The 57,671-nt window shown below is 43.6% G+C and carries 57 protein-coding genes, 1 pseudogene, 2 riboswitches and 1 other annotated feature (2 of these 61 running past the window's edge); of the genes and pseudogenes, 10 read left to right on the plus strand and 48 right to left on the minus strand.

Translation table 11 applies throughout. The features are described 5' to 3' along the window. The 10 genes from ABCM67_RS00875 to ABCM67_RS00920 all read right to left on the minus strand — a co-directional run. Nucleotides 1–1,145, minus strand: partial view of an amidophosphoribosyltransferase gene (locus ABCM67_RS00875; RefSeq protein ID WP_118513963.1) — the 5' portion only. Its footprint begins 268 nt before the window's first position; 1,145 of the gene's 1,413 nt are visible here — the first part of the coding sequence; the start codon lies at nucleotides 1,143–1,145; its stop codon lies off the left edge, out of view. Between the two features lie 342 nt (nucleotides 1,146–1,487). Next, a complete protein-coding gene (locus tag ABCM67_RS00880; protein WP_147604004.1) occupies nucleotides 1,488–4,049 on the minus strand; it encodes a heavy metal translocating P-type ATPase in 2,562 nt (853 codons plus the stop codon). A 36-nt stretch (nucleotides 4,050–4,085) separates the two neighbouring features. After that, entirely contained in the window at nucleotides 4,086–4,397 is a 312-nt protein-coding gene (locus ABCM67_RS00885) for a metal-sensing transcriptional repressor (RefSeq protein WP_118368760.1), read from the minus strand. A 235-nt stretch (nucleotides 4,398–4,632) separates the two neighbouring features. Continuing rightward, entirely contained in the window at nucleotides 4,633–6,060 is a 1,428-nt protein-coding gene (miaB, locus tag ABCM67_RS00890; RefSeq protein ID WP_195635344.1) for a tRNA (N6-isopentenyl adenosine(37)-C2)-methylthiotransferase MiaB, read from the minus strand. A gap of 101 nt (nucleotides 6,061–6,161) precedes the next feature. Beyond that, a complete protein-coding gene (gene cls, locus ABCM67_RS00895) occupies nucleotides 6,162–7,736 on the minus strand; it encodes a cardiolipin synthase (protein ID WP_114002519.1) in 1,575 nt (524 codons plus the stop codon). A gap of 80 nt (nucleotides 7,737–7,816) precedes the next feature. After that, nucleotides 7,817–7,993, minus strand: a complete 177-nt coding sequence (gene rpsU / locus ABCM67_RS00900) for a 30S ribosomal protein S21 (protein ID WP_004222305.1) — start codon at nucleotides 7,991–7,993, stop codon at nucleotides 7,817–7,819. Between the two features lie 165 nt (nucleotides 7,994–8,158). Beyond that, a complete protein-coding gene (gene alaS / locus ABCM67_RS00905; protein WP_342992420.1) occupies nucleotides 8,159–10,801 on the minus strand; it encodes an alanine--tRNA ligase in 2,643 nt (880 codons plus the stop codon). 86 nt (nucleotides 10,802–10,887) lie between these two features. Next, the gene (gene tyrS, locus ABCM67_RS00910; protein ID WP_015524942.1) at nucleotides 10,888–12,114 is read right to left on the minus strand and encodes a tyrosine--tRNA ligase; all 1,227 of its coding nucleotides are present in this window, start codon (nucleotides 12,112–12,114) and stop codon (nucleotides 10,888–10,890) included. 48 nt (nucleotides 12,115–12,162) lie between these two features. After that, nucleotides 12,163–12,483 (minus strand) — a binding site (T-box leader). 194 nt (nucleotides 12,484–12,677) lie between these two features. Next, nucleotides 12,678–13,166, minus strand: coding sequence for a ribonuclease HI (gene rnhA / locus ABCM67_RS00915; protein WP_114002518.1), 489 nt, complete (start codon nucleotides 13,164–13,166; stop codon nucleotides 12,678–12,680). Nucleotides 13,167–13,243: 77 nt separating this feature from the next. Continuing rightward, nucleotides 13,244–14,512: a cell wall hydrolase gene (locus ABCM67_RS00920; protein ID WP_114002517.1), complete on the minus strand. Its 1,269-nt coding sequence runs from the start codon at nucleotides 14,510–14,512 to the stop codon at nucleotides 13,244–13,246. A 174-nt stretch (nucleotides 14,513–14,686) separates the two neighbouring features. Between ABCM67_RS00920 and ABCM67_RS00925 the strand changes: the two genes are divergently transcribed. Further along, the gene (locus ABCM67_RS00925; RefSeq protein WP_092070538.1) at nucleotides 14,687–14,986 is read left to right on the plus strand and encodes a hypothetical protein; all 300 of its coding nucleotides are present in this window, start codon (nucleotides 14,687–14,689) and stop codon (nucleotides 14,984–14,986) included. A 19-nt stretch (nucleotides 14,987–15,005) separates the two neighbouring features. Here ABCM67_RS00925 and ABCM67_RS00930 read toward each other — a convergent pair whose 3' ends face one another. Next, nucleotides 15,006–15,140 (minus strand): hypothetical protein, encoded by a 135-nt coding sequence (locus tag ABCM67_RS00930; RefSeq protein ID WP_255363762.1) that lies wholly within the window; start codon nucleotides 15,138–15,140, stop codon nucleotides 15,006–15,008. A gap of 106 nt (nucleotides 15,141–15,246) precedes the next feature. Between ABCM67_RS00930 and ABCM67_RS00935 the strand changes: the two genes are divergently transcribed. The 6 genes from ABCM67_RS00935 (at nucleotide 15,247) to folK (ending at nucleotide 19,027) form a co-directional block, all read left to right on the plus strand. After that, nucleotides 15,247–15,603, plus strand: coding sequence for a hypothetical protein (locus tag ABCM67_RS00935; RefSeq protein ID WP_022426549.1), 357 nt, complete (start codon nucleotides 15,247–15,249; stop codon nucleotides 15,601–15,603). Then, the gene (locus ABCM67_RS00940) at nucleotides 15,600–15,875 is read left to right on the plus strand and encodes a hypothetical protein (RefSeq protein WP_015524936.1); all 276 of its coding nucleotides are present in this window, start codon (nucleotides 15,600–15,602) and stop codon (nucleotides 15,873–15,875) included. The genes ABCM67_RS00935 and ABCM67_RS00940 overlap by 4 nt, the downstream gene beginning before the upstream one ends. 219 nt (nucleotides 15,876–16,094) lie before the next feature. Then, nucleotides 16,095–16,191: riboswitch (THF riboswitch) on the plus strand. 144 nt (nucleotides 16,192–16,335) lie between these two features. After that, nucleotides 16,336–16,893: a GTP cyclohydrolase I FolE gene (gene folE / locus ABCM67_RS00945; protein ID WP_015524935.1), complete on the plus strand. Its 558-nt coding sequence runs from the start codon at nucleotides 16,336–16,338 to the stop codon at nucleotides 16,891–16,893. Next, nucleotides 16,893–17,369, plus strand: coding sequence for an HD domain-containing protein (locus ABCM67_RS00950; protein WP_021651470.1), 477 nt, complete (start codon nucleotides 16,893–16,895; stop codon nucleotides 17,367–17,369). The genes folE and ABCM67_RS00950 overlap by 1 nt, the downstream gene beginning before the upstream one ends. Before the next feature lie 11 nt (nucleotides 17,370–17,380). Further along, nucleotides 17,381–18,187: a dihydropteroate synthase gene (gene folP / locus ABCM67_RS00955; RefSeq protein WP_342992421.1), complete on the plus strand. Its 807-nt coding sequence runs from the start codon at nucleotides 17,381–17,383 to the stop codon at nucleotides 18,185–18,187. A 9-nt stretch (nucleotides 18,188–18,196) separates the two neighbouring features. Beyond that, on the plus strand, nucleotides 18,197–19,027 hold the full coding sequence (gene folK, locus ABCM67_RS00960) for a 2-amino-4-hydroxy-6-hydroxymethyldihydropteridine diphosphokinase (protein ID WP_114002516.1): 831 nt from the start codon (nucleotides 18,197–18,199) through the stop codon (nucleotides 19,025–19,027). A 115-nt stretch (nucleotides 19,028–19,142) separates the two neighbouring features. Here the strand turns inward: folK and putP are convergent, their stop codons facing one another. The 20 genes from putP to ABCM67_RS01060 form a co-directional block, all read right to left on the minus strand. Continuing rightward, nucleotides 19,143–20,675 (minus strand): sodium/proline symporter PutP, encoded by a 1,533-nt coding sequence (gene putP, locus ABCM67_RS00965; protein ID WP_110103526.1) that lies wholly within the window; start codon nucleotides 20,673–20,675, stop codon nucleotides 19,143–19,145. Nucleotides 20,676–20,907: 232 nt separating this feature from the next. Further along, nucleotides 20,908–21,036 carry a hypothetical protein gene (locus ABCM67_RS00970; protein ID WP_021651475.1) on the minus strand — a complete coding sequence of 43 codons (129 nt, stop codon included), beginning with the start codon at nucleotides 21,034–21,036 and terminating at the stop codon, nucleotides 20,908–20,910. Nucleotides 21,037–21,226: 190 nt separating this feature from the next. Continuing rightward, on the minus strand, nucleotides 21,227–22,192 hold the full coding sequence (locus ABCM67_RS00975) for an oligopeptide/dipeptide ABC transporter ATP-binding protein (protein WP_114002515.1): 966 nt from the start codon (nucleotides 22,190–22,192) through the stop codon (nucleotides 21,227–21,229). Beyond that, nucleotides 22,185–22,970, minus strand: coding sequence for an ABC transporter ATP-binding protein (locus ABCM67_RS00980; RefSeq protein WP_114002514.1), 786 nt, complete (start codon nucleotides 22,968–22,970; stop codon nucleotides 22,185–22,187). Before ABCM67_RS00980 ends, ABCM67_RS00975 begins: the two co-directional genes overlap by 8 nt. Before the next feature lie 14 nt (nucleotides 22,971–22,984). Further along, nucleotides 22,985–24,553 (minus strand): ABC transporter substrate-binding protein, encoded by a 1,569-nt coding sequence (locus ABCM67_RS00985; protein WP_147602982.1) that lies wholly within the window; start codon nucleotides 24,551–24,553, stop codon nucleotides 22,985–22,987. A gap of 58 nt (nucleotides 24,554–24,611) precedes the next feature. After that, complete coding sequence (gene nikC, locus ABCM67_RS00990; protein WP_021651479.1) at nucleotides 24,612–25,442, minus strand: nickel transporter permease; 831 nt, start codon at nucleotides 25,440–25,442, stop codon at nucleotides 24,612–24,614. Next, nucleotides 25,443–26,381, minus strand: coding sequence for a nickel ABC transporter permease (gene nikB, locus ABCM67_RS00995; RefSeq protein ID WP_021651480.1), 939 nt, complete (start codon nucleotides 26,379–26,381; stop codon nucleotides 25,443–25,445). It lies immediately after the preceding gene. Nucleotides 26,382–26,564: 183 nt separating this feature from the next. After that, a riboswitch (cobalamin riboswitch) is annotated at nucleotides 26,565–26,754 on the minus strand. Between the two features lie 284 nt (nucleotides 26,755–27,038). Then, nucleotides 27,039–27,998, minus strand: a complete 960-nt coding sequence (locus tag ABCM67_RS01000; protein ID WP_015524925.1) for a M14 family metallopeptidase — start codon at nucleotides 27,996–27,998, stop codon at nucleotides 27,039–27,041. A gap of 171 nt (nucleotides 27,999–28,169) precedes the next feature. Then, complete coding sequence (gene hisIE / locus ABCM67_RS01005; protein WP_092070566.1) at nucleotides 28,170–29,450, minus strand: bifunctional phosphoribosyl-AMP cyclohydrolase/phosphoribosyl-ATP diphosphatase HisIE; 1,281 nt, start codon at nucleotides 29,448–29,450, stop codon at nucleotides 28,170–28,172. Between the two features lie 18 nt (nucleotides 29,451–29,468). Beyond that, on the minus strand, nucleotides 29,469–30,056 hold the full coding sequence (gene hisB, locus ABCM67_RS01010) for an imidazoleglycerol-phosphate dehydratase HisB (RefSeq protein ID WP_015524923.1): 588 nt from the start codon (nucleotides 30,054–30,056) through the stop codon (nucleotides 29,469–29,471). Beyond that, nucleotides 30,056–31,366: a histidinol dehydrogenase gene (gene hisD / locus ABCM67_RS01015; RefSeq protein ID WP_022426334.1), complete on the minus strand. Its 1,311-nt coding sequence runs from the start codon at nucleotides 31,364–31,366 to the stop codon at nucleotides 30,056–30,058. Before hisD ends, hisB begins: the two co-directional genes overlap by 1 nt. A gap of 50 nt (nucleotides 31,367–31,416) precedes the next feature. Then, nucleotides 31,417–32,055: an ATP phosphoribosyltransferase gene (hisG, locus tag ABCM67_RS01020; RefSeq protein WP_015524921.1), complete on the minus strand. Its 639-nt coding sequence runs from the start codon at nucleotides 32,053–32,055 to the stop codon at nucleotides 31,417–31,419. Continuing rightward, complete coding sequence (gene hisZ, locus ABCM67_RS01025) at nucleotides 32,055–33,176, minus strand: ATP phosphoribosyltransferase regulatory subunit (protein WP_118753139.1); 1,122 nt, start codon at nucleotides 33,174–33,176, stop codon at nucleotides 32,055–32,057. Before hisZ ends, hisG begins: the two co-directional genes overlap by 1 nt. A gap of 110 nt (nucleotides 33,177–33,286) precedes the next feature. Then, the gene (locus ABCM67_RS01030) at nucleotides 33,287–33,820 is read right to left on the minus strand and encodes a Holliday junction resolvase RecU (protein ID WP_015524919.1); all 534 of its coding nucleotides are present in this window, start codon (nucleotides 33,818–33,820) and stop codon (nucleotides 33,287–33,289) included. A gap of 12 nt (nucleotides 33,821–33,832) precedes the next feature. Beyond that, nucleotides 33,833–34,390 (minus strand): signal peptidase I, encoded by a 558-nt coding sequence (gene lepB / locus ABCM67_RS01035; RefSeq protein ID WP_022426337.1) that lies wholly within the window; start codon nucleotides 34,388–34,390, stop codon nucleotides 33,833–33,835. After that, entirely contained in the window at nucleotides 34,374–35,342 is a 969-nt protein-coding gene (locus tag ABCM67_RS01040) for an RluA family pseudouridine synthase (protein WP_021651486.1), read from the minus strand. Before ABCM67_RS01040 ends, lepB begins: the two co-directional genes overlap by 17 nt. Before the next feature lie 12 nt (nucleotides 35,343–35,354). Continuing rightward, nucleotides 35,355–35,975: a hypothetical protein gene (locus ABCM67_RS01045; RefSeq protein WP_021651487.1), complete on the minus strand. Its 621-nt coding sequence runs from the start codon at nucleotides 35,973–35,975 to the stop codon at nucleotides 35,355–35,357. Beyond that, nucleotides 35,938–37,812, minus strand: a complete 1,875-nt coding sequence (locus ABCM67_RS01050) for a YgiQ family radical SAM protein (RefSeq protein WP_059085707.1) — start codon at nucleotides 37,810–37,812, stop codon at nucleotides 35,938–35,940. Before ABCM67_RS01050 ends, ABCM67_RS01045 begins: the two co-directional genes overlap by 38 nt. Before the next feature lie 46 nt (nucleotides 37,813–37,858). Further along, nucleotides 37,859–38,671 (minus strand): GTP pyrophosphokinase family protein, encoded by an 813-nt coding sequence (locus ABCM67_RS01055; RefSeq protein WP_015524915.1) that lies wholly within the window; start codon nucleotides 38,669–38,671, stop codon nucleotides 37,859–37,861. 278 nt (nucleotides 38,672–38,949) lie between these two features. Beyond that, nucleotides 38,950–40,395 (minus strand): aminoacyl-histidine dipeptidase, encoded by a 1,446-nt coding sequence (locus ABCM67_RS01060; protein ID WP_118623949.1) that lies wholly within the window; start codon nucleotides 40,393–40,395, stop codon nucleotides 38,950–38,952. An 82-nt stretch (nucleotides 40,396–40,477) separates the two neighbouring features. On the opposite strand from ABCM67_RS01060, the gene ABCM67_RS01065 reads away from it, so the two are divergent. Beyond that, nucleotides 40,478–41,413, plus strand: coding sequence for a sporulation integral membrane protein YlbJ (locus ABCM67_RS01065; protein WP_021651491.1), 936 nt, complete (start codon nucleotides 40,478–40,480; stop codon nucleotides 41,411–41,413). Here ABCM67_RS01065 and ABCM67_RS01070 read toward each other — a convergent pair. The 5 genes and pseudogenes from ABCM67_RS01070 to ABCM67_RS01090 all read right to left on the minus strand — a co-directional run. Then, on the minus strand, nucleotides 41,390–42,028 hold the full coding sequence (locus ABCM67_RS01070) for a hypothetical protein (protein WP_015524911.1): 639 nt from the start codon (nucleotides 42,026–42,028) through the stop codon (nucleotides 41,390–41,392). The two genes, ABCM67_RS01065 and ABCM67_RS01070, sit on opposite strands and share 24 nt — an antisense overlap. A 12-nt stretch (nucleotides 42,029–42,040) precedes the next feature. Further along, nucleotides 42,041–42,535, minus strand: coding sequence for a pantetheine-phosphate adenylyltransferase (gene coaD / locus ABCM67_RS01075; RefSeq protein WP_015524910.1), 495 nt, complete (start codon nucleotides 42,533–42,535; stop codon nucleotides 42,041–42,043). A gap of 15 nt (nucleotides 42,536–42,550) precedes the next feature. Continuing rightward, nucleotides 42,551–43,099, minus strand: a complete 549-nt coding sequence (gene rsmD, locus ABCM67_RS01080) for a 16S rRNA (guanine(966)-N(2))-methyltransferase RsmD (RefSeq protein WP_015524909.1) — start codon at nucleotides 43,097–43,099, stop codon at nucleotides 42,551–42,553. Further along, on the minus strand, nucleotides 43,096–43,491 hold the full coding sequence (locus ABCM67_RS01085; protein WP_015524908.1) for a methylglyoxal synthase: 396 nt from the start codon (nucleotides 43,489–43,491) through the stop codon (nucleotides 43,096–43,098). The genes rsmD and ABCM67_RS01085 overlap by 4 nt, the downstream gene beginning before the upstream one ends. A gap of 172 nt (nucleotides 43,492–43,663) precedes the next feature. Further along, a pseudogene (locus ABCM67_RS01090) lies at nucleotides 43,664–44,239 on the minus strand (DNA/RNA non-specific endonuclease); the annotation flags it as partial. 529 nt (nucleotides 44,240–44,768) lie between these two features. On the opposite strand from ABCM67_RS01090, the gene ABCM67_RS01095 reads away from it, so the two are divergent. Further along, nucleotides 44,769–44,999, plus strand: coding sequence for an alpha/beta-type small acid-soluble spore protein (locus ABCM67_RS01095; protein WP_021651493.1), 231 nt, complete (start codon nucleotides 44,769–44,771; stop codon nucleotides 44,997–44,999). Between the two features lie 145 nt (nucleotides 45,000–45,144). Here ABCM67_RS01095 and ABCM67_RS01100 read toward each other — a convergent pair whose 3' ends face one another. The 8 genes from ABCM67_RS01100 to ABCM67_RS01135 form a co-directional block, all read right to left on the minus strand. Beyond that, a complete protein-coding gene (locus ABCM67_RS01100) occupies nucleotides 45,145–45,768 on the minus strand; it encodes a GDSL-type esterase/lipase family protein (RefSeq protein WP_015524905.1) in 624 nt (207 codons plus the stop codon). A 158-nt stretch (nucleotides 45,769–45,926) separates the two neighbouring features. Continuing rightward, complete coding sequence (locus tag ABCM67_RS01105) at nucleotides 45,927–46,502, minus strand: DUF6465 family protein (RefSeq protein ID WP_195635347.1); 576 nt, start codon at nucleotides 46,500–46,502, stop codon at nucleotides 45,927–45,929. Nucleotides 46,503–46,597: 95 nt separating this feature from the next. After that, nucleotides 46,598–50,053, minus strand: coding sequence for a BspA family leucine-rich repeat surface protein (locus ABCM67_RS01110; RefSeq protein ID WP_161206365.1), 3,456 nt, complete (start codon nucleotides 50,051–50,053; stop codon nucleotides 46,598–46,600). Between the two features lie 78 nt (nucleotides 50,054–50,131). Then, complete coding sequence (recG, locus tag ABCM67_RS01115; protein WP_173722255.1) at nucleotides 50,132–52,192, minus strand: ATP-dependent DNA helicase RecG; 2,061 nt, start codon at nucleotides 52,190–52,192, stop codon at nucleotides 50,132–50,134. Between the two features lie 12 nt (nucleotides 52,193–52,204). Beyond that, entirely contained in the window at nucleotides 52,205–53,857 is a 1,653-nt protein-coding gene (locus tag ABCM67_RS01120) for a DAK2 domain-containing protein (RefSeq protein ID WP_144093097.1), read from the minus strand. A 20-nt stretch (nucleotides 53,858–53,877) separates the two neighbouring features. Next, nucleotides 53,878–54,237 carry an Asp23/Gls24 family envelope stress response protein gene (locus tag ABCM67_RS01125; RefSeq protein ID WP_015524900.1) on the minus strand — a complete coding sequence of 120 codons (360 nt, stop codon included), beginning with the start codon at nucleotides 54,235–54,237 and terminating at the stop codon, nucleotides 53,878–53,880. Nucleotides 54,238–54,439: 202 nt separating this feature from the next. Further along, nucleotides 54,440–54,871, minus strand: a complete 432-nt coding sequence (locus ABCM67_RS01130; RefSeq protein ID WP_195635349.1) for a flavodoxin family protein — start codon at nucleotides 54,869–54,871, stop codon at nucleotides 54,440–54,442. After that, a complete protein-coding gene (locus tag ABCM67_RS01135; RefSeq protein ID WP_147602985.1) occupies nucleotides 54,868–55,242 on the minus strand; it encodes an MmcQ/YjbR family DNA-binding protein in 375 nt (124 codons plus the stop codon). The genes ABCM67_RS01130 and ABCM67_RS01135 overlap by 4 nt, the downstream gene beginning before the upstream one ends. Nucleotides 55,243–55,634: 392 nt before the next feature. Here ABCM67_RS01135 and rpmB point away from each other — a divergent pair, with 392 nt between their 5' ends. After that, nucleotides 55,635–55,823 (plus strand): 50S ribosomal protein L28, encoded by a 189-nt coding sequence (gene rpmB / locus ABCM67_RS01140; protein ID WP_015524898.1) that lies wholly within the window; start codon nucleotides 55,635–55,637, stop codon nucleotides 55,821–55,823. Between the two features lie 97 nt (nucleotides 55,824–55,920). Here rpmB and ABCM67_RS01145 read toward each other — a convergent pair whose 3' ends face one another. The 4 genes in view from ABCM67_RS01145 to ABCM67_RS01160 are tightly spaced (at most 60 nt apart) and all read right to left on the minus strand, a layout consistent with a single transcriptional unit that may run on beyond the window. Then, nucleotides 55,921–56,058, minus strand: coding sequence for a hypothetical protein (locus ABCM67_RS01145; protein WP_173740860.1), 138 nt, complete (start codon nucleotides 56,056–56,058; stop codon nucleotides 55,921–55,923). Between the two features lie 60 nt (nucleotides 56,059–56,118). After that, entirely contained in the window at nucleotides 56,119–56,490 is a 372-nt protein-coding gene (locus tag ABCM67_RS01150) for a GerW family sporulation protein (RefSeq protein WP_015524896.1), read from the minus strand. Continuing rightward, nucleotides 56,474–57,535: a DUF2953 domain-containing protein gene (locus tag ABCM67_RS01155; protein ID WP_147602986.1), complete on the minus strand. Its 1,062-nt coding sequence runs from the start codon at nucleotides 57,533–57,535 to the stop codon at nucleotides 56,474–56,476. The genes ABCM67_RS01150 and ABCM67_RS01155 overlap by 17 nt, the downstream gene beginning before the upstream one ends. A gap of 4 nt (nucleotides 57,536–57,539) precedes the next feature. Then, nucleotides 57,540–57,671, minus strand: partial view of a hypothetical protein gene (locus ABCM67_RS01160; RefSeq protein WP_110103921.1) — the end only. Its footprint extends 180 nt past the window's final position; 132 of the gene's 312 nt are visible here — the last part of the coding sequence; the start codon falls outside the window, past its right edge — the gene reads right to left on this strand; its stop codon occupies nucleotides 57,540–57,542.

Raw genomic sequence — 57,671 nt, forward strand, 5'->3', positions numbered from 1 at the left:
CAGCCGTACATGATCGGCGGGCAGGCAGGACGGACATGAACCTCCTTGGCACCGCTGCGGTACAGAAATTCAGTTGTTTCGCGGAGCTGGGTACCACGTACGATGGAGTCGTCTATGAGAAGAAGTTTTTTATCCTTGATCAGCGCACGTACCGGGATCAGCTTCATTTTTGCAATGAGGTTACGCTGGTTCTGATTGGTCGGCATAAAAGATCTGGGCCAGGTTGGTGTATATTTGATGAAAGGTCTTGCGTAAGGAATGCCGGATTCATTGGCGTATCCGATGGCATGGGCAATGCCGGAATCCGGAACACCGGCTACAATGTCCGGGTGCACGGAATCGCCGTCTCTCTTTGCAAGCATGCTTCCACAGCGGTAGCGCATCTCCTCTACATTTACACCTTCATAAGAGGCTGTCGGATATCCGTAGTAAACCCAGAGGAAAGAACAGATCTTCATTTTCTTTCCAGGCTCAACCAGAGTTTTGACTTCGTCTGCTGTTACGAATACGATTTCTCCAGGGCCTAGCTCTTTATAATCTTCGTATCCAAGGTTGATATAGGCATGACTTTCAAAAGAAATACAGTATGACCCTTCTTTGTGGCCAATTTCCACAGGAGTTCGACCCATCTTGTCACGGGCTGCATAAATTCCGTCTTTTGTCATAAGAAGCAGAGTCATGGAGCCATCGATCAGGCCCTGTACGTACTGGATACCTTCCACAAAATTGTCTTTTTCACAGATCAGTGCAGCGATCAGTTCGGTCACATTGACTGTTCCGTTGGTCATCTCCTGAAAATGTACCTTGGTCGTATTGTACAGCTGCTGCAGAAGTTCATCATAATTATTGATCTTTCCCACAAAAGTGAGGGCAAAGCTGCCGATCCTGGAACTGAACAGAAGGGGCTGAGGCTCATAATCAGAAATACATCCGATTCCCATATTTCCCTTCATGGAACCCACATCTCCGTCAAATTTTGTACGGAAAGGCGTGTTCTCAATGTTGTGGATGGCACGGTCAAATCCACTTTCTCCGTAAACCGCCATACCTCCGCGTCGTGTTCCCAGATGAGAATGGTAATCCACTCCGTAAAAAAGCTCCAGTACACAGTCATCCTTCGATGCTACTCCAAAAAATCCACTCATAATGTGCTCCTCTCTACTACCATAATGCTAACGATTTTTGTTGTCGTTTGTACATCCATAATCGCTATCAGTATAGCATAAGAGAATTGAAAATAAAAACCAATTTGGCGGATATTCCTGCTTTTTCAGAATAAATTATAATGATATTAGCCGGATTTATAGAAGTGGAAAATGTTTTCTGTATGAGAAAAAAGAAACAGCTCCGTTTTTACAGAACTGTTTCTTTTGGTCATTTGGCAAATATGCAATTTAACCGAATCAAGTAAGTCCCCTGCGGGGCAGTTATTCGGTGTAGAGCTACGTAGCGAAGCGGGTTGCGAATATCCGCTTGACAAGTCCGGATTATTCCTGGGTGATTCCCTTAAACTCGTAACCGGCTTCCTTGATTACTTCTTCAACCTTTGCCTCGTCAACCTTCTCAGGTACAGAGAATACAGTTGTTCCGTTCTCGTGGGAAGAAACTACGTCTTCTGCTCCGAAAGCTGCTTGGATGGCTTTGTTTACGTGTGCCTCACAGTGTCCGCACATCATTCCTTCTACATTGACTGTTACCTTTACCATTGTTTTGTTCTCCTTTTCTTCTTTTATATTTTCATCATGACTGATGTGTAATGTTACCGGATTTTTGATCGTTTTGTCTTTGGCTGCATTGTGGATCTGAAACAGATTCAGACGCAGTGCATTTGTTACAACACAGAAGCTGGAAAGACTCATGGCCGCAGCTCCGAACATCGGATTCAAGGTCCATCCGAAAAGTGGGATCCAGACACCTGCTGCAAGGGGAATGCCGATTATATTGTAGAAAAATGCCCAGAAAAGATTCTCATGGATATTCCGAAGTGTGGCGCGGCTTAAACGTACTGCCGCTGGAACATCGCTTAACTGGCTTTTCATCAGAACGATATCTGCCGCATCAATGGCAATATCTGTTCCTGCACCGATGGCAATTCCGATATCGGCTCTTGTAAGTGCCGGCGCGTCGTTGATACCGTCACCGACCATGGCAACCTTTCCCTGCTCTTTCAGAGCGCGGATCACACTTTCTTTTCCATCCGGAAGAACTCCTGCGATCACATCGTCAACTCCTGCCTGAGCTCCGATGGCTTTTGCGGTACGCTCATTGTCACCGGTAAGCATAACTACACGGATTCCCATGTTCTGAAGCTCTTTTACTGCACGGGGACTGTCTTCCTTGATCACATCCGCAACTGCGATGATTCCCAGAAGTTTATCGTTTCGTGTGAAAAGAAGGGGCGTTTTTCCCTGCTCTGCAAGCTGCTCGGCTCTCCTGTTAAGGTCTGCGGAAACCTTCGTCTGGCCACTGATAAATTTCATGCTTCCACCTGTTAGCTTGTCACTTCCAAGTATAGCGGAAAGTCCGTTTCCCGGAAGTGCCTGGAATCCGGTTACTTCACCTGTGGCAAGGTTCTCTTTCTCGGCTTTTTTGAGAACGGCTTTTGCCAAAGGATGTTCGCTTTTTTTCTCCAGTGCACAGGCCAGAGTGAGAAGCTCTGTTTCTGTAACTCCCTCTGCCGGGAGAATATCTGTTACCTCCGGCTGACCGCTTGTAATGGTTCCGGTTTTATCCAGTGCGACGATCTGGACTTTTCCTGCTTCCTCCAGGGAAGCGGCTGTTTTGAAAAGGATTCCGTTTTTGGCACCCATACCGTTGCCGACCATAATGGCAACCGGTGTTGCAAGGCCAAGTGCGCAGGGGCAGCTGATGACCAGAACGGAAATTCCCCTTGCCAGAGCATAACCGAAGGTCTGTCCTGCAAGAAGCCAGATGATCGTTGTGATCACTGCGATTGTGATCACTGCCGGTACAAACACACCGGAAACACGGTCTGCGATCTTTGCGATCGGTGCCTTGGTGGCTGCCGCATCACTGACCATTTTGATGATCTGGGAAAGGGTGGTATCCTCTCCCACTCTGGTCGCTTCGCATTTGATAAATCCGGACTGATTCACAGTTGCCGCAGAAACCATATCTCCGGTTTCTTTATCAACCGGGATACTCTCGCCGGTCAGTGCGGATTCATTGACTGCGGTGGTTCCTTCCAGGATCACTCCGTCCACCGGAATATTCTCTCCCGGGCGGACGACAAAGGTTTCTCCTTTCTGAACCTGCTCAATAGGAACGGTAAGTTCCTGTCCCTTTCGTACCACGACCGCAGTTTTGGGTGCCAGCTTCATAAGGCTTTTAAGCGCATCCGTTGTCTTTCCTTTAGAACGGGCCTCCAGCATTTTTCCTACGGTGATCAATGTCAGGATCATGGCTGCAGATTCAAAATAAAAATCCATCATGTAATTCATAACTGCAGCAGAATCTCCATCTACCTGCGCTCTTGTCATGGCAAACAGGGCATAGACACTCCACAGGAAGGATGCCATAGAGCCAAGAGCTACCAGAGTATCCATATTGGGGGAACGGTGCCACAGACTCTTAAATCCGTTGATGAAAAACTTCTGGTTGATCACCATGATGATACCAGCCAGGAGCAGCTGTACCAGTCCCATGGCTACGTGATTGCCGTCAAACCATTTCGGCAGTGGCCATCCCCACATCATGTGCCCCATGGAGAAATACATCAGCACCAGCAAAAATCCCACGGATGTGATAAGACGTTTCTTTAGGATCGGAGTTTCATGATCTTCCAGCGCTTCTTCTGCCGCAGACATGGAAATCTTCGCTCCGGCAGCTCCGCCCTTTAAGGATGCACCATATCCGGCGGCTTCCACTGCGGCAATGATCTCACCGGATGAAGCGGTTCCTTCAACTCCCATGGAGTTGGTCAGAAGACTGACGGAACAGCTATTCACCCCCGGAACTTTCGATACGGCTTTTTCCACACGGGCAGAGCAGGCGGCGCAGCTCATACCAGTTACATTATATTGTTCCATTTTCTTTCAGTACCTCCTAAAATCCAATTTGTCCCTTTATTTCATCAGCTTCTGGAGGGTTGCTACCAGCTCATCAATGGTCTCATCCTTACCTTCCCGGATATCCCGGGCAACGCAGGTGCGGATGTGGCTGGCAAGCAGCTCTTTGTTGAACGCATTCACTGCAGCATTGACTGCAGCGGACTGAATCAGGATATCATTACAGTAGGCATCATTCTCCATCATTCCTATAATGCCTCTGATCTGGCCTTCAATACGTTTCAGACGGTTGATCAGCTTTTTTTTCTCCTCTTCTGAACGTGCAGTGTGTTTTTCACAGCAGCAGGGACAGACTTTCTTTTCAGACATAAGCTGTCTCTCCTTTCCCATAAATACCCTCATGGGGTATCCTGTTTATATGGAATAATATATACCCTCATGGGGTATTTGTCAATAGAAAACAGTATTTTTTTTAATAAAAAAAGCCCGCTCATCCAATATTGGCAATGAGCGGGCAATATAAACTTATAATTAGCCGAATCGGGTAAGTCCCCAACGGAGTTACGAAAAACAATAAGCAGTGGGTGAGGACTTGTCTATAATTCTACTCTTCCACGATATGTCCGAAATAATAGAATCCCTTGCAGGTATCCAGGCTTACTTTTACATATTTGCCGATGAGATCTTTTTCTCCCGGGAAATGAACCAGAAGATTATGCTGGGTACGGCCTGTAAGAGTACCCTTCTCCCGGTTTTCGTCTTCTACCAGGATTTCCTGTACGCTTCCCTGGAAACGGGAGGAATTTTCCCGGCCCTTTTCCTGTACCAGGGTAAGAAGACGGCTGAAACGGTCTTTTACCACATCCTCCGGCACCTGATTTTCCATGCCGGCTGCAGGGGTTCCGCTTCGTTTGGAATAAATAAATGTGAAGGCAGTATCGTAATTTGCTTTTCTTACAACATCCAGTGTTTCCTGGAAATCTTCTTCTGTTTCTCCCGGAAATCCGACCATGATATCTGTTGTCAGCGAAATATCCGGGATCGCCTTACGGATTTTATCTACCAGCTCCAGATATTTCTCCTTGTCGTAACGGCGGTTCATTTCCTTTAAGACTCTGCTGCTTCCGGACTGCAGCGGAAGATGCAGATGGTGACAGATCTTCTGGCTCTCTGCCATGGTCTGGATCAGCTCATCGGACAGGTCCTTCGGATGGGAAGTCATAAAACGGATACGCTTCAGTCCTTCGATCTTTTCCACTTCTTTCAGAAGTTCTGCAAAGGTTACCGGTGTTTCCAGAGTTTTTCCGTAGGAGTTTACATTCTGACCAAGAAGCATGATCTCAGTAACGCCATCTGTGACCAGTTCCTCGATCTCGCGGATGATGGCCTGTGGCTCGCGGCTCTTTTCGCGGCCGCGGACATAAGGAACGATGCAGTAGCTGCAGAAGTTATTGCAGCCAAACATTACGCTGACTCCTGTTTTGAAGGAGTATTTGCGGGAAGTTGGCATGCCCTCTACGATCTCATCGGATTCCTTCCAGATATCAATGATCTGGTCGTCGGTCTGCAGCGTCCGGTAAAAAAGCTCCGGGAATTTGTGGATATTATGGGTTCCGAATACAAGATTTACATATTTATAATCCTTGCGGATCTTTTCTACTACGTGATGCTCCTGCATCATACATCCGAACAGTACGATCTTCATATCCGGGTGCTCCCGTTTGATGCTCTTTAAATGTCCAAGATGTCCATAGATCTTCTGATTGGCATTTTCCCGGACTGTGCAGGTGTTAAATACAACTGCATCAGCATCCTCGGTATCTACCATTTCATATCCCATTTTTTCCATGATGGCCGCAATAGACTCTGTCTGGATGGAGTTCATCTGGCATCCTTCGTTCTGGATGTGGAAGGTGGGATGTTTCGTACTGCTTTTGGCAAGAAGCTCTTTACATTTTTCAATGTACTGAAGCTGGATCTCTGTTTCTTTGTTCTGGCTCAAATCAATTCCTCCAATAACTAAAAATTTCATATGTATCTATAAATTATTTTTCTTTAGACAATATCAGACGGGAGCATTGAACTCCCGTCTGATATATCATACAGAATTTACAGTTGTCTGTCAAAGAGTTTTTATAATAGCGGTGCAAAAACTCTCAGTACGTTCTGAATGGCACGTACCACAATATTTCTCTTCTGGCAGAATGCCAGATCAATGGGATCACAGTACTCCAGGGTTTCTGTAAAATCATCCCGGATGTCCAGGATCACATCATTCTTATACATCCAGACACCATCTTCAAAATGCAGATAAAGGCTTCGGTAATCCAGATTTATGGTTCCTACGACGCCTACTTTGTCATCACAGACAAAAGATTTTGCATGTAAAAATCCCGGCTGGTATTCGTAGATCTTTACACCTGCTTCCAGAAGCTGTTTATAATAAGACTGTGTCAGCAGGAAGACCATTTTTTTGTCCGGGATACCTGGTGTCATGATCCGGACATCCACACCGCTTTTTGCAGCGAGGCACAGGGCGGTCATCATCTCATTATCTATGATTAGATATGGTGTGCAGATATAAACATAGTTTTTGGCGCGATTGATAATATTAAGATAAACGTTCTCTCCTACGATCTCATCGTCCAGGGGGGAATCGCAGAATGGCTGGACATAACCACTTCCCGGAAATTCGTTGGGGTGCCACCTGTGCGGAACATAATTTCCGAAATCAAGAGAAGTATCTGTTCTGGTAACGATTCCCCACATATATAGGAACATAGCTGTCATATTCCAGACGCCTTCTCCTTTCAGCATAACGGCTGTATCCTTCCAGTGGCCAAACCGTTTTCGCTGATTGATATATTCGTCAGCCAGGTTGATGCCACCGGTAAAACCGGTCCAGCCATCGATCACACAGATCTTACGGTGGTCACGGTTATTCTGGATTATATTAAGAATCGGACGGAACCGGTTGAATACTTCGCATTTGATTCCTCGCCGGCGCATCTCCTGATCATACTTGTATGGCAATGTGGTAAGGCAGCCGAAGCCATCATAGATCAGTCGGACATCCACTCCTTCTTTAGCCTTTTTTTCAAGGATATTAAGGATCGTCTGCCACATTACCCCATCATTTATGATGAAATATTCGATAAAAATAAAATGCTTTGCCTGCTCCAGTTCATGCACCAGAACCGGAAACATATCATCTCCTACCTGAAAATACTCTGCTGTGGTATTCTCGTGAACCGGATATCTTGAATACTGCCAGATGTAATCCGACTGGATCCTCATGGAACGGTCGTCTTCGTTTAAACGTTTTCTTGTGAGCTCTGAGCCTTCCAGGTATTCAGCAGTTTCATCAATAAGATTCTGATAATGCTGCTCCATTACAGCGCCGATCCGTGACTTACCGAAAAGAAGGTACAGGGAAACACCAAATACCGGAAAAATAAGGATCAGCATCGTCCAGGCGAGCTTATAAGATGGATTGATCTTTTTATTTACGATCCACAGAACAACCAGAAAACCTATGGCCTGCATTCCGATCGTCACCCATCTGGAGTATTCCATAAGCCGGAAAAGGGCGATCAACAGCCATGCCAGCTGCACAACAAGAGCCAGAGCTACATAAAAAATTCGATTAAATAATAATTTAAGGAGCGATCGCAATGGTTTGATAATCAGTTTAATAAACAAATTCATATTTCTTTCCTTCGTCAAACGTTCCTGTTTCTATTTAATTAAAAATCCCTGACCATACAGCCAGGGATTTTTGCGCACAATTAATTATATTTACGTTTTCTTGCGGCTTCAGATTTTTTCTTACGACGAACGCTTGGCTTCTCGTAATGCTCTCTCTTACGGATTTCCTGCTGGATTCCCGCCTTAGCACAGCTTCTCTTGAATCTGCGAAGAGCGCTATCTAAAGTCTCGTTCTCTTTTACGATAACGTTTGACATAGACTCACACCTAACCTCCCTCCAGTTGTAGATTGTGCTAAAATACAACTGTCTGGGTATTTTTCTTGCACGAGTGTTATTATATAGCATAACAAGTGCTTTCGTCAACATCTTTTTCGATTTTTATGAAAAAAATGTCAAAACTGTAAATCACGCACAACTTTGTTATTTTGTGAGCTGTTTTTCAAGGATTCCTGCTGCTGCGTCCATAGCTTCCTGGGCTTTTTCCGGATTCTTTCCGCCGGCCTGTGCCATGTTCGGACGTCCGCCGCCGCCACCGCCAACGATCGCTGCCACTGCTTTGATCAGGTTTCCTGCATGAGCGCCTGCTTTCTGAGCTGCATCCGTTGCCATTGCAAGAAGATTAACCTTGCAGTCGTTTACTGCTGCAAGAAGGACAACACCTTCGCCAAGCTGCTCTTTCAGTTTATCACCCAGGTCTCTGAGACCGTTCATGTCAACGCCCTCAACTTTGGCTGCAAGGAGTTTTACGCCGTTTACTTCAACGACTTTATCCATGACATCGCCAAGTGCACTCTGGGCAGCTTTGCTCTTGAGGGATTCATTTTCGCTCTGAAGAGCCTTTACCTCAGCCTGCAGGTGACTGATCTTTTCTACAACCTCGGCTGTATTGGCCTTTAATGCTTTTGCAGCCTCATGGAGAAGCTCTTCCTGCTTTCTGTAGTATTCGATAACTGCTTTGCCGGTAAGTGCCTCAATACGGCGTACACCAGCTGCGATACCGGATTCGGACACGATCTTAAAGAGCATGATGGAGCTTGTATTCTTTACATGAGTACCACCACAGAGCTCTTTGGAAAAGTCTCCCATGGATACTACACGTACCTTCTGGTCATATTTCTCACCAAAGAGAGCCATTGCTCCGGATTTCTTGGCTTCTTCCACATCCATGACATCTGTATGAACATCAAGACCTGCCTGGATCTCTTTGTTTACAAGCTCTTCTGTTGCCTGGAGTTCTTCTGCTGTCATAGCCTGAAAATGAGCAAAGTCAAAACGAAGTCTGTCCGGAGTTACCAGAGAACCCTTCTGCTCTACGTGGGAACCAAGAACGGTTTTTAGTGCTTTCTGAAGAAGATGTGTTGCACTGTGGTTTTTCTCGGTATCTTTTCTTGCTTCTTCGTTTACCTTCAGGGATACTGTCTCACCTGAGGAAATCATACCGGATTCCATATGTCCTACGTGACCGAATTTGCCACCGCGGAGTTTGATGGTGTCCTCAACAACAAATTTACCGTTTGCAGTCTCGATCACACCGGTATCACCTTCCTGTCCACCCATTGTTGCATAGAAAGGAGTCTGCTCTACAAATACGGTACCCTTCTGTCCCTCTGTGAGAGAATCTACGATCTCTGTTTCTGTGGTAAGGACAGTAACCTTGGAATCAAAGGTAAGATGATCGTAGCCGACGAATTCTGTTGTTACGTTTACATCAATATCATCGTATACGGTTGCGTCTGCACCCATATAGTTGGTTACTTCACGGGCAGTACGTGCCTTGACTCTCTGCTCCTCCATTGCTTTCTGGAAACCTTCCTCGTCAATGCCGTAGCCTTTTTCCTCAAGGATCTCTTTTGTAAGGTCAAGAGGGAATCCGTACGTATCATAAAGCTTGAATGCGTTGTCACCGGAAAGAGTCTTTTCACCTGCTTTTTTCATATCCTCTTCCATGTCGGAAAGGATGCGAAGTCCCTGATCGATAGTTTTGTTGAACTGATTCTCCTCATTTGTCAGTACACGGAAGATGAACTCTTTCTTCTCCTCAAGCTCCGGATATCCGGCTTTGGAGCTCTCGATCACCTGTGCACTTAATTTTGCAAGGAAAGTTCCCTCGATGCCAAGAAGACGTCCGTGACGTGCTGCACGGCGGATCAGACGGCGGAGAACATATCCACGTCCCTCATTGGTTGGCATGATTCCATCGGAGATCATAAATGTTGCGGAACGGATATGGTCCGTGATCAGACGGATGGAAACGTCATCTGCATAGTTTTTCTCATATTCTTTATGTGCGATCTCGCATACAAGATTACGAAGTGCACAAATTGTATCTACATCAAAAATAGAATCAACATCCTGAACAACTACAGCAAGACGCTCAAGTCCCATACCGGTATCGATGTTTTTCTGTTTCAGGGTTGTGTAGTTTCCGTTTCCATCGTTCTCGAACTGTGTGAAAACGTTGTTCCATACTTCCATGTAACGGTCGCAGTCGCAGCCTACCGTACATCCGGGTTTGCCACAGCCGTATTTTTCGCCACGGTCATAGTAGATCTCAGAGCATGGACCGCATGGACCTGCGCCATGCTCCCAGAAGTTATCCTCTTTTCCGAAACGGAAAATACGTTCAGACGGAATCCCTACTTCTTTGTTCCAGATATTGAAGGCTTCATCATCATCCAGGTAAATGGATGGGTAGAGACGGTCTGCATCAAGCCCTACAACCTCAGTAAGAAACTCCCAAGACCAGTGGATGGCTTCTTTCTTGAAGTAATCACCAAAAGAGAAGTTACCAAGCATTTCAAAGAAAGTACCGTGACGTGCGGTTTTACCTACATTTTCGATATCTCCGGTACGGATACATTTCTGGCAGGTTGTCACTCTTGTTCTTGGCGGCTTCTCAGCACCTGTAAAATATGGTTTCAGCGGAGCCATACCTGCATTGATTAGCAGAAGACTCTTATCTCCCTGAGGAACCAGGGAAAAGCTTTTCATTACAAGATGGCCCTTGCTCTCCATAAAGTCAAGGAACATCTTACGAAGTTCGTTCACTCCGTACTTTTTCATGTTGTTATCCTCCTTGTGTCAACCCTACCTGTCAGCATTTCCGGAATGCCGTAGCTTTATCCCGGAAATGTCACAGATATGGGAAATTATTTTACACAGATCTTTTTGAATTTTTTCTTGCCTCGTTTCAGAACGATCCCGTCCCCTGCAAAAGCATCCTTCTCAACCGTATGGTAAATATCGGTGAGCTTCTCACCATCGATGGATACACCACCCTGCTGGATCGCACGGCGACCCTCGGAACGGCTTGGTACCAGCTCTGCTTTTACAAGAAGTGTGATCAGGTCGATTTTTCCTTCCTCGTCAAAATCTTCCTCTGAAAGCTCTGTTGTAGGCATATGAGAAGTATCTGCACCTGAGAACAGTGCGCGGGCACCCTCCTGTGCTTTCTTGGCTTCCTCCTCACCGTGTACAAGCTCTGTCAGCTGGTATGCAAGGATCTCCTTGGCTTTGTTCAGCTCGCTGCCTTCCCATTTGGCCATCTCGTCGATCTCCTCAAGAGGAAGGAAAGTAAGAAGACGCATACATTTGATAACGTCAGCATCGTCTACATTTCTCCAGTACTGGTAGAAATCGAACGGGGATGTCTTATTCGGATCAAGCCATACAGCTCCGGACTGTGTTTTTCCCATCTTTTTGCCCTCAGAATTGAGAAGCAGTGTGATGGTCATGGCATAGGCATCCTTGCCAAGCTTACGGCGGATCAGCTCGGTACCGCCAAGCATGTTGCTCCACTGGTCATCGCCACCGAACTGCATGTTGCAGCCGTATTTCTGGTACAGCATGTAGAAGTCGTAGCTCTGCATGATCATGTAGTTAAATTCCAGGAAGCTTAAGCCTCGCTCCATACGCTGTTTGTAGCACTCTGCTGTCAGCATACGGTTTACGGAAAAGTGAGCACCTACCTCACGGAGAAGCTCTACATAGTTAAGGTTCATAAGCCAGTCAGCATTGTTTACCATAAGAGCTTTTCCATCAGAGAAATCGATGAAACGGCTCATCTGCTGCTTGAAGCAGTCAATATTGTGCTGGATGGTTTCTTTTGTCAGCATCTGACGCATATCGGTCCTTCCGGACGGGTCACCGATCATTCCTGTTCCGCCGCCGAGAAGGGCGATCGGACGGTTTCCTGCCATCTGCAGTCTCTTCATCAGGCAAAGAGCCATGAAGTGACCTACATGAAGGCTGTCTGCTGTAGGGTCAAAGCCAATATAGAATGTGGCTTTCCCGTTATTTACCATCTCTTTGATCTCGTCTTCGTCTGTAACCTGTGCGATCAGGCCACGTGCTTTCAGTTCTTCCCAAACTGTCATTGTTCTTTCCTCCTGTATAGTCATATAAAAAATGCCCGGTTCCTGTCCGTTTAGGACGAGAACCGGGTCCCGCGTTACCACCTAAATTTACAGAAAACTCGCATTTCCTGCCTCATAAAGTGAATCTACATCCCGTTATATCCATATATATCAAGATATAAAACCACTTCAGCACAATAACGGGTGCCATTCCGTCGCAGCCTATCTATAATACGTTATTATTATAAAGTTTATAATTTACAGTATCAAGTTCCGATTCGGTGCGCAGCTCCGGGATGTATTCACAAAAGCTCTACCCTGCGCCTCTCACCTGCCGGCTGCTCTCTGTGGGGTTTTCCTCAAGCTACTTTTTCCCTTCCAAGCCTTTTACTATACTATATGAAGTATACAAACTGCTTTTTTGTTTGTCAAGAAATTTTAATATTGCTTTGACAACTTAAAGTGGCAGAATGTTACTGTTTACTCTGTTCTCAGTAACACGCTTCGCGATGCACAGAATTTACGCTGATCGCATAAATTCGCGCGGTATGTTTCGGGTTTTCTGTGAGTGATAAGTGGAACTTTTATTTCTGTAAGCCATTTATTCCTTCATCTACGTAAAGGTCATTGCCGTCTGCCGCTGATGTGGCAAGCTGATCACACCGTTCATTTAACGGATTATCTGCATGTCCCTTAACCCAGTGGAAGCTTACCTGATGCTGCTCCTTGGCCTTCAAAAGGCGTTTCCAGAGATCTACATTCTTCACATCTTCGTTTTTTCCACGTTTCCAGTTTTTCTTTAGCCAGGAATCGATCCAGTGCTGATTAAAAGCATCTACCAGATATTTGGAATCGGAATACAGATCCACCTGGCAGGGGCGGTTCAGTGCTTCCAGTGCTACGATAGCTGCCATCAGCTCCATCCGGTTGTTTGTGGTTTTTTTGTAGCCTCTGGACAGTTCACGTTCATGTAGCTGGCCTTTGGTATCGATGTACTGAAGAACTGCTCCGTAGCCTCCCGGTCCATCCGGATTTCCCCGGGCTGCACCATCCGTATAGATTTTTACCTGCATATTTGCTTCTCCTTAAATTTTCAATTTTATGTCCATACGCCTGTTTGTTCAAAGTTTACTGCCGGAGACTATGTTGCTTATACCCAGTCTACAAAAAATGTATGGCCTTTATAAGTTTCATATTTCACTTTGCTGAAATTCAGATTCTGGTTCCAGAAATAGCTGGTCATCATGAAATACATATAATTAAAATCTTTCTGTTTAAATCCTCTGAGTGTTCTGGCTTTGCCGGAAGTGACATGTTTATTGAAAATAGTCATTGCTTCTCTTGCAGCCTGATAAGCAAGAGTACGGTTTTCAAACTGACCATTGAGACGTTTGAGAAGGGCCCCGTTCCGCACTACAGAATACTGTGGGGTTGTGCTGCTTCCGATATTCTCATAGATCACACCTCGTATCGTAGATGGAAATTCCTTGTCTGATTTGATCGTACGATTCAGAACACAAAGTGCTACTGCTTCCATTCCGATCTTGCCCTGATCGCCTGCCTCCGATTCGCAAAGTGCGGCCAGCAGTGCTTCATCGGATGTCTTGCCGTTGGCTATTCCAGGATGGCTCTTATATTCTTTTACCATAGTGTAATATCTGCTGTTTTTGGTATCGTAAACTTTGACATCTCCATTGCTGACATTTAGATTTGGTTTGGTAGTCTTCGCAGTGGCCACTCCGTCTGCTGCGATGGAGTATGTAATTCCATTCACTGTCACGGAGGTACTTACTGCCATGACACCGTTGGATTTAAAATAATAGTTCTTCTGATCGATCGTCTTCAGACCAGTATACATATAACCGGTACTGGTGGCAAAATAGTAGCTGATATTTTTGGATTTGTTTTTTACCCATTTGGTTGCCATATAACCGGAAGTTTTGTAAAAATAACGTTTCTGCCCTTTGCTGTTGGTGAGCCAGCCGGTTGCCATAATGCCTCCACCTTTTGTGAAATAACGTTTCCTTCCCTTGCTGCAGTTTACCCAGCCTGTGGTAAGCTTACCTGTTTTGGGGTTGAAATAGCGCTTATGGCCTTTGGAATCTGTCATCCAGCCGGTTGCCATAACACCCTTGCCTTTTGTAAAATAGTAGGTATATTTGCCATTGACCTTCATCCAGCCCTTTACCTGTACTCCGGTCTTTGTGTTAAAGTAGTACTTGTATCCGCCCAGGGTCAGCCAGCCTTTCTGCTTGCTCCCATCACTTTTTATGTAGTATGTTTTTCCATCGATAGTTTTAAAGCCTGCAGTGGCAGCCTGTACCTCTTTTGCAGAAGCAGAAAAGACTGTGCTTCCCACGATCAGCAGCATGGCAAGCATCAGACCCTTCAGCCATTTTTTTGTTCTGAAACTCTTCATAATTTTCCCCATTTCCTGTTTTAGATATAAAAGCTAGTTTGTCTCAAAAATTACAAAAATGTTACATTTCGTTTATTATATCGTAATGAATAAACACTGTCAACTTTTTTGTAACTGTGGACGGACTCCTGCCATATGATGAAGTGTAAATAAAATTTGCTGGAGGACTTATCGATGAGTGACTTAGCGGCTACCAATTGTGGATGTGATTGCGGATGTGGTTGTGATTCCGGATGCAGCACAGGATGTGGATGTAACAATAACTGTGGCTGTAATAATGGCTGCGGAACTTCCTTGTTTGGAAACGGTGGAAACAGCTGCTCCTGTATCCTTTGGATCATCTGTCTGATGTGTTGCTGTGGAAACAACAGTGGCTGTGGCTGTAATAACAACGGCTGCAACGACAGCTGTTGGATCATCATCCTTCTTCTGCTTTTGTGCGGAAATGGATGCGGCTGCAACAATTGCTGCTGATCTTTTGAAAAGGCAGAGGTTATTTCCTCTGCCTTTTCTGTTGCCGTTTTTCTGCTTCCTCCTGTTTCTGTTTTTTCTCTTCCAGACATTTCAGATCTATTTCATAAAAAGAATTTCCATCAATGACAAGTTCCTGTTTTTTTTCAGATTCCATAATCACATTCCTTTGAAAAATTTCTTCTATATATAATATGACCAGAGAAGGTTTCTGTCATATTTCTTTCTGCAAATTCATAGATTTCAGGAAAAAGGATTTTTTTATGGAACAGGAGCCTATCGCACGTACTGCTCTGGATGAAATGGTGGAAAGTGACCAGGATCAGATGCTGAAAGCCATGATCCCGTACCTTCCTTCTTCCGGGCAGCGGTTTTTATCTGTGTATACGAAAGTCCGGGAACTTCGGAATACCATGTCGCTTTTTCAAAGCAGCCGTAGAACAGCCGATCTGCAGGCTACCGGTTTTTCCGGCACCGATCCTCTGGAAATGCTGCAGGATATCCGTAAGTGCTGTGGCGGAGAAAATCGCCGTCAGATCGATCATATCACCAGTCTTATGGCTACGATCCAGATGCTTCAGATCATGAATGAAGATTCGTCAGGAGGTGAGAATCCATGAGTGATGACTGGAAAAATAATCCCCGGCTTTCCGGAATGGACCCTCAGAAGCTTTCCATGCTTCAGGGACTGGCAGATCAGGGATTGGGGAAAAATCCGTCCGAACTTCTGCCTTTTATCATGGGCGCAGCTTCTAAAGGAAAAAATGCGGGCTTAAATTTCAGCTCTGATGAGATCTCCACTATCATAGAAGTTCTGAAAATGGGGAAAAGTCCGGCAGAGGCAGCTAAGCTTGACAGAATTGTGAATCTGATGAAAATGATACGTCATTAACAGCTTTGTGATCCCGGAACAGCGGTTTTCTGTTCCGGGATTTTCTACTTTGTAATTCTTTTTATATTTGTCGGAATATAATCTGCAAAAATCTGACATATCCATAGATTCTATCGCATAATTCATAGAACATATTCCCTATTTTTGTGATATTTTTTTATCATTTTCCCTTTCTTCTTATATCAGTATATGGTATACTTGTCCGTGAAATGAATGATATGCAAAATAGGATTTTATGCGTCAAGTGTTTGGCGAATGGGGAGTTGTCGCCAGAACGAAAAGTACGTCTTACGGTATGAAATCCGCACCCGTTGCAGCAATATAAGAGAATATCTCATATTGTGTAGGGCTTTTTCGACATACGTTCTATTACAATTGGAGATATCTTTTTTTATGCGCAAAAATAAAAGAGACAGTCTCCGAAAAACGTGATTTTTTTAACAAATGGAGGTTGTTATTTATGGTAGACAAAGCAAAAGTTGAAGAGGCGATCAAGCTTCTTCTCGAGGGAATCGGCGAGGATGTAAACAGAGAGGGACTGCAGGGAACTCCGGAACGTATCGCCCGCATGTGCGAGGAAATTTATGGCGGACTTGATAATGAAGCGGATGAACATCTTCAGAAACAGTTTCATGTAGAGAATAATGAAATGGTTCTGGAAAAGGATATTACCTTTTATTCCATGTGTGAACATCATCTTATGCCCTTTTACGGAAAAGCTCATATCGCATATATCCCAAATGGCAAGGTTACCGGCTTAAGCAAGCTGGCCCGTACCGTTGATGTGTATGCAAGAAGACCGCAGATCCAGGAACGTCTGACTGTGCAGATCGCAGATGCGCTGGAACGTGTTCTCGCTCCAAAGGGAATCATGGTTATGCTGGAAGCGGAGCATACCTGCATGACCATGCGAGGGATCAAAAAGCCAGGAAGCAAAACGGTTACGACTGTTACCAGAGGTGAATTTAAAGAAAATATGGAGCTTCAGAAACAGTTTCTTGCTATGGTCAAGGACTGATGGACAGAGTGAATCAAATCTGGAATCATCCGCTCTATCAGAATGAGCTTAATAAGCTTCAGCTTCTGGAGACTGACCGTGAATTCTGCAGACATACACCGGAGCATTTTTTGGATGTGGCACGCCTTGCCTATATCCGGGCACTTGAGGAAAATGCTCCTGTTTCAAAGGAACTGATCTACTGTACTGCCCTTCTTCACGATATCGGACGGGCCAGACAGTATGAAGATGGCACTCCTCATGATGAGGCCGGTGCTGCTATCGCAGGACAGATCTTAAACGAGCTTGGATTTTCTATGGAAGAAATGGAAGCGATCATTGCGGCAATACGTGGTCACAGAGCTCAGACGGATCCGACAGTTCTTGGAAAACTGCTCTATACTGCGGACAAAAGCTCCAGAAACTGTTTTTCCTGTAAAGCAGAGCCGGAATGTTACTGGTCTCCTGCCAAAAAAAATATGACGATCCAATATTAGGAGGTTTTTCCATGAAAATCGGAAATCGTGAGTTTGATGTAAAAAACAAAACATATATTATGGGTATCCTAAATGTTACACCGGATTCTTTCTCAGATGGCGGAAAATGGAACGATATGGATCATGCCCTGAAACATACAGAAGCTATGATCGCCGAAGGTGCTGATATTCTTGATATCGGTGGAGAATCCGCACGTCCGGGGCATACACCGGTTGGCGCACAGGAGGAAATCGAGCGTATTCTTCCTGTTATCGAAGCAGTAAAAGGGCGTTTTGATATCCCCATCTCTGTAGATACCTATAAGGGATGTGTTGCGGAAGAAGCCCTGAAACACGGAGCAGATCTTATCAATGACATCTGGGGACTGAAATATGATCCTGAAATGGCTCCTGTTATTGCCAGATATCAGGCTCCCTGCTGTCTGATGCATAACAAAGATAATACTGAATACAATAATTTTATTGTGGATATGCTGGCAGAAACCCAGGAATGTGTCAATATTGCCAAACGTGCCGGTATTGCCGATGATAAGATCATCCTTGATCCTGGTGTCGGATTTGGTAAAACCTATGAGATGAACCTGATGACCATGGATAATCTGGAGCTTTTCCGGAAGCTGGGATATCCGGTACTTCTTGGTACCTCCAGAAAATCCATGATCGGACTTGCCCTTGATCTTCCTGTAGATCAGCGTGTAGAGGGAACTCTTGCCACATCGGTGATCGGTGTTATGAAGGGTTGTGCATTTGTCCGTGTTCATGACATCAAAGAAAATAAACGCGTCATCCAGATGACAGAAGCTATTCTGGGACGTTAGGAGGAACTGATGGATAAAATCGAAATCAGAGATCTTGAGATTTTTGCAAACCATGGTGTGTTTCCGGAAGAAACAGCTCTCGGACAGAAATTTGTTGTTTCTGCTGTTATGTATACAGAAACACGTCCGGCAGGGCTGACAGATGATCTTTCTGCTTCCATCAATTATGGAGAAGTCAGTCATATGATCACCGATTTTCTTCAGAAAAATACTTATAAACTTCTGGAGGCTGCTGTGGAGAATCTGGCAGAGATGCTGCTGCTTTCTCTCCCTCTTCTTAAAAAGATCACTCTCCGTATTGAAAAGCCCTGGGCTCCGGTAGGCCTTCCGCTGAAAACCGTTGCTGTGGAAATTACCCGAGGCTGGCATACGGCTTATATTGCTTTTGGTTCCAATATGGGGGATAAGAAGAAATACCTGGACAATGCGATCCAGGGTCTTCGGGATATGAAAGAGATTGTTGTTGAAAAGGTTTCCGAGTATCTTGTAACGGAGCCTTATGGGGATGTGGAGCAGGATGAGTTTCTCAACGGAGCCTTAAGAGTCCGGACGCTGCTTTCTCCGGAGGAGCTTCTTGACAGGCTGCATGTGCTGGAACAGGCTGCGGACCGGAAAAGGATCATTCACTGGGGACCAAGGACACTGGATCTGGATATTCTGTTTTACGATAATGAGATCATTGATACAGTGGAACTACATGTGCCTCATATTGATATGGAAAACAGGGATTTTGTTTTGAAGCCTATGGTGGAGATCGCACCGTATCTTCGGCATCCGGTGTTGAATTTAACAATGGAGCAGTTGTTAAAAAAGCTTGAGGGAAAAACTTTGGCGGTGTGACTTTATTTATTAAATAATAAAAAGATAACAAGCCCGATACAGATATCTTTACTACAATCTGTATCGGGCTTGTTTTGTATCAGTGTGAATTATTGACTATTATCTAAAAAATATTTTATTTCTGGTTTACCAGGTCGAATTCGTCGGTGATCTCTTTGGATGGTGCCTTGGTAATGAGGCTGACGATGATGTTTGCTGCAATGGCCACCAGGAATGCGGGAAGAAGTTCATAGATTCCCCAGGCGCCGCCGAGCGTGCTGATTCCGTATTTCCAGATAAATACCATGGAACCGCCACAGATCATTCCTGCCAGGGCTCCCTGCCAGTTGGAACGTCTCCAGAATAATGCCAGAAGTACCACCGGGCCGAATACGGCTCCGAAGCCTGCCCAGGCAAAGGATACGATAGTAAACACAGAGCTGTTCGGGTCGCGGGCAATAAACATGGCTACTACTGCGATGAGAAGAAGCGTGATCTTATCGGCTACCATGCTTTCTTTTTTTGTTTCTTTATCCTTCAGGATACTTCCGAGAAGGTCGGAAGAAACTGCTGAGGATGCTGCCAGGAGCTGAGAATCTGCAGTTGACATGGTGGATGCCAGGATTCCTGCAAGGATGAGTCCTGCAAGGATTGCTGCAATTACACCATGTTTACTGAGAAGATCTGCGATCTGAACGATAATTGTCTCAGATGCGGAGCCTTCCAGAAGGTCAAACTCTCCTGCTGCTGTCATTCCAAGTCCTACCACACCGATCAGTACTGCTACTGCCAGTGAGATCACTACCCATGTAGTTGCTACTCTTCTGGAAAGTGTAAGCTTCTCTTCGTCTTCGATCGCCATGAAACGAAGAAGAATATGCGGCATTCCGAAATATCCAAGTCCCCATGCAAGCATGGAAATGATATTAAGCAGTGGATATGCCTGTTCTGTTCCGGTTGTTGGATCATATGTAGTAAACATAGTCAGATATCCGGGCAGTGATCTTGCATGGTCTGCAACTGCTTCAATACCACCTGCTGTGCTGATCCCGAATACAAATACGATCACAAGAGCGATGGACATGATGATACTCTGGATAAAGTCCGTGGTAGATGCTGCCAGGAATCCTCCCAGTGTGGTGTATCCAACGATGACCAGTGCACTGATGATCATAGCTGGCAGATATTTTACACCGAAGAGACTTGCAAAAAGTTTACCACAGGCTGCAAATCCGGAAGCTGTATACGGAATAAAAAAGATCACGATAAAAATCGCTCCGATAGACTGCAGGATCTTTTTCTCATCTCTGTAACGATTACTGAAAAAGGATGGCAATGTAATGGAATTTCCTGCCACATGTGTGTAGCGGCGGATTCTTTTTGCCACGATCCTCCAGTTTACGTAAGTTCCGATCGCAAGGCCAATGGCTGTCCAGCCTGCATCTGCAATACCGGTAAGATAAGCAAGTCCCGGCAGGCCCATCAGAAGCCAGCTGCTCATGTCAGAAGCCTCTGCACTCATAGCTGTGACAAGTGGACCAAGCTTTCGTCCTCCAAGATAGAAATCAGAACTGTCATTATTGTTTTTGGAGCAAAGATAACCTACAAAGATCATTGCACCCAGATAGACGATAATGGCTGCCATTATACAAATATGTGCTGTTGTCATTGTTTCTCTCCCTTCCATGTTTCTGCTTTAAAATCACAAAACATGAGGGATTTTGCTTATGCATCCCCATGCTTTCTGCTTTTAAACCAGTTTTACACATATTTATAAATTTTATTATATTAACTTTAGAAAGTAAAGAGAATTTTTCGTTTTTTTACATAAAAAAGTATTTTATATGAAGAAAAAGGGCTGAACCATATAAGGCGGCCCAGCTCTTTTTCAAAATCTCTGTTTATTTTTCTTCCATACGCTTCTGCACATCTTCCACTGTATATGCAAGCTTCTCAACATCCTCGGAATAAGTCAGCCCCTCCTTCTCAGCCAGAGCTTTCAGAACACCGATCGTTTTCTGAAGATGCATGTAGTTTCCGCGGAGGAACCACCTGTCAGCGCGATGTATTCTCTGTAATAATTCATGAACATGTTCATTTCCGGGCTGTCCTGATTATATACTACAACACCTATTGTATATTGGATATCTCCGTCTTCGACAGCAGCAGAATGCCCAGTACTTTAAAGTTTTTAAAAATCATACTGTTTTGTGCATTTCCTTATTTTTCCGTTACATAATGGCAGGCTACTTCATGTCCGGACTCTACTTCTGTGAGCACAGGACGGATCGTCCTGCATTTCTCCATGCAGTGTTCGCAACGATTCTGGAATGGACAGCCATGAGGAACATCCAGAGGGCTGGGGGCCTCACTTTCGATGCTCTCGATCTTTTTGTTCTGATCCATATGAATGGAAAACTGTGCCCCCAGAAGAGCCTGTGTATATGGATGAAGAGACTTTTCCGTAACATCCTCTCCCGGAATTACCTCCACGATATTCCCGAGGTACATGACAGCAATCTGATGAGCAAAGGAACGGATCAGAGCCAGGTCATGGCAGATAAAAAGCATGCTGATGTTTTTCTCCTTCTGGAGACGTACCAGAAGCCGGATCACGGACTCCTGTACGGAAACGTCAAGTGCAGAGGTAGCCTCATCGCACACCAGGATCTCCGGTTCCAGGGAAAGTGCCCGGGCAATACTGATACGCTGACGCTGTCCGCCACTCATGTTATGTGGATAGCGGTCTGTAAAATCTTCAGGAAGCTCTACCATTTTCAGAAGTTCTCTGGCCTTGGATTCCTTTTCGCTTCTTTTCAGCTTTCCGTAATTGATCAGGGGTTCTGTGAGAATATCCACGATCTTCATTTTGGGGTCAAAGGACGCCAGCGGATCCTGGAATACCATCTGCATGTTCTGACGGTTCAGCCAGGTTTCTTTTTTGGAAAGATCAGAGAGGTTTTTTCCATGGTAAAGGATCTCTCCGCTGGTCGGCTTGTCAAGAGAAATGACCATGCGGACAAAGGTTGATTTACCGCAGCCACTTTCTCCGACGATTCCCAGAGTCTTTCCTTTATAAACATTTAAGTTTACGTCATTGCAGGCTGTTAAAGTTCTGCCGCCGGAAGCCGGGAACTGTTTTACGATATGTTTTGCACTGAGTACGATATCGGATTCCTTAAACATAACGCTGTCCCTCCATTTCCGGCACTGCAGCCAGCAGTTTCTTTGTATAGTCACTGGTCGGATGCTCCATGACTTCATCTCGTGTTCCCTGATCCACAACTTTTCCGTTCTGCATAACAACAAGCTGATCAGCCATATAGGCTGCTACGCCAATGTTATGGGTAACAATGATGATACCGGTTCCGAAATCATCACGAAGCTCCATCATCTGGCGTACGATCTGTGCCTGTGTGGTAACATCCAGCGCACTGGTCGGCTCATCTGCAAGAAGCAGCTCCGGGTTAAAAGTCATGGCCATGGCAATACCAACTCGCTGGCGCATACCACCGGAAAGCTGGTGAGGATAACTTTTCATGATATTTTCTGCGTCAGGAAGACGCATTTTCTGAAGCATGGAGCATCCCTTCTTCCATGCTTCTGCTTTGGATACATCCGTATGTGTACAGATATATTCTACATACTGACTTCCAATCTTACGGATAGGGTTCAGGGTTCCGCCGCAGTCCTGGAAGATCATGGAAATGCGGGTACCCCTTAAATTTCTCCATTCATCCTTTGTATTGGAAAGCAGAGAATGTCCGTGAAACTGAATATCTCCGGTGCTGACCCGGCCACCTCCGGCAAGTGCGCCGAGGACAGCACGGATCACGGTTGTTTTTCCACTTCCACTCTCGCCTACCACACTGATGATCTCCCCCTTCTTCATGGAAAGGTTGAAATGTTCAATGGTAGGTGCCTGTTTTCCGTACTGAACGGAAAGATCCTTGATCTCAAGCATAAATAAGCGCTCCTTTACTCGGCAAGAGTGATATCCTTTGTCAGCCAGTAATAATCCATTGGATACATCTTAACACCTGTTACCTTTTTGTTGGAGAAGAGGTAGGTTGTCTCATAACCAAAGAATACAGTTGCAGCATCATCCATGATATCCTGCTGAATATCGATGATGAGATCTTTTCTCTTGTCCTCATCAAATGTCTGCGCAAGCTCGTCAAGAAGCTTGTCAACCTCCGGGTTATTGTATCCTGCAGTATTGTTTGCAGAGGAGCTGTACCAGTTCTCTCTTAAGTAGTTCTCAGGGTCTCCAGTGTTTGCTACCAGCACGTTCCAGATCAGAAGGTCATACTGACCGGAATCTCTCATGTCAAGAAGTGTCTCATAACTTACTGTGTTCAGGTTTACGTTGATACCGATCTCCTTCAGACTGGCCTGTGCTGCCTGTGCGTATACACCAAGCTCGGCACGGCTTGTGTAGATAACAAAATCAAGAACAAGAGGATCTCCGTCAGGAGTTTCTACAAATCCGTCACCGTCAACATCTTTGTATCCAGCCTCATCAAGGATCTTCTTTGCGCTGTCCGGATCATAGGAATTTTCATCCTTCAGATCATCGAATCCAAAGTCAAGTGTTGGAGGAACCGGTGCTTTACCAGCTGTTGCACCACCCTCGAGAAGAGTGTTGCAGTATGTTTCCTTGTCAAGACCACGAAGAAGTGCCTGGCGAAGAGCCTTATCGCTGAGTGCATGATCCTCGTTCTGGTTCATGAATGCATAGGTGGAACGAAGAGACTGAAGCTCCTGGATGTCGTAATTGTCATTTCCCTCAAACTCAACCAGGTTCTCTGTTTTCAGGTTGTAAGCGATATCGATCTCACCTGTCTGAAGAGCCATGGAACGTGTTGTCTGGTCATCCACACATTTCAGTGTAACTTTATCAAGGGGAACTTCTCCATCCCAGTAGTTCTCATTTTTTACTACGATACAAGAATCCGTCGGGCTGAAAGATTCTACTGCGTAAGGTCCTGTACAGATCGGTCCTTCCATGGCAAATGTAGAATCATCTACATTTGTATCTACGATCAGAAACAGCGGGTCTGCAAGGCATCCGGCCATGTTTGCATTTGCTCTGTTCAGATGGAAGATCAGGTTCTGTCCGTCAACTTCGAGGCTGTCGAGATCAAAGAATTCCGGAACACGGTCACTCTTTTCAGCGGTACGTTCGATGGAGGCTTTTACCATCTCCGGTGTCATATCGTCACCGTTGGAGAATTTTACGCCCTCACGGATCTTGAAGGTCCATGTTTTTCCATCGTCACTGTTTTCCCACTTTTCCGCAAGACATGGAACGATCTCACCGTTCTCATCGAATTTTGTAAGGCACTCACCGATCGCATAACGGGATACAACCCAGCTGAAATACTGCTCTGTCGGCTCCAGTGTATCTGCAAAGCTTGTTACTCCGATGGTGATCTCCTTATCACTTTTTTTGTCACCTTTTGCCTGAGCCACTGTTGTCATTGAAAGGGTCATCATACATGCAAGTGTAGCAGCCAGCACTTTTTTAACTACATTATTTCTCATTTCATCCTCCTAAAGATAATATACTGATTATATGGTGTTGGTTTGTTACAGAGTTGTTTTATTGATCCTGGCGCGGATCCAGTACATCACGGATGCTGTCTCCAAGCATGTTGAAAACAACAACACAGATCACGATAGCGATACCAGGGTAGATCATAAGCCATGGCGCCTTTGCCATGTAGGTTCTTCCTTCATTCAGCATCAGTCCCCACTCCGGTGTCGGCGCAGTTGCACCAAATCCCAGGAATGAAAGGGAAGCCAGCTCCAGCATCATGGTTCCGATATCTGCTGCCGCAGTTACCACCATCTGGGTTACCATGTTGGGAAGAATGTGTACAAGAAGAATTTTCCAGGTCTTTGTTCCGTTTACTATAGCTGCCTCTATGTAAAGACTCTTCTTGACTTTCAAGACCATACTTCGTGCAAGACGGGCATATTTTGTCCAACTTACAGCCGCAATGGAGATAACGGCATTGACCAGGTTTGGTCCAAGCATACCGGCAATAGCAATGGCCAGTACAAGCCCAGGGAAGGAGATCATCATATCTGCGATACGCATGATCACTGCATCCACAACGCCGCCGAAATATCCGGCAATAACTCCTAAAAATGTACCGATGACAAAGATCACCGCAACCAGACATAAGGTCATGATCAGAGAGGTTCTTGTTCCGAAGATAACACGGGAAAGAAGATCTCGTCCAAGCTTATCCGTTCCGAACGGATGAGCGGAACTTGGCTCCTGCAGTGATTCGGTCATAACTGCATTCAGTGGATCATATGGTGAGAGCTGCGGCGCAAAGATCGCAATTCCGATCACCACGAGACCCAGAATGAAGAAAAGAGTGAACTGTTTATTTTCTTTGAATGTTCGTAATACCTTTTTCAATTATCTATCCTCCTTAAGTCTTGGATCGAGATAAGTATAGGACAGATCCACAAGCAGGTTGATGCACATGTACAGGATCGCGATCCAGAGTACATAGCCCTGTACAAGAGGATAGTCACGACAGGAAATTGCTTTTACTGCCATATTTCCCATTCCGGGCCAGTTGTAAATGATCTCTACAACTGCAGTACCTCCCAGAAGACTTCCAAGGGAAAGTCCCAACAGCGTTACCAGCGGAAGCATAACATTAGGAAGGACGTGTTTCCAGAGAATGACGCTTTCCTTGATTCCACGCATTCTTGCACCTGTGACATAATCCTGATGAAGTTCCTCCAGCACTGCACTTCTTACCTGTCTGGTATATTTTGCAGACATGGCAAGTGCAAGAGTCAGCGCCGGGAGGATCATGGATTTAAAATCCGTACTGCCTCCTGCAACATTGATCCAGCGAAGCTGAACACCAAAGATGCTGAGAAGGATCAGGCCCAGCCAGAAGCTTGGAACAGATACTCCCACAAAGGTAATTCCTCTCACAAAATAATCCGGGAATTTGTTCTGATATACAGCGGCCAGGATTCCAAGCGGTATGGAAATAATGACCATCATCAGAAGTGCCAGCAACGACATCCTCAGCGTCGGCCAGAAACAGGATACCAGTTTATCTGTTACCGGCATTTTGAAAGAATAGGACTGTCCCATATCTCCTGTAACAACACCCTTCAGCCAGGAACCATACTGCACGAGAAAGGGCTGATCAAGGCCAAGCTCATGTCTTGTCTGTTCCAGAAGCTCTGGTGTAGGAAGATTACCACACTCTGTCAGCATGATCTCCGCAGGATCACCAGGTGACAGGTAGGTCAGTCCAAATGTGAAAAAGCTGATTCCAAATAATACAATGATGATCTGGAGAAATCTTTTTCCTACTTGTTTCTTTGTCACGTTTTACTCCTTTCCTCATTTGATGCGATTTTAACATTGCCGTTTTAATTTAGTTAGATAAAAGAAACTATTGGATTCTTAATATGCAGAATATGCATGGAATTTTAGAAAATTTGCACGAAAAAAGCCCGTGACGAAATACGGGCACACAAAATAAATATGCTTCCTATCTTCCGTAAGAATCATTTTAAAACAATTGCAAGCAGGTCTCCTGACTTAGGATCCTTACCCTCAGACACCTTCCCGGTCTATTTCTCACGCACTCGACCAGTGGTACTTTGTCTGAGGATTTCCCCTTACAGTGACGGGATCGTACCGGATTTACACCGGTTTCCCTATTAATCCTCTCAGAACTTACAACGGCTGATGTGAAAATCAGCAAATGCTGTCAAATTACTGAAACATTATATGATAAAACTATAGTTTATGTCTATGGAAAAATGTTATATTTTTAGAAAACTCATAAATTTTGTTAAAGATGCTTGAATTGTATATATCCCCCATGGGGGATTTGACAATTGGATTTATCTGATCTGCTAAAAAAACACGGATTTTACCTCGCTATTTTTACAAATAGAATAGCAAATGGTAAAACCCGGTTTTCTTACTGTTTCAATATGATTTCAGACAGAAGCGTTCTGAAAAGGTTGTTTACTATCAGGTCAGAGTCTCCGTGATCGCTGCATATGCGATCATTGGTCCGTCTTCAATAATGTTCAGACTGGCTGTCTGATAAAGTACGACTCCGTTTTCAGTTGCAATAGATGTGTAAAGTAAATTTCCATAGTAATCTCTCAGTTCACCCAATTCTTCTCCCTTAAAGAAGTACTCTCCAGGCTTCTTGGATGGATACCAGCATCCGGTATACGGCGCATATTCATAGACTACATTTTCAAGAAGCATCTGACGGTAATGCTTCAGACCATGACATTTCTTTCCCTGGAGATGAAAAACAAGGTGACGGACGTCTCTTTTATCCTGTTCTACTTCCTCCCAGGTCCAGTAGCTGTGTCCGCCTCTTTCGATGAGAATACTTGGAATTCCAAGAGAAGAAGCATAATTGTAGGCGCCACCTGTGGCGGTTGTGGAACGGACCACATATTTTACGCCGATATGCCGTGCCATATGTAATGATTTCTCTGCTGTCTTTTCATCTACAACCCCTACATAATAAACATAGGGATGAAGCTGTTCGAACCCATCTCCGCTATGCAGGTCGATATAATAATCTGCTATGGAAAAAAGCTTTGTCACTATAGCATAGGCAATACGATCTGCAGCTGTTCCCTCAGGATCTCCGGGGAAAACGCGGTTCAGGTTCTTGCCATCCTCATAGACCAGACTCATGGTGCGATGCTCAAAGCCACTGACATTGACCAGTGGAACGATGATCACATTTCCCTTTAGTTCTTCCGGTTGAAATTCTTTTGCAAGTTCCATTGCCGCCTGGATTCCTACATACTCCGCACTGTGTATTCCCGCTGTGATCAGTATCGTCGGTCCGTCTTTCACTCCGCATATCACAGTTGCCGGCATTGCTATGCCGTATCCTGTGATCTTAATTTTCCCCTGTGCCTTCTCTCCTTTTTCAATCACCCAGTCATCAATTTTGATCATTGGTTGTTTCCCTTTTCCTTTTTTATATTTCCGCACTTTTGACGATAAGTATATCATGCCTAACCGAAATTGTACATATTCTTTTAAGATTCCGGGAAAACAGAAAAAAGCTTTCGTAACCGTTCATTCTGATCCGACGTACAAAAGCTTTTTTCCTGAATGATATATAATTTATCTTTTTACCAATTCTTTGGTGATTTCTTCCCAGCTGACTCCTTTTTCCACCATAAGTACCATCATATGATAAAGAAAATCTGAAATTTCGTATTTAATCTCTTCTTTATCTGGATTTTTGGCTGCAATGACGATCTCTGTGCATTCTTCACCGACTTTTTTCAAAATCTTGTCAATTCCCTTATCAAAAAGATAATTGGTATAGGAACCTTCCTTTGGATGTTCTTTTCGGTCAGTGATCACATCATACACATTCTGGAACACGTGAAGTGGGTTGGTATCATCGTACTCTTTTTTCAGCAGCGGTTTGAAGAAACAGGTACGGTTTCCTGTATGGCAGGCTGCGCCAATCTGCTCCACTTTGGCAAGGATCGTATCATTATCACAGTCAATAGTAAGAGACTTTACATACTGTACGTGTCCGGATGTCAGACCTTTGGTCCAGAGCTCATTCCGGCTGCGACTCCAGTATGTCATTTTTCCAAGCTTCAATGTTGTGTTAAAAGCAAGCTCATTCATATAGGCCAGCATCAGTACTTCATCCGTCCGGTAATCCTGGACAATAACCGGAACCATTCCGTCACTGTTTAATTTAAAGTCCGACCATGCAATATTACTTTTATATGTGTTTACCGGAATTCCGGCTTCTTCGCAGGTTTCCTTAAATGTATGCAGATCATTTTCAAGACTGCTTACATAAGCACCGCAAAGTCCGGACACAGCTGGTTCTCCTAAAAGCTCCAGAACGTTCTCAGATCTGTTTTCATCGGTATGAAGAACAATGGAAATCTGAGAAATCTCTGCAATTTCATTTTCGACAGTGTCCAAAGCCAGAACAGTGTCTGCATATGTTTCGATCAGATCCTGATTTTCTGTGAATTCTCTCAGATCAGAGATGCTGATCATCATACGCTCTTTTCCAAAGCGCCGGGATACTTCTTCCAGAAGCTTGATATTATTCTCTTTCGAAAAATTCAGTACAACTTTGGCACATCCCGCATAGATCAGCTTTTTTACATCTTCCATACGTTTGATATTTCCCGCTGCGATCACCGGGATCTCAGATACCTGACAGATATCACGGATTTTTCCGATCGCACGGTCATGCTCTGCATCTGCGGAAGAAAAGTCAAATACCAGAAGCTCATCTGCCCCATTGTCACCGTAAAATTTTGCAAGTGTTTCTACATTTCCGTCTCCGAAAAGATTTCTCTGTCCAAATCCGGTTACCGCCTTTTCTGAATGAAGATAAAGGCATGGGATCAACTGTTTGTTCATAAGTGGTCTCCTTCTGTATCAGAGGCTTCCCTTGGTAGAAAGCACGTCTGTGATCCGGGAATCGTACTGTGTTGCTGCATCAAGGGCTTTCGCAAAGCTTTTAAACATGGCCTCTGCCACATGATGGCTGTTTCCTCCGGAAAGAACCTTGATGTGAAGATTCATTGCTGCGGAATAGGATACTGCATAAAAGAATTCCTTTACCATCTCTGTAGCCATATCTCCTATTTTTTCCGTAGAAAACGCTGCATCCCATCCAAGATAAGGTCTTCCGGAAAGATCTACTGCGCAGAGCACAAGCACTTCATCCATAGGAAGGATACAGCTGCCGTAACGTTTGATTCCTTTTTTGTCGCCAACTGCCTCACGGATAGCGTTTCCAAGGACGATCCCTGTATCTTCAATGGTGTGATGATCATCTACATTCAGATCACCGTGGACTCTCAGCGTAAGATCATACAGTCCATGGCGCGTAAAACCGTCCAGCATATGGTCAAAAAAGCCAATGCCTGTATCAATATCGGAACTTCCTGTTCCATCAATATTCAGCTGCAGACGTATCTGCGTTTCTTTTGTGTTTCTTTCGATCAGTGCTTCTCTTGCCATTATTCGTTCTCCTTGTCCTCTTCCTCAAAACGGACTGCAATGGAATTTGCGTGTGCAGTCAACTGTTCCGATGTGGCAAACTGGATAATGTCCTTGTGGATTTTTCGGAGTGCTTTCCTGGAATAATATACAATACTGGATTTCTTGATAAAATCATCTACAGAAAGTGCGGAGAAAAATTTTGCGGTTCCATTGGTAGGAAGCACATGGTTTGGTCCTGCAAAATAATCTCCAAGGGGTTCAGAGCTGTGCTCTCCGATAAAGATCGCACCTGCATTTCGTACCTTCATCATATCTTCAAAAGGATTCTTTGTGACGATCTCCATATGTTCAGAAGCAATTTCATTGGCAGCCTCAATGGCCTCGTCCATATCTTCTGCGATCAGGATATAACCAAAGTTCTCCAGGGATTTCTCAATAATGGCTTTTCTGGAAAGTACCTCAACAAAACCTCTGACTTCTTTATCTACCTGATCTGCAAATTCCTCATTTGTTGTGATCAGGATCGCAGATGCCATCTCATCATGTTCTGCCTGAGAAAGAAGATCTGCTGCAATATAACGAGGATTTGCAGTCTCATCTGCAAGAACGAGGATCTCGCTTGGGCCGGCAATAGAATCAATGCTTACGTATCCATAAACTGCCTTTTTTGCAAGCGCAACAAAAATATTTCCGGGTCCTACGATCTTGTCAACCTTTGGAATACTCTCGGTTCCATATGCAAGTGCTCCGATGGCCTGTGCACCACCCACTTTATAGATTTCATCTGCTCCGGCTTCGTTGGCAGCAACAAGTGTGCTTGGATTTACTTTTCCGTCTTTTCCAGGAGGTGTTGTCATTACAATACGGTCAACACCGGCAACTTTTGCAGGAACGATATTCATAAGCACGGAAGACGGATATACAGCCTTTCCACCGGGAACGTAAACACCTACACAGTTCAGAGCGGTTACCTTCTGACCAAGCATGGTTCCGTCTGTTGTGCTTGTGAACCAGCTGTTCTGAAGTTGCTTTTCGTGATAGCTGCGGATATTCACCAATGCTTTTTTGATCACATCGATCAGGGAAGGATCTACCAGCTTGTATGCTTCCTCGATCTCCTCAGGGGTTACACGGATCGTATCCTTTGTCACTTCGACTTTATCAAATTCTCTGGTAAATGCAAATAACGCGGTATCTCCCTCTGCTTTTACTTTGGCAAGGATATTTGCTACTGCATCCTCGTATTTTCCATAATTATTAGGGCTTCTTTTTAAGAGAGTTTCCAGAATATCTTTTGTAGATTCTTTGGTGAGTTTTACCTTACGCATAATAAATTCTGCCTTCTTTCTGTATTTTGGAGGTTCATCTGTTGTTCAGTTTATTTGATCACACCTCGAAGTTCCGTGATCAGTTTGCGGATCCGTTCATCTTCCATTTTCATGCTGACCTGATTGACTACCATACGTGCAGACAGCGGGCAGACTTCTTCCAGCACCTTCAGGCCATTCTCGCGAAGGGTGCTTCCGGTTTCCACGATATCCACGATAACCTCGGAAAGTCCTACGATCGGTGCAAGCTCGATGGAACCGTTCAGCTTAATGATCTCCACAGTCTGATGCTTTTTGTTATAGAAGTAATCCTTTGCAATATTTGGATATTTTGTAGCTACACGGATCAGCTGATTGTTATTCAGGACTTCTCTCGCGCTTTCAGGGCCGCATACGCACATGCGGCATGCTCCAAATCCAAGATCCATAACCTCATATAGCTTTCTTCCTTCTTCCAGAATGGTATCCTTACCTACGATACCGATATCTGCTGCACCATACTCTACATAAGTCGGCACATCCGGACCTTTTGCAAGGAAAAACTTCAGCTTCAGTTCCTCATTGGTAAAGATCAGCTTTCGGGAATCTTTGTCACGCATCTCCTCACATGTAATACCGATCTTCTCAAACATATCCAGTGTTTTGCTGGCCAGACGCCCTTTTGTGAGGGCAAATGTAAGATATCTCATCAGTCCTGCTCCTCCTTTGCCGGGCACAATGCCACTTTTTTACCTTTATTTCGAAGCTCCATTGCTTCCTGGATCGCTTTTTTCAGATTTCCCGGATCATAAGTGATCACAATGGTCTTATCACCGGACGGAACGGTCAGCTTCTGTCTGGAAAGCGCGAGCATCAGGTTATCAACCACAATGGCAAATCCAATGGAAGAAGCCGGTTTTCCGAAATGCTTCATCAATTCGTTGTAGCGTCCGCCTTTGATCAGGGGTTCACCGGTTCCATATGTATAAGCCTGGAAAATGATCCCTGTATAATAACGGAACTTACTGAGCATTCCAAAATCAAAAGCAATGTATTTCTCACAGCCGTATACTTTCAGGATCTCATAAATTTCTTCCAGTCGTTTTACTGCAGAAAGTGCTTCCGGATTGGAGGTGAGTTTTTTTGCTTTTTCCAGCACTTCTGCTGAACCGAACATCTGAGGCAGTTCAGCAAAAGCCTTGGAAAGGTTATCGCCTAAATTCTGTCCCTTAAGAAGCTCTTCCACACCAAAATAATTCTTCTGAGAGATCAGCTCACGAAGATGCTCTTCTATCTCCGGCTCCAGATCTGCCTCTGCAAGCAGGGATTTATAATAATCTACCTGGCCTACGCTAACCTGGAATTCGGTAAGTCCTGCTGCCTTCAGACACTCCACGGTCATAGCAAGGATCTCAGCATCTGCTGCTGCAGAATCATCTCCCATATGCTCAACACCCATCTGAGTATTTTCCTTCATCTGACCTCTGTAACTGGAATTGTTGATAAATGTATTTCCGGTATAACAAAGTCTTACAGGTCCTTTTTCCGGATCAAAATAAGTTGCACATGCTCTGGAAACAGACGGTGTAAAGTCAGGTCTGAGGACAAGTGTGTTTCCCTCTCTGTCAAAAAATTTATATAAATCCTTGGATGGGATCGTTCCTACTTCATTGCTGAACACTTCAAAATACTCAAATCCCGGTGTTTCTATATCTTCATATCCATATCTTGAAAACACCTGGTGGAGCTCCCTCTGGAGCCGTTTTTTGCGGCTGCATTCCTCTCCATAAATGTCCCGCACACCTTCAGGTGTATGAAAAATACGCTGCATGTTCATTTCCTCCGTAACACGTTTTGAGATTTTCTGTGTTCCACTTTAATTCGCTACCATGCTACCACAGAAAAACTTAAATTTGATTATATAGGAAACCTTTCCAAAAGTCAATCCCGTAATTGCAGATCTTTCTGGATCCCTTCCAGATAAGGAACCAGAAATCCATTTTTTCCGGAAAGATAAAATTCCTCGTCCAGCTCTTCCCGACGAAAACTTTTTCGCCCGCCATCTTCCATCCTTTTCCAGAATTCCTTCAGCTTACGAAGGGTAAGATAATAAAAAACATTATCTGCGCTGAAATAGATCAGAAAAAAAGCAATCCCCTTCTGCTTTTCAAACTCATCCATAAATGCTACCTGATGAGGATGAATGTTCGCAAGGGGAAAAGTTTTTACACAGCATTCTTTTGCATCGAAGCAGACAGGGATTCCCTGTACTGCTCCGATATAATCTACGGTACTTTTCTGTTCAAAATATGCCAGCGTGATATGCCGGGAGGTTTTATCCATTTTAACCGGAGTGATAGGTGTCGGAATTTTCTGGATGAGGGCCAGTCCCTTTTCCCTGTACTGCTCATTGGTACGATTGATAAGTTCCTCCAGAGTAGAACCACGAAGTCCTCTGCTGTTCCATGTTGCCATAAAGTCTGCCCTTTAATTTAGAAGTTTGATGGATGGGAAATAACGGATCTCCGCTTTTCCGACGATCTGATCAAACTGTACATATGTATTCTGCCAGTATCGGGAATCCTTGGAATTGTTACGGTTGTCTCCCATCATAAAGTAACAGTTTTCCGGTACTTCGTATGGTCCGAAGCTTCCAAGAGGAGTTTCCGACACAAAGGAATCATCCAGAGGTGTCTCTGAATCATTGATATAAACTTTACCATCTTTGATCTCTACTTTATCTCCAGGAAGACCGATGATACGTTTGATGAACAGCTGGGACTCATCATCCGGATATTTGAAGATCACAATGTCAAAGCGTTCCGGATCTTTCCATTTTTTTGAGATCTCGTGACCAAATACATCCATATTCAGACCATAGGCCAGACGATAGCCAAAGATACGATCCCCGGTCATAATGGTATTTTCCATAGATTCTGACGGGATCTTTGCATTGATCAGTACTACATTGTTGATAACCAGGACTACAACTACCACGATGATGATCATCTTGACGTAATCCCATATTTCATTCCAGATTTTCATAATAACTCTCCTCCAACTTTTCCTCTTTTAGTGTTCTGAGAAAGATTTCCGGAAGCGGTGCCGTAAAGACCTTCCCGGATAAATATGACAGGCTTCCTTTCATAGATGGAAACTCCATTCGAAAAGAATGAAGCAGCTGTCCTTTCAGTTTTTTATCGGCTTTTCCATATTTGGGATCACCAACAATCGAATGTCCCTCCGAAGCAAGGTGAGCTCGGATTTGATGTGCACGTCCTGTGATCAGTTCAACCTTAAGAAGGGTACGGGTTCCATTGGTGCCCAACGGATAATACTTTGTTTCCACTGGAAGGGCATTTTCTTTCTCTTGTTTATAGATGGTTACTTTATTGCTTTTTTTATCTTTTGCCAGATAACCTTTGATATATCTTTCTTCTTTTAAAACTCCCTCCACAAGACAGAGGTAATATTTATGAAGTTCCCTGGATTTGAACATCCCTGAAAGTTCCTGCAGACCGGAAAGGCTTTTGCCTGCCGCTATAAGCCCGCTGGTATTGCGGTCAAGGCGGTTGCATACGGAAGGACGAAAGGTTCTCAGATCATTCTCTGTAAGAGAGCCATTTTTCAGAAGATAGCCAGTCAGATATTCTACCAGTGAAGGGGTTCCGTCATCAGCAGGCTGAGAAAGCATTCCTGCCGGTTTGTTGATCAACAGGATATTTTCATCCTCGTAAATGATATCCAGAGCATAATGTGCCCGTGGAGCAGAATCATTTCCGCTGAATTTTTCAAATGTTTCATCACTTAAAAACAGTTTTACATGATCTCCTGAAAACAGCTTTTCATTCCCGGTGGCTTTTTTTCCATTGAGCGTGATATTTTTTTTCCTCATCATTTTGTAGAAAAAGCTCTTTGGAGCTTCACGGAGAAGCTTGGCCAAATATTTGTCAAAACGCTGTCCGGCCTCGTTTTCGTTAATGATAAATTCTTTCATTATATAATGCTCCTACAGACAGATTGCCAGGATCGTATGTTTGATCAGTTCTTCCCTAGAAAGATCCGGGTATCGCTCATCCGGCGTGAATTTAATCCCGTTTCTTAAAGATTCTTTGTGCTCATTCATGGAATCCAGACGTTCCAGATAGGGTTTCAGGTCCCTCAGGATCTTTACATCTACTTTATATCCGTTTTTACGGATGATTTTCTGTGACTGCTCTGCAAGGTAGGCGATATCTGCTTTTGGATCACTGGTATAACCCACTACTGTATTTCCGCACACGGCAACAGCGTCCAGATAACCGCTTTTCTCATAAAAAGTCATGTACATTTCATAGGACATGACCAGGTCACCGGCATGCTTGCGGATCTCTTTATAGAGCTTTTCATCCATAGGATGACGTAACAGGATCATGATCAGGCTTACCATGGATTTACATCCTGGCAGACAACCTACTACGGTCAGAACCGTCCAGACTGTCATTCTTGTTCCGTTGACGGCCCACGCCACAAAGAAAATGAGCAGTGGAAGCGAAAATAATCCTGCGGTGATCAGGAGTCTTCGTTTTTTTTCGCTGTTAAAATAACCGAAATCACCTTTTTTTGTTTTTCTTTTTCTGGTATCTTTCATGTGCCGAACTCCTTGTCTGTGTTTTTTTAGCTTTTTTATGAAGCTCTCTGGGACGGATCAGACATTTCGGTCCAAAGCCGACCAGATCCATACGTCCGGTCATCTTAAGTCCTTCCAGGACCAGTTCGCGATTTTCCGGATTTTTATACTGCATCAGTGCTCGCTGTATTGCTTTTTCGTGTGGATTTTTCGGCACATATACCTTTTCGCCTGTCAGCGGATGGATTCCTGTGTAATACATACAGGTAGAAAGTGTTGATGGCGTTGGATAAAAATCCTGAACCTGCTCCGGCGTAAATCCAAGATCACGGACGTATTCCGCAAGCTTCACGGCTTCCTTCATTGTACACCCGGGATGGGACGACATGAAATACGGAACGGCATATTGCTGCTTACCAGTCCGCGCATTTGCTTTTTCATATTCCTTCAGAAAGCCCTCATAAACCTCGTGCCTGGGTTTGCCCATAAACTTCAGGACTTCATCAGAAACATGCTCCGGTGCTACTCGCAGCTGACCGCTGACGTGATATTTCACAAGCTCATTAAGAAAAGTTTTATCCGGGTCTGCCATCAGATAATCAAACCGAATGCCGGAACGGACAAAAACTTTTTTAACTTTGGGGATATTCCTGACCTTTCTGAGAAGCTGAAGATAATCCTTGTGGTCTACCGTCAGATTCTTACACGGAGAAGGAAACAGGCACTGCCGCTCCTTGCAGACTCCTTTTGTCAGCTGCTTTTTGCAGGAAGGATAACGAAAATCAGCCGTAGGGCCTCCTACATCATGGATATAGCCTTTAAAATCCGGATCCTCCGTCATCTTTTCAGCTTCTTTCAGAATGGAATCGTGACTTCTTGTCTGAAGGATGCGGCCCTGATGAAAGGTCAGCGCACAGAAATTACAGCTTCCAAAGCATCCTCTGTTGCTGGTCAGACTGAATTTGATCTCTTTCAGTGCCGGAATCCCGCCTTCTTTCTGGTACATGGGATGATATCGTCCTGTATAAGGTAGATCGTAAACATCGTCCATTTCCATCTGCGTCAGAGGCTGAGATGGTGGATTCTGTATCACATATCCACGGTTCCCATAAGATTCTGCCAGAGGCTTTGCTGTAAATGGATCTGTGTTTCGGTACTGAATGGCAAAGCTGTCCGCATAAGCTTTTTTATCGGTCTGTACCTGTTCAAATGACGGAAGGACCACCGGATCGTAAACCCTGCTGATATCGTGGCTTTTAAAAACCGTCCCTGCCACATATGTGATCTCCTGGACCGGAATCCCGCTTTGCAGGGCTTCTGCGATCTCCAGGATGGAATGTTCCCCCATTCCATAAGAGATCAGATCCGCACCGGAATCGATCAGAATACTGTGCTTGACCTTATTTTCCCAATAATCGTAATGTGCCATTCTTCGAAGGCTGGCTTCGATTCCGCCAAGAATGATAGGCGTATGTTTATAGGTCTGCCGGATCAGATTGCTGTATACAACAGAAGCCCTGTCCGGTCTTAATCCCATTTTTCCTCCCGGAGAATAGGCATCTGTGCTTCGGTGCTTTTTGGAAACCGTATAATGATTCACCATGGAATCCATGTTTCCTGCTGTAACGAGAAAACCCAGGCGCGGTTCCCCGAACACCTGGATGCTCTCCTTCTTTCGCCAGTCAGGCTGAGGGATCATGCCTACACGATATCCTCTGCTTTCCAGAAGACGTCCAATGATCGCAGATCCAAAAGACGGATGATCCACATAGGCATCTCCTGTCACGTAGACAAAATCCAACTCATCCCAGCCTCTTGACTTCATATCTTCTCTTGTAACTGGTAAAAAATCCTGCATTTATAATTCCTCGTATGTATGTGTATTAGTACTGTCTGCCCTGTGTTCATATGCTGTGATGGACTGCCTGGGCACGATAACCCTCTGCAATGATATCCAGCTGCCTGTGGAAGCGTTCCAGCTGACGCAGATCCTTGGTTTTGAATACCCGCAGGAACTCATCCTGTATTTTGCTGACTTCCCGTTCACTGGAAACACGGTAGAGATTTTCAATATTATTCAAAATATCCTTTACAAGATTGGACTGCATCTGAGATGAATTCTGGGCATCCATGATCTCATTGCGCACAGAAGACATTTCATGATCCAGCGAAATGATCGCATCGGATGCTTTACTAAGACGTTCTGCTACATGAGGAGGCATATCACCTTTGTATTTATACTGAAGGGAATGTTCGATCGTTGCCCAGAAATTCATTGCCATGGTACGGATCTGTATTTCTACCTGAAGCCGTTTCGGCCCATGAATAGTCTCCACTGTATAATAAAGGATCATGTGATAACTCCGGTAACCGCTCTGCTTGATATGCGTCAGATAGTTCTTTTCACTTTTGACTTCCATATCTGTTCTTTTTCGGATGATCGCAGCAACGGTATCGATATCTTCTTCAAACTGACATATGATCCGTACTCCTGCCAGATCTTCCATTTCTGTTTCCAGCTGTTCGATCGGGATATCTTTACGCTGCATTTTCTCCAGGATACTGGAAACACTTTTTACTCTTCCACTGACTTGTTCAATGGGAGAATAACGATCATTTTCGTGATACTCTTCTATCATATGTTTAAACTTGACTGTCAGTTCTTTGACCGCCAGCTCGTAAGGGCACAAAATACTTCGCCATAACTGTATTTCCATGTTGCTCGCTCCTTATCATCTGCCGCCAGTCTCTTTTTGGTTTTGGTGACAGCGGCATACATTTTTTATTATAACATATGTTTTGAAAAAAAAGGGATTGTTTATCAATTTTTTATTAAAAAAATATAGAATTATTTTCCTTTTTGTGTGATGCATCCACAAATCTATATATATGTATAATTCTGTATTTTATGAATATTTTTTATCAGGGCATAAAAATACCCTGGAGAAACCTTACGTCTCTCCAGGGTAAAAGTTCGAACATACTCCGAACGGGATCAGTCTTTCAGATTTTTGAGAACCTGTACAAGATAGTTCCATACTCTTTCTGTGGAAGCAATGCTGAGAACCTCCTCGGATGTATGGATATCCTTCATATCCGGTCCAAGGGATACACAGTCCAGTCCTTCCATTTTTTTATAGAAAAGCCCGCATTCAAGGCCTGCGTGGATCGCTACGACTTCAGGCTTATGTCCGTACATTTCCTCAAAAACTGCAACCATTTTATCTCGTAATGGAGATTCCTTTCTGTACTCCCATGCCGGGTATGCACCCTGTACTTCATAGTCACCACCAAGAAATTCTGTGAGATATTCAATTTTATCAGATAATGCACTGCATGCAGCGTCTACAGAGCTTCTTACACTGGAACTTGCAAAAAGCTCGTCCCTATCCAGACGGAGGATACCGATATTGCTGGAGGTTTCCACCAGGCCTTTGATGGTTCCGCTCATTTTCTGGATTCCGAATGGTACATTCTGCAGATAAAATACGATCTTTTCCTGACTTGTAGGATGAAGAACCTCTGCTGTTGCAGTACCCTTTTCTGTTATTTCAAAAGTAATGTTTTCGTCAGAACCAGTATATTCTTCACGGAGCTGCTCCTGGAGCTCTTTTGCGTAAGCTTTTACCTCAGCAACGGAATCCGTAAGAAATTCTGCGGTGCACTCTCTTGTAATGGCATTGTCTTTCTGTCCGCCTGTAAGAGAAATAAGGGCATATTCCGCTTTTTTCTTAAGTCCGTAAAGAAACCGTCCCATAAGTTTATTGGCATTCGCTCTGTTCTTGTCAATCTCGGCACCGGAATGTCCGCCCATAAGTCCACAGACTTTGACCTGTACCTTTTCTCCTTCTCCTTCTACACGCTGGGCAGGGATATGGCTGATACCGGAAAGACCGCCGGCACAGCTGATCCAGAGACTTCCCTCCGCTTCAGAATCCAGATTGATAAATCTTCTTCCCTTCAGCACGCTGCAGTCCAGACCGACTGCACCAAGAAGACCAATCTCCTCATCAACCGTGAGCAGTACTTCAAGAGGAGGGTGTGGAATATCTGTACTGTCAAGAAGGGCAAGGCCATAAGCAACTGCAATACCATCATCACCGCCAAGAGTTGTTCCGTTGGCTGTGATATAACCATCTTTTACAGAGATGTTCAAACCATCTTTTGTAAAATCATGATCTACATCCGGTCGTTTTTCACATACCATATCCATGTGGCCCTGGATGATCACTGTGGGAGAATTCTCATATCCTGGTGTGCCTGGCTTGTAGATCACTACATTATTCAGCTCATCCTGTACATATCTGAATCCATGATCCTTCGCGAATTCCACAAGGAAATCACTGATCTGTTTTGTATTTCTGGAACCGTGAGGAATCTTGCAGATTTCTTCAAAATAATGAAAAACTCTCTTTGGTTCACAATTTTCTAATACTGGCATAAATTCTGTCTCCTTCTGCTTCATAAATTCATTTGTCTTTTATAATAATCATATACTGTAAAAAAAGCAAGGACCTGTTTTTATGAAACGAAAAATAATCATATTTTTCTATATCTGCCTGTTGTTTTTTCTGCTTTTTCACCCAAAAGAAGCTCTTACCGGAGTAAAAAATGGACTTGGATTGTGGTTGAATATCATGATTCCCACTCTGCTGCCATTTCTGATCCTGACAGGAGCATTATTAAAAACTGGAAATATCCGGAAGCTTCTGAAACCATCTGCTTTCTTCTGGAAAACGTTTTTCGGGCTTTCACCTGCTGGAGCCTATGTTCTGATCCTGGGTCTGTTATGCGGATATCCTATGGGAGCCAAACTGGCACATGATCTGTACATAGACCAGCAGATTTCCCGCAGAGAAGGGGAATATCTTCTTACGTTTAGCTGCAATGCAAGTCCCGCATTTATCATTTCCTATCTTTCCGGGATACTCTTGAAAAATAAGATATCAGCAGTACAGATGATCCTCACTTTTCTGGCGGCAGATCTCTTTTGTATGCTGTTTTTTCGTTTCGTTGTATATCGTGGGCATACCGTGGACTCTGTCTGCGTAAACAAGATAAAAAAAGAGACATACCAACAGGACTCCATAGGAGTCATCCTGGATGTCTCGATCATGGACGGATTTGAAACCATCACACGTCTCGGGGGCTATATTCTCCTCTTCTCACTGATACTCGCCAGTATCAGCTTTTACTGGCCATTTCATGCACAAAGCTGTATGCTGTTCACAGCACCACTGGAACTAACTACCGGGCTGAAACAGATTGCCGGCGCACCACTGCCATGGAAAAGCAGATACCTTGCTTCTATGCTCCTGACTTCTTTTGGTGGCTTTTGCGTCATGGCTCAGACAAAAAGCGTATTGGAAAACAGTTTGTCACTGATCCCCTACGCTATTTCAAAATGTCTGAACGCCAGTGCGATATTCCTGATCCTAGTTTTCTCCGATATCGTCTAACAGATCTTCGTCTTCTTTTGTTATAGAAGAACTGTCATCATCCTGGAAGGTATTGGAGATTGCCGCTGCCTGAGCAGTCTGTGGTGCAAGCTCCTGACGATTATGATTAACAACCTCAAGGCAGCTCTGCAGAGCATCAATAAATGCTTTGTATTTACCACCGGCATCTTCAAGTGTCTGATTCAGGACAGAACCGATATTAGCCATCATATCATCTGTGTATGTGATCGCACTGAGACGAATGCTGTTTGCATCCTGTGTTGCAGAATCAAGAATCTCCTGAGCCTGCTTGTTTGCAGCATTTATGGTCTCATTTGCCTGTGCATATGCTTTCTGCATGATCTCATGCTGTGTAACAAGTTCCTGAGCTTTGGCCTGAGCATCTGCGATCAGACTGTCAGCTTTAGCCTGAGCATCCTCAAGGATCGCATCCTTATTGCTGATGATCTTCTGATAACGTTTGATCTCATCCGGAGTTTTCAGACGAAGTTCACGTAAATACTCCTCAATCTCTTCTTTGTTCACTACGATCTTGGTAGTGGAAAGAGGCTGGAATTTACAGCTGTCCACATACTCTTCAATCTCCTGAATAATCTGTTCAATTCTGCTGCTCATAATACACTCTCCTTATTTCTCTGTTTCTCTTTTTTTCAATTTCTCTTCGACTGCATCCGTAATCTCACGTGGAGCGAATTTGCTCAGATCTCCTCCGAAATTAGCAACTTCTTTCATGATCGTGGAGCTTAAGTATGCATATTCCAGACTGGTTGTAAGAAAAACGGTGTCCACATCCGGTGCCAGAACACGATTAGTCTGGGCCATCTGCAGTTCATATTCAAAATCCGTGACAGCACGAAGCCCTCGAACGATCACCTGGGCATGGTTTTCCCTGGCAAAGTTCACTGACAGGCCCTCGAATGCTTTCACCTCCACATTCGGGATATCTTTTGTCGCCTTTGTTAGTATCTTAACACGTTCTTCTACAGAAAACAACGGACTTTTTGCAGAATTATGCAAAACTCCCACTATAACCCGGTCAAATGAAATGCTTGCCCGCTTAATGATGTCAAGATGGCCATAGGTTGCCGGGTCAAAGCTTCCCGGGTATACTGCTGTTATCATATGTCTGTCTCTCTTTCATTTTTTTAGGAAAACATGCTTGTTGGTTTTATATTCCTTGGAACGTACCAGATGATATCCAAGGTCCTCTACATAAGAAAAATCCGTATGTAGATCTTCCTCCACAACGATCAGCGTGTTTTCATCTGCAAGAGTGCTGTCAGCCAGATACTCAAGGACTGGTTGTTCCAGATGCTGTTCGTATGGTGCATCCATAAAAATACAGTCAAATGGTTCTCCGCCTTCCAGTGAACGCAGTGCCTGAAGCACATCCATGTTCAGCAGTTTACCACCATCCGTGAGTTTTGTAAATGAAAGATTTTCGCGGATGCAAGTACATGCTTTGGGATTTTTTTCCACAAACACGGCATACTCGGCTCCACGGCTCAGAGCTTCAATACCGATCGCTCCGCTTCCGGAAAACAGATCCAGAAACCGACAACCCGGTATTTCAGGCTGGAGAATGTTAAAAAGAGTTTCCTTAATACGGTCTGTTGTTGGTCGTGTCTCATTTCCGGGAATGGTTTTTAAGTTTAATCTACGTGCTTTTCCTGCTATGACTCTCATTTCAGATTTAATCTCCAATCCAGATCACCGCGGGCCAGTCCAAGGATCAGAAGTTCCGCAGTGGCAATATTTGTAGCAACCGGAATGTTGTACTGGTCGCAGCGTTTAACAATGCTCATGATATCCGGCTCTACCGGGTCCATCATGACAGGGTTATAAAACAGGATCACCATATCCAGATCCTGACGCTCTACCATCTCCATAAACTGCTTGTCTCCGCCTATACTTCCGGCAAGAAACTTGTGAACGTGAAGACTGGTTGCTTCCTCAATTCTTCTTCCTGTTGTTCCGGTTGCATATACTTCATGTTTGGCAAGGATATTCTTGTATGCAATACAGAAGTCTTCAATCAGAACTTTCTTACTGTTATGCGCAATAATTCCTAAATTCATAATTCACCTCTCCATTCTGCCCTTGGGTTACATCCCTTTTTCCCCTTTATATAGGTAAAATCATATAACTCTGTAACTGATTCTAGCATAACGCCCAAAAAAGTGCAATTTAATTCATGTAAATTCATGAAAAATTAATATTTTCCCCGGCGTTACTCCATATACTCTATTCTTCCCAGCTGTTTCCTGTAGTATAATCAATTTCAATTCCCGGCTGTATGTTATAAACAAAAACATGGAAAGATATCTTCTGGTCTTTAACGGATTCGGCTTCCATTTCCACACCCCGGGCTACCAGTTCATTTCCCTTAAAAAACGGAGTTACACGATACATGCAGGGATTTCCTGTACTGTGCACGTAATCTGCAACCTCATTTTCAAAAGGAAGCATTCCCGTCACATTGAGATATCTGGTTCCTGTGATAAGGTTTTTCCTGTTTGCATTCTCTCCAGTCAGCTGATATCCGATAAGATGGCAGCGATTATACAGATACCTGCCATCTACATTTTCATATTTTACAGTATGCCATCCTGTAGGCTTCACCATTCCGATCGCTCCTCGCTCTTCGACAGGCATCAGCTCCGGTGTGACCTTGGATTCTGCATAACCACAGCGCCCCAGGGAATCTAGTTCACTATAAAATTCGTATGCAGGTCCTGCGCTTTTTTCATCAGAAAAAGAGGGTACATTTCTATTGATCTCCACATATGGACTGCCGCTGTATTCCGGAATCTGATCCAGAGAAACAGATTCTGTCTGCCCTCCTGTCTTCGTCTGAGATTGTTTCAGTAATCCTGTCACTGCATCGGAAGCGGATTCCGAAATATCTTCCCAGAGGATCTGTGCATTTTCTTCTATATATGTAAGAAATACCTGTCCGAAGATCCGGCTTTGATCTTTTACCTCTTTCAGGCTCCGCGGCGGCATCCAGCCATTACATACTGCAAGGATGACACACAGGATAATGGCTGTGAGTATTTTTCGCCTGAGCTGTTTTTTTCGTTTATATTTTCGCTTGTATGTAGGATAACGCTTCTTTTTCACGGGACCCCCTTACTTTTTTTGTCTGACAGATATTATATGTGATGCAGAGATTATTATAACCGCAATTCCAGTCAAAAAGCAACCATACATTCGGTTTTTACTGCGGTATAATTTATGAACAGAAATATTTTTATATGTTAAATTTCCTTTAACTGCCAGTGTATTATTTTATGGTTTTCATATACTAGCAATGTAACAGTAAACCAAATAACAACCAAGGAGGAAATGAATTATGCCAAGTAACACTTCTTCTAACAAAGCAGTTGTACCGGAAGCAAAGGGCGCACTTGACCGTTTCAAATATGAGGTAGCAAACGAGCTGGGTGTTCCGCTTACAGACGGATACAACGGAAACCTGACTTCCAAACAGAACGGATCCGTAGGTGGATATATGGTCAAAAAGATGATCGAAGCACAGGAACGCCAGATGTCCAGCGGCTCCCAGGGCGGCCAGCAGTACTAAATCTGTACGCGCAGGTAGATCTATTACTATGCTGAGTTGATCTAAGCTCATGCAAAAAAGATGCTGTCTGACAGAACTGAAAAACTGCCAGACAACATCTTTTTATTTTATATAAGATCCAAAAGTCTTAAAATCCTATATTCATTTACAGCAATTCCTGTACTTTTCGATATACAACCTCTGCAAATTTCTTATGTCCTGCTGCATTCAGATGTTCCTGATCTGCGTCACAGCAATGTACATAGGATGCTGCCGGAAGGAAACTGATATGACGTTCAGCTGCGATTTTTTCATAAACAGGCTGCAGATTTCTGGAAACGATCACAGACTCTCTGGAAAACTCCTGGTCATATCCTTCCTGCCATACTTTTTCTCCCAGATAGATGGGAGACATGAGAAGGACTTTCGCTCTTGGTGCGTATTCCTGGATCTGATCCAGCAGTCTTGTGATTCCCTTTCCGATTACATCTGCGGATGCTCCAAAAACAGTTTTGCAGTCATTGGTTCCCAGCATTAGAGTGATCACATCCGCCTGGGCATGTGTTTCCAGAAGTGTGGGAAGAAGTGCAGTTCCTTTTCTTCCGTCGCGGAGCGGATCTTCGAAAACCGTTGTTCTTCCGCACAGTCCTTCCTCGATCACGCGATATTCTTCTTTATTCAGTTTTTCCTGGAGAAGGCTTGTCCAGCGTACTCCCCACGGTAGTCTCTCTCTGCTCTCTCCGTCATATCCCCATGTATTGGAATCTCCAAAGCATAATATCTGTTTCATTTTACCATATCCCTATCTGTTTAGTATGCTATTACTTAAATGAATAATAACATGCTATTTGGAATTGGTCAAATATGCAAAAGAAATAGCCTGCTATAGACATTCTCTATAACAGGCCAATATATATCTTTTAAAATACTGTTCGATGAAGATTTTGTTTACAGTCCGATAAATCCTGTAACATCTCCGTTGATCACATAATGTGCACCATTATCTTCGGGTTTAATGTAGATTTTGAGATCTTTCAGTTCAGAAGCTTTTTTGCCCATATCCTCTGTCCAGATCTTTTTGATCCTGTCAGCAACCTCTGAAGTATGTATCTCTTTGCCCCAGTACTGAACATATACTTCTGTCACTGGCTCAGCTTTCTTAGCTGCTGTTGTCTTAGCAGCCGTCCTGGTTGTTGTTTTCTTAGCTGCAGTTGTTTTTCGTGTTGTTGTCTTCTTGGCAGCGGTTTTCTTAGCTGGCTCTTCTGATTTTACAGCTGTTGTTTTCTCTTCAGCAGATTTTACTTCTGCTGTTTTTTCTTCTACTGGTTTCTCAGCGGCAGGTTTTACCTCAGCTGTCTTCTCAGCTGCTTTTGTTTCTACAGAAGCTTTTGCATCGTCTGTCTTCGGTGTCTCAGCCTTAACGGCTTTCTCTTCGGATGCGGTTACTACAGATTTTGCAGGAGTCTCGCTTATTGAAGCCGTTTTTACAGTTGTCTTGGTTGCAGCTTTCTTTGTTCTAGCCATGTTTATAGCCTCCTTACAAGGGATTTGTTAATCTTTTCTCATGCAATACAATACTACGATTTGAAAGTTTTGTAAAGAAAAGTTTCAAAAGTCTATTAGTTAAGGCTGTAATTTACAGCATGTACACGATAAGTTACACTGCTTTTACTATATGTCCAGTTATGACGCAGCAGACAATTATGATGACGTCCGTCCCCATCCAGATTACACTCTATCACTTTAAATGAATCACTGTAAACTTCTGTAACGATAGCCGAATGTCCATTATTATTGATGCGCACATAGTCTCCTACCTGAACATTATTATCATATATTCTCTGAAGGCCTGATACTCTCTGCCCTTCCCAGATATCATAAAATACTTTTCTTGCAAACCCATCACACTGGATAGCCCCGTCAAACTTATTGCAATCATACTCGCCATTACCTGGTATCGGATCAATTCCGCTCTGAGTTCCGTGATGTTTGCATGGAACATCACTGATCGTATCCTGAAATCTTTCAGGAGCTCCGCTGCTGTCCAGATTATCTGTCAGATCTGAATAACTGTTTACAACATGGTTCCAAAATTTCCCATCAGGAAATTTGATTTTTTCATCTTCAATTCTCTGCTGCAGATTTTTCTTTTTAATAACAGTAAGATTAACAATTACCGGCTTCGCTGCATTATAAAACGTTGTACTTTTTGTAGTAACTGTGATCTGCACTTCTCTCTGAATATCGTTTTCTTGCCATTCCTTCAAAGTAACCGTTCCATCAGAAGCTACCGATGCAATAGCACTGTTGCTGCTGGAATAAACCAATGTTGCATTCTGATCTGCTTTTGCCCCGAGATTGAATGCTCCATCATAGATCTTACGTTCCTGCTGCTGTACACAGCTGACAGATGGAGTTCCTTTTACCGTAGTGATCGTCAGTTTCCTGGTTGCCGGAGCATAGGAAGAAGATTTCGCTGCAGTGATCTGGATTGTAACTTTTCCAAGCTTCTTTGCCTTTTTAAAGTTCAAATTACCTTTGGAATCCACAGAAACAATACTGGTATCTAAGGACTTATAAGTAAGTTTCCCACCTTCTGAAGGAACTTTGGCACCAAGAGATTTCATTGTAGTGGAATACGCTATTTTTGCCCCATTCTTTACAGCAGTGGTAATATTCTGTCTTTTCAGCACATTAATCTTAATTGCAATATTCTGTGCCTGATAATGTTTGGTCGCCGCAACTTTTACAGTAACTGTTGCCACTCCCTCTCCATTAAGCATAATCTTGCTATTTTTTACAGATGCAATTTTTGCATTAGTGGTTGAATATGTCACTTTTGCAAATTCTTTTTTTCCTGAAACACTGATTTTGTAGGATTTGCCTTTGTCTGTATAAAGTTTTGTAATACTTCCTGGTGTAACTTTTACCGGCTGTTTTGCTTTGCTGATCTTATAAGCTATTTTTTTTGTACCTGTAAAATTGCCCTTTCCTGTGATTTGTAAGGTTGCTGTTCCAGGTTCTTTATTATTAAGATATTTATATGTATAATCTTTTTCATTCTGTAATGAGATCATTCCGGCCGCATTGGCTTTCGGCATATAAATAGAAAATGCGGGAGTTTTTGCCTGTCCATCCCAGGTGTAAATCGTTGTCTTCAAATTAACTTGAACTTTACCGTCAAGACTGCATGCTTTGATGGTAAAATATTTAGAAACAGAATCTTTGTAACTTCCCTTTCCTGTGATTTTTGCAACAGCTTTTGTTCCCGTTTTTGTATTATTAGAATAAGTTACTGTATAATCTGTGCCGCTTTTTAATGTTGTATTTCCAAGTTTAACAGTTACACCTGGCTTCTGCGGACTTCCATTGTAAGTTGCGGTTTTTACAGTTACCTTTGCCGTTTTGATGCTCTTTCTAACTACTGGTTTTGAAGCAACTACCTTTAAAGTGATACATTTACTGTTCGTTGGCATAGTCGTATATTTTTTGCCTGAGCTGTCTGACATGGTAAATGGAAGTTCTATAGAGCACTTCAGGTTCGGGATCGTTTTCAGTGTTTTAAGATTATCCATATAGTACAGCATATATCTTGCATCATTGACGCTAGATGTATTAAACTTACTGAGGTTTAGAGATTCCAGGCTGCTACAGGAGTTAAACATATATCCCATCTTTACCACTTCAGAAGTATTGAAATGGCTCACGTCCACAGCTTTTAACGCATAGCAGCGTGAAAACATTCCTTCCATAGATTTTACTTTTGATGTGTTAAATTCAGAAACATCCAGAGAAGTCATTTTTTTAAGCTCGCCAAACATAGAATTCATATCTACTACCTTGGATGTATCAAAATTTTTAATATTGAGGCTTGTTAAAGACTCATTTCCATAAAACATGAAATACATATTCTGTACATTAGAAGTATTAAAACTGTTCAGATCCAGAGACTTGAGCTTGCTCATAGTACAGAACATTTTGCCCATATCTTCTACATTTGATGTATTAAAGTTTCGTACATTTAACTGTGTAAGACTTTCGCACCGTTCGAACATACCGTTCATATATACAACATTTGCTGTATTGAAATTACTGACATTCAACTGTGTAAGGCTTTCACAGCAATAAAACATCTCCTCCATAGTCGTAACATTCGCTGTATTAAATCTGCTGACGTCCAACTGTTTAAGATTCCGACATTCACGGAACATTCCGCTCATCCTTGTCACTCTGGAAGTATTAAAATTCCGGACATTCAGCTGTGTAAGGCTTTCACAGCCTAAAAACATGCTATTCATATCATTAACTTTTGAAGTATCAAATTTACTGACATCCAGAGTTTTTAATTTACTGCAATTTCGGAACATTCCCTGCATATGAGATACATTTCCGGTTTTCAATGAACCAGTATCCAGCTGTGTAAGGCTTTCACAATCTGAGAACATAAAGGCCATGTCTGTCACCTTACTGAAATCACAGTTTTTAAAAGTGATCCTGGTAAGATTCCTGCATCCCTTAAACATAGCTCTTGTCTTTGTGATTCCGGAAATTTCAACTATGGCTGTTTTAATATCATCCTGCCATTTACTCCAGCCCCTTTCTGCATCCCAATAATAATCTGAGGTATCATAGTCACCGTTTCCTTTTAATGTAAGACATCCGGATGTATCAATTGACCAGGCAATATCTCCGGTGATTCCTCCATCCATCATGCTTGCGGAAGCACTTACAGCATCTTCTTCTCCATCAGAAAAGTCATCACTTTCTGCCATTTCTTCTGTTTCCGGTTCTTCCGAAAGATTTTCAGTGTCCTCCGACATTTCTATATTATCCGCTTCTTCCGGCTCTTCTTCTAATTCCTGTTCTGTGCTATCAGGTAATTCTGCTGCTTCATCGTCTGCTGAGATTCCATCTTCAAAAATATCTTCCTCAGAAAAACTTTCCTCTGGACTGTCAGTCTCCTCATTTACATTTTCCTGGACTGTTTCCGGTTCTGTCTCTGAAGCCATGGTTATCCCTGCATTGCCAAAGATCATAGACCCTGATAAAACGACACACAGAAGTTTTTTTATCATTTTTCTCCTCATCCTGTTTTCCCCCTTTTTCTTTTTATACTAAAACGAAGTTCTGATTCTTCGCTTTGCTCCATCCAATTAGATCCCCAGATTTTCCAGTTCTTCACTCATATACCCTTTGAGATGCTCCTTTAAAGCCTTATGCTGAGGCAGGATAAGATCAAAATCCAGTGCCAGGATCTCACCAGCTGCTTCACTTGCATTCTTCAAAATTCCGGCATCATTGTAGATATCACCGATCTTAAATTCCATCAGTCCGCTCTGGCGGATACCGAAAAGATCTCCTGGGCCCCGAAGCTTCAGATCTTCTCCGGCTATATAAAATCCATCATTGGATTCATTGAGGATCTTCAGACGTTTAGAAGTATTTTCTTCATTATTTCCCTGGATAAAAATGCAGTAAGACTGATGCTCTCCACGCCCTACACGGCCCCGAAGCTGATGAAGCTGGGCAAGCCCAAAACGTTCTGCATTTTCTACCATCATGACGGTAGCATTTGGCACATTCACTCCAACCTCCACAACTGTGGTAGATACCAGTACCTGGATCTCGCCGGAAGCAAACGCCTCCATGATCCTGTTTTTCTCTTTTGGCTTCATCTTTCCGTGAAGGATTTCTACTTTGATCTCCCCTGGAAGGATCTCCTGAAGCTTTCTGGCATAATCTGTAACATTCTCTGCCTCCAGGCCTTCGCTCTCTTCCACCATAGGACAGATCACATAAGCCTGCCTTCCCATCTGCACCTGCTTTTCAATAAAAGAATACGCCTTGGGACGGTAGGAAGTTCCTACTACGCAATTCTTGATCGGAAGTCTTTTTGCAGGAAGCTCGTCAATGATCGAAATATCCAGATCTCCGTATAAAATGATCGCCAGTGTCCGGGGAATGGGGGTTGCGCTCATAACAAGTACATGAGGCGGATTTCCTCTGGTCGTCAGCGCTTCCCTCTGGCGAACGCCGAATCTGTGCTGCTCATCTGTGATCACAAGCCCCAGATTCTTATATTCCACCCTTTCCTGGATCAGGGCATGAGTTCCGATGATCACATTCACTTCACCGTCTGCAATCTTCTGATAGATCTCACGCTTCTGTCTGGCTGTGGTAGATCCTGTCAGAAGCACCGGATGGCAGGAAGCGATATTCTGTTCTTCCATCAGCCTCAGAAAGCCTTCGTAATGCTGATTTGCCAGAACCTCTGTCGGTACCATCAATGCACTCTGAAATCCATTCTCTGCTGAAAGTACCATAGCTAAAAATGCGATCACGGTCTTGCCGCTACCAACATCCCCCTGTACAAGCCTGGACATCAGCTTATGACCGCTCAGATCCCGTTCGATCTCATGCCAGACATTCTTCTGGGCTCCGGTCAGGTCATAGGGAAGCCCTTCTATGATCTCCTCGGTTGTCCATACTGGTTTCATTGAAAAAGTGTTTGGAGCCTCTTCTGTTTTCTCCTTCAAGAGCTGTATTGCCAGCACAAAAAGCAGAAATTCATCGAATACCAGACGTTTCCTGGCTGTGAGAAGCTCCTGCATATTTTTCGGAAAATGGATAGTCCGGATCGCATAATTGGCATCTGCGAGCTGATAGCGTTCCCGTATCTCCTCCGGCAGATATTCCCCATGGAGAGGCCTTGTATCCAAAATCTGATGGACCAACTTCGTGATCATCTTGTTGGAAAGTCCTTTCGTCAGACCATATACAGGCTGCATACTGTGAATGATCTCCTCATAAGCTGCCGGGGTAAAAATCTCCGGATGTTCCATCTGCGGACGGCCTTTTTTTCTGATGATCTTTCCTCTGAGGATAAACACACTGCCCTTTTTGAGTGTTCCCCTCAAATAAGGCGCATTGAACCAGGCAACCGGCAATCGGCCGCTTGCATCTGCCACAGTTGTTGTCAGAACCTGGAGATTGCGTATCTGGTTAATATAAATACCTGTTGCTATAGTGGCACGGATAGAGACTGTTTTGTCCTCCTCTGCTGATGCAATCTCCACAGGCTCCTCATATATATCGTAAGTCCGCGGATAATAACGGAGAAGCTCTTCCGCAGTCGTGATCCCGATCTTCTGGAAAAGCTTCTCTGTTTTCTCACCCACGCCTTTTAATTCACGTAAAGGTGTCTTATCATTCATTTTTTGTGCTCTTTATTCTACAGAAATCAGATAGTAGTAAATTGGCTGTCCACCCTGGTTCAGCTCAACCTCGCACTCCGGATATTTCTCGGTAAGAGAATCAGAAAGTGCCTCTGCATCTTCCTCAGATACATCTTCACCATAGTAAACACTGATGATCTCAGATTCCTCGTCAACCATCTCTGCTACCATCTCCTCCGCTACCTGAAGTCGATCTCTGCCTACTGCAAGGATACCTGCATCACCGATTCCCATGATATCTCCCTCATGGATTTCCTTGTCATCAATGCGTGTATCACGGACTGCATAAGTAATCTGTCCGGTCTTCACTCTGGAAATCGCATCGGTCATGGAAGCAAGGTTCTCTTCGCCGCCCTTCTCCGGAACAAAGCTGATCATTGCGGAAATTCCCTGTGGGATTGTCTTGGTTGGTACTACAATGATCTCCTTGTCCTCAGTCAGATCTCTTGCCTGGTTAGCTGCAAGGATAATATTCTTGTTATTCGGGAAAATATAAATTGTTTTTGCATTTACTTTCTCAATAGCATTGAGCATGTCTTCGGTACTCGGATTCATAGTCTGGCCGCCTTCGATCAGATAATCTACGCCAAGCTCACGGAAGATCTGAGAAAGTCCCTCACCTACGGATACGGAAATAAATCCATGATCCTTTGGAGGTTCTTTGTTTTCTGCCTGTTCTTTTGCAAGTTTTTCCGCATCTTTGATCAGTTTTTCCTGATGTTCTTCTCTCATATTGTCAATCTTCATACGGGAAAGCTGACCATACGTGAGTGCGCGTTCAAAAGCCTGTCCCGGATGATTGGTGTGCACGTGTACCTTGACAATCTCATCATCAGCTACCAAAACAATGGAATCACCGATGGAATCCAGAAATTCACGGAAACGGTCGATCTCATCCTGTGGAAGCGGTTTTTCAAGAAGGATAATAAACTCTGTACAATATCCAAATTTGATATCTGCCTCTGCCTGAGGAGAAATCTTTGTGATCTTAGGAGCTGCTGCTTCAAACTGGGAATAATCCACTTCTTTTCCATGATATCCGTCGATGGCACCACGGAAAACTTCCAGAAGTCCCTGTCCGCCAGAATCCACAACACCTGCTTCTTTCAGGACTGGAAGCATCTCCGGTGTTCTGGCAAGAGTTTCCTCTGCATGCTGAAAGATCCCGTCGAAAAAAGCATCCAGATCTTCTGCAGCATCAGCAAGCTCTGCGGCTCTGTCTGCTGCAGCTCTGGCTACAGTAAGAATGGTTCCCTCTTTTGGTTTCATAACTGCTTTGTATGCAGTTTCAACGCCTCGCTCCATAGCTGCGGCAATGGCAGGTGCATCCAGATCTGTAAGTTTACGCACACCTCTGGTAAATCCGCGCAGAAGCTGTGACAGGATAACACCGGAATTACCTCTGGCTCCACGGAGGGAACCGGAAGAAATTGCCTTTGCCAGGGATTCCATATCCGGATCTGTAAGAGCACCTACTTCAGAAGCAGCAGACATGATGGTAAGCGTCATATTGGTTCCCGTATCTCCATCAGGTACAGGAAACACATTCAGTTCATTGATCCACTCTTTCTTCGCTTCCAGATTCTTTGCTCCGGACAGAAACATTCTGGAAAGTATTTTAGCATCTATGGTTTTGTTATTCACCACAAGTTCCTCCTCTAAAACTAATCTATTGCACGCACGCCCTCAACCATAATGTTGATCTTTTCAATCTCCATTCCTGTAAAGGCTTCGACTTTATATTTTACATTGTTGACAAGATTGTCCGCAATAGTACTGATATTCACGCCATATGCTACGATGACATGAAAATTCAGCCGGATCTTATTATCATCCGTGATCTTAACACTGATACCATGTTTCAGGCTGTCAATACGCAAAAGCTTGACCAGGCCATCCTTCATACTGATAGCTGCCATTCCGATGATACCAAAACACTCTACCGCCACACTGCCGGCATAAGTCGCAATGACATCTGTATCAATTACGATCTGACCCAATCCGGAATCTATACGTCCATTCATATGGTTACCTCCATTGTTTCATTCAGATTAAATTATATAAATCTATTATAACCTTTTTTTTATAATTACGCAATGATAGAGTTCAACTTGTTTTATCTTATAGAAAATTAAGCTCATCCACTCTATTGAAGGGGAATCCCGGATTGTGATGGAGCATGCCGACCGATACTATGAAGCCGGTTTTTCTTTTTCGTTTATTTACTTATAATCCTTTTACAAACTCAACTGCATTTTTTATATCTTCTTCATCTGGATGCCCTTTTGCAATTCCACCAACCAGTTTAAATGGACCAAATGTGTCATAACCCTTGCACCCGAATTTTCCTATTACTTTGGAACGCTTCTTGTCCAAAATCTGCTCAATGGATTTATAATTCGCACTTCCACCATAAGTACAGATCAGAAATACCTTTTTGTCGTCCGGTAGATTCTTCTCTGCAAATCCCAATAATGACTGATGAAATTTTGAAAAATAGATTCCTGATGCAAACCCAATCATATCATAACTGCTCAGATCTGCATCGGGTTGTTTTACAGCATCAATCAAATCAACCTGACACTCTTCTGCTATGCTCTTTACTAATTTTTCTGTATTTCCATGATGTACCGATGCATATATGATTGCTTTTTTCATTTGTTTTCCTTTCTGCCTGCGCCATCAATCAGGTCATAACTCATGTCCAAAAAGTCCAGTATCTTTGCTTTACTGACCGAACCATCCAGTAAAATCGTGATCCAGTACTGCTTGTTCATATGGTATCCAGGTAAAAATCCATGAGTCTGAATAATCATATTCGTCATGTCCGGATCACACTTTACATCCATGATATCAACCGGATTTTTTCCTTCTAATCCCAGTTTTGATTTTTCGACAGTCATGATCACTGCATACCATTTTCCGTTTTTATGTCGAAGTACTGCACTGTCTGGCGATTTACTCCATAAATATTCTGGGACTGTTCCGTACTGTTTCTGCACATATTTAAAGATTTCTTCCGTCTTCACAATCTATTCAACTCCTGACGTTTCTGATATCCTACCTATAATCATACCACATTTTCGGATTCCGAACTACCTGCCAAATTCTTTTGCATTTTCCCGTTTTTCCTATCCTCATATGCCAGTTCAGCAAGAATATGTTCTATTCCGATTCAGGAAAGAGACCAGGTCAAAGAAAAAACGATAAATTAATTCGCACTGGGTAATTTTCTATGTTTCAAATTGATCTAAACCATACACACAACGCTTAATTTCACCATGATCCGCCCTGTTCCCGGAGGTATGGAATACTTTCCTTAAAACTCTTTGCAGAATTTTTGATAAATTTCCTTTTTTTGCTTGCAAAAGAGCAGTTCATCTGTTAAAATGGTGACTGTTGATAAAAGGAGGTGCTATTCATGGCTAAATGTGCAATCTGCGATAAAGGAGCTCATTTCGGAAACAATGTGAGTCATTCCCATAGAAGATCCAACAAAATGTGGAAATCTAACGTTAAATCCGTCAGAGTAAAAACAACTGCCGGCGGAGCAAAGAAAATGTATGTATGTACTTCTTGTTTAAGATCCGGAAAAGTTGAAAGAGCGTAAGTAATATCGTATGCCCCCGTAGAATGCGGGGGCTGTTTTTTTATCTTTAAGACAGATAAATCACAAGCGGGAAGTATGCCAGGTGCACACTTCCCGCTTATCTGCAAAACATATGATATCCGCATAGCAGACATATGACTGCCATTGCGATCACAATAAAATTCTCTGTAATAAGGATACCAAGAACCATGCCCACACCAATAAAAAACAGCATAAAACCAGTTAGCTTTCCCACTCCTGTCTGCTCATTTCCTGTTTTTTTATTACAGTATATGCATGAAATCTAAATGAAATACTACTCTTCTTTCCCGTCCGTATCCTCAGCATTGCCTGCACCTGGCGCAAAACGGTTCACAAAATCCGGCACCATATCCAGAACCTTGGTAAGGCCATCCTGATTTTTTACGTTTACAAGTTTGGTGCTTCCATTCTGGATCACAAGTACTGCACAGGGAGACATCTTTCCGGCAAGACCTCCGCCGCCGTTATTCTTCTTGTCCCCTTCAAAAGCTCCGGCTCCCACGCCGAAGGATACATCGACCAGAGGAAGGATAATGGTATCACCTACATGAATGGCATCGCCAACCACTGTTTTGGCCGATACAAAGCCATCCATTCCTTTAAATAATGAATTCACGGTATCTTTGAAATTATTCTCTTTCTCCATGATTTACCTCCTTATGTCTCCATCGGTGGATGACGTATTTTATATTTTTATTGAAATAAAGCTTCGCTGCTGTTGTGAGAACTACAATTCCATAAATCCTTCCTTTTAACATGATCTCTCCCTCAAGAACATTTTCATCATCAAAAAGGGGCGCTACTTCGATCTTGTTTTTATGAAAAGGAATCGTCATTCCTAATACAGCCAATACCATACCTGTAACTGCCGGATCTTCATTGCCAAATGTGATTTTTCCGGTGATCCTTGTCGGAAGCACATGATAAATCAGTTTTTTTGCATTTTTACACAGAAAGGAAAGAGCCTCTCTGGTTCGGGGATGGTCTAAAAATTCCTTCCACCAGTTTATCTTATCACAGAAATTCCGGATTGTTAATGCAAGACTTTGCATTTTTTTCAGAATCCTTTTGGGCATTCCAAGAAAATTCTGTACGATTCGGATCAGATTTCCAACTGCAGTTTTTATTCTTCCCACTATATTCAAAATTAAATCTGCAATCTTTGTCCGAAGCTTCTTTTCATCTTCCGATATTTCTTCGGAAATCGATATCGGCTCCATTATTACATTTTCCAAAATTTCATTTATATCTTCAACAGTATCTTCCTGCGGCTCAGACATTTGCAGCTCTGCGGTATCGTTCTGATTTTCGTTTTTTGATGTCTTTTCATGGCTTCTGGAAGCCTCTGCCTGTTTTTTGGCATTTTGATTTCCGGAGTTGGAAAGAGATCTAGGTTTCTTTTTTTTACGAAACAGATTTTTAAATTTTTCCAAAGGAATCCCTAAAAAACATAATTTTGTTTTCAGAACGCCCTGCTCCCAGAATACCTGTGCAGAAATTATATGAAGCAGCCAGCTCACTTCACCGAAAGCATGTATTTCCCGAAGACTATCCGTTCGGTCTTTTTTTATTTTCCCTCTGTATCTGATCGGACAGAATAAAAGAAGCAGCAGGATCATAAGAATCAGCCCGATCAGGATCCCCAGAAGGATCAATATCCATTTTATTATCAGCCATAATATATGCAGCATTGGTTCACCTGTTTTTCAGATATTCTTTTATTTTAAAATTTCCAGTTTCGGTATAAACCTGTTCGATCATATCCTGTACCATCTGTATAGCACCGGATTTCCCTCTGGCCATTCCAACGATCAAAGGACAGGTGGC

Origin of the sequence: Blautia sp. 2227st1_G12_2227SCRN_220401 (assembly GCF_039062885.1) — a bacterium.
Lineage (GTDB): Bacteria > Bacillota > Clostridia > Lachnospirales > Lachnospiraceae > Blautia_A > Blautia_A fusiformis.

Bases quoted from the DNA above. Each gene is read 5' to 3' on its own strand.
- ABCM67_RS01095 (WP_021651493.1), top strand. From the start codon at position 44,769: ATGCCAAGTAACACTTCTTCTAACAAAGCAGTTGTACCGGAAGCAAAG.
- ABCM67_RS01065 (WP_021651491.1), top strand. From the start codon at position 40,478: ATGAAACGAAAAATAATCATATTTTTCTATATCTGCCTGTTGTTTTTT.
- ABCM67_RS01085 (WP_015524908.1), bottom strand. From the start codon at position 43,491: ATGAATTTAGGAATTATTGCGCATAACAGTAAGAAAGTTCTGATTGAA.
- coaD (WP_015524910.1), bottom strand. From the start codon at position 42,535: ATGATAACAGCAGTATACCCGGGAAGCTTTGACCCGGCAACCTATGGC.
- ABCM67_RS01030 (WP_015524919.1), bottom strand. From the start codon at position 33,820: ATGGCAACATGGAACAGCAGAGGACTTCGTGGTTCTACTCTGGAGGAA.
- ABCM67_RS00935 (WP_022426549.1), top strand. From the start codon at position 15,247: ATGGAACAGGAGCCTATCGCACGTACTGCTCTGGATGAAATGGTGGAA.
- cls (WP_114002519.1), bottom strand. From the start codon at position 7,736: ATGAATTTGTTTATTAAACTGATTATCAAACCATTGCGATCGCTCCTT.
- ABCM67_RS01155 (WP_147602986.1), bottom strand. From the start codon at position 57,535: ATGCTGCATATATTATGGCTGATAATAAAATGGATATTGATCCTTCTG.
- tyrS (WP_015524942.1), bottom strand. From the start codon at position 12,114: ATGACAGTTTGGGAAGAACTGAAAGCACGTGGCCTGATCGCACAGGTT.
- ABCM67_RS01125 (WP_015524900.1), bottom strand. From the start codon at position 54,237: ATGAATGGACGTATAGATTCCGGATTGGGTCAGATCGTAATTGATACA.
- hisZ (WP_118753139.1), bottom strand. From the start codon at position 33,176: ATGCAGCGTATTTTTCATACACCTGAAGGTGTGCGGGACATTTATGGA.
- miaB (WP_195635344.1), bottom strand. From the start codon at position 6,060: ATGAAATTTTTAGTTATTGGAGGAATTGATTTGAGCCAGAACAAAGAA.
- hisD (WP_022426334.1), bottom strand. From the start codon at position 31,366: ATGCGTAAGGTAAAACTCACCAAAGAATCTACAAAAGATATTCTGGAA.
- folK (WP_114002516.1), top strand. From the start codon at position 18,197: ATGGATAAAATCGAAATCAGAGATCTTGAGATTTTTGCAAACCATGGT.
- ABCM67_RS00975 (WP_114002515.1), bottom strand. From the start codon at position 22,192: ATGTTTAAGGAATCCGATATCGTACTCAGTGCAAAACATATCGTAAAA.
- folE (WP_015524935.1), top strand. From the start codon at position 16,336: ATGGTAGACAAAGCAAAAGTTGAAGAGGCGATCAAGCTTCTTCTCGAG.
- ABCM67_RS00950 (WP_021651470.1), top strand. From the start codon at position 16,893: ATGGACAGAGTGAATCAAATCTGGAATCATCCGCTCTATCAGAATGAG.
- ABCM67_RS01060 (WP_118623949.1), bottom strand. From the start codon at position 40,395: ATGCCAGTATTAGAAAATTGTGAACCAAAGAGAGTTTTTCATTATTTT.
- ABCM67_RS01105 (WP_195635347.1), bottom strand. From the start codon at position 46,502: ATGGCTAGAACAAAGAAAGCTGCAACCAAGACAACTGTAAAAACGGCT.
- hisB (WP_015524923.1), bottom strand. From the start codon at position 30,056: ATGGCAAGAGAAGCACTGATCGAAAGAAACACAAAAGAAACGCAGATA.
- ABCM67_RS00985 (WP_147602982.1), bottom strand. From the start codon at position 24,553: ATGAGAAATAATGTAGTTAAAAAAGTGCTGGCTGCTACACTTGCATGT.
- hisG (WP_015524921.1), bottom strand. From the start codon at position 32,055: ATGAGATATCTTACATTTGCCCTCACAAAAGGGCGTCTGGCCAGCAAA.
- ABCM67_RS00980 (WP_114002514.1), bottom strand. From the start codon at position 22,970: ATGCTTGAGATCAAGGATCTTTCCGTTCAGTACGGAAAACAGGCACCT.
- hisIE (WP_092070566.1), bottom strand. From the start codon at position 29,450: ATGAACAAACAGTTGATCCCATGCCTTTATCTTCATTCAGAAAAGGCG.
- ABCM67_RS01100 (WP_015524905.1), bottom strand. From the start codon at position 45,768: ATGAAACAGATATTATGCTTTGGAGATTCCAATACATGGGGATATGAC.
- putP (WP_110103526.1), bottom strand. From the start codon at position 20,675: ATGACAACAGCACATATTTGTATAATGGCAGCCATTATCGTCTATCTG.
- ABCM67_RS00885 (WP_118368760.1), bottom strand. From the start codon at position 4,397: ATGTCTGAAAAGAAAGTCTGTCCCTGCTGCTGTGAAAAACACACTGCA.
- ABCM67_RS01000 (WP_015524925.1), bottom strand. From the start codon at position 27,998: ATGATCAAAATTGATGACTGGGTGATTGAAAAAGGAGAGAAGGCACAG.
- rsmD (WP_015524909.1), bottom strand. From the start codon at position 43,099: ATGAGAGTCATAGCAGGAAAAGCACGTAGATTAAACTTAAAAACCATT.
- ABCM67_RS01130 (WP_195635349.1), bottom strand. From the start codon at position 54,871: ATGAAAAAAGCAATCATATATGCATCGGTACATCATGGAAATACAGAA.
- rnhA (WP_114002518.1), bottom strand. From the start codon at position 13,166: ATGCAGGTAAAAATCTATACGGATGGTGCAGCCCGGGGAAATCCGGAT.
- folP (WP_342992421.1), top strand. From the start codon at position 17,381: ATGAAAATCGGAAATCGTGAGTTTGATGTAAAAAACAAAACATATATT.
- ABCM67_RS00930 (WP_255363762.1), bottom strand. From the start codon at position 15,140: ATGGAATCTGAAAAAAAACAGGAACTTGTCATTGATGGAAATTCTTTT.
- ABCM67_RS00940 (WP_015524936.1), top strand. From the start codon at position 15,600: ATGAGTGATGACTGGAAAAATAATCCCCGGCTTTCCGGAATGGACCCT.
- rpsU (WP_004222305.1), bottom strand. From the start codon at position 7,993: ATGTCAAACGTTATCGTAAAAGAGAACGAGACTTTAGATAGCGCTCTT.
- ABCM67_RS01110 (WP_161206365.1), bottom strand. From the start codon at position 50,053: ATGATAAAAAAACTTCTGTGTGTCGTTTTATCAGGGTCTATGATCTTT.
- ABCM67_RS01055 (WP_015524915.1), bottom strand. From the start codon at position 38,671: ATGGAAATACAGTTATGGCGAAGTATTTTGTGCCCTTACGAGCTGGCG.
- ABCM67_RS01050 (WP_059085707.1), bottom strand. From the start codon at position 37,812: ATGCAGGATTTTTTACCAGTTACAAGAGAAGATATGAAGTCAAGAGGC.
- ABCM67_RS00925 (WP_092070538.1), top strand. From the start codon at position 14,687: ATGAGTGACTTAGCGGCTACCAATTGTGGATGTGATTGCGGATGTGGT.
- ABCM67_RS00970 (WP_021651475.1), bottom strand. From the start codon at position 21,036: ATGCATCTTCAGAAAACGATCGGTGTTCTGAAAGCTCTGGCTGAGAAG.
- alaS (WP_342992420.1), bottom strand. From the start codon at position 10,801: ATGAAAAAGTACGGAGTGAACGAACTTCGTAAGATGTTCCTTGACTTT.
- ABCM67_RS00920 (WP_114002517.1), bottom strand. From the start codon at position 14,512: ATGAAGAGTTTCAGAACAAAAAAATGGCTGAAGGGTCTGATGCTTGCC.
- rpmB (WP_015524898.1), top strand. From the start codon at position 55,635: ATGGCTAAATGTGCAATCTGCGATAAAGGAGCTCATTTCGGAAACAAT.
- ABCM67_RS01040 (WP_021651486.1), bottom strand. From the start codon at position 35,342: ATGAAAGAATTTATCATTAACGAAAACGAGGCCGGACAGCGTTTTGAC.
- ABCM67_RS00880 (WP_147604004.1), bottom strand. From the start codon at position 4,049: ATGGAACAATATAATGTAACTGGTATGAGCTGCGCCGCCTGCTCTGCC.
- ABCM67_RS01045 (WP_021651487.1), bottom strand. From the start codon at position 35,975: ATGAAAGATACCAGAAAAAGAAAAACAAAAAAAGGTGATTTCGGTTAT.
- recG (WP_173722255.1), bottom strand. From the start codon at position 52,192: ATGAATGATAAGACACCTTTACGTGAATTAAAAGGCGTGGGTGAGAAA.
- ABCM67_RS01070 (WP_015524911.1), bottom strand. From the start codon at position 42,028: ATGAGCAGCAGAATTGAACAGATTATTCAGGAGATTGAAGAGTATGTG.
- lepB (WP_022426337.1), bottom strand. From the start codon at position 34,390: ATGAAAATCTGGAATGAAATATGGGATTACGTCAAGATGATCATCATC.
- ABCM67_RS01150 (WP_015524896.1), bottom strand. From the start codon at position 56,490: ATGGAGAAAGAGAATAATTTCAAAGATACCGTGAATTCATTATTTAAA.